This window comes from Bacteroides sp. AM10-21B, assembly GCF_003472565.1.
Lineage (GTDB): Bacteria > Bacteroidota > Bacteroidia > Bacteroidales > Bacteroidaceae > Bacteroides > Bacteroides propionicigenes.
Map to the genome: position 1 here is coordinate 115,344 of NZ_QRME01000001.1, position 57,671 is coordinate 173,014.

General features: G+C 40.6%; 27 protein-coding genes (2 of these 27 cut by a window edge). 10 read left to right on the forward strand and 17 right to left on the reverse strand.

The features are described from left to right. The 3 genes in view from DW121_RS00435 to DW121_RS00445 are tightly spaced (at most 48 nt apart) and all read left to right on the forward strand, a layout consistent with a single transcriptional unit that may run on beyond the window. On the forward strand, nt 1-2,139 hold the 3' portion of the coding sequence (locus tag DW121_RS00435) for an endo-1,4-beta-xylanase (protein ID WP_118322688.1). Its footprint begins 627 nt before the window's first position; the window shows 2,139 of its 2,766 coding nt (coding positions 628-2,766); the start codon falls outside the window, past its left edge; it ends in the stop codon at nt 2,137-2,139. A 48-nt stretch (nt 2,140-2,187) separates the two neighbouring features. Continuing rightward, nucleotides 2,188-3,159, forward strand: a complete 972-nt coding sequence (locus DW121_RS00440) for a glycoside hydrolase family 43 protein (protein WP_118322691.1) — start codon at nt 2,188-2,190, stop codon at nt 3,157-3,159. 12 nt (nt 3,160-3,171) lie between these two features. Next, nucleotides 3,172-5,175 (forward strand): alpha-glucuronidase, encoded by a 2,004-nt coding sequence (locus tag DW121_RS00445; protein WP_117711231.1) that lies wholly within the window; start codon nt 3,172-3,174, stop codon nt 5,173-5,175. 159 nt (nt 5,176-5,334) lie between these two features. On the opposite strand, the gene DW121_RS00450 is transcribed toward DW121_RS00445, so the two are convergent. After that, nucleotides 5,335-7,194, reverse strand: coding sequence for an SLC13 family permease (locus tag DW121_RS00450; RefSeq protein WP_117711230.1), 1,860 nt, complete (start codon nt 7,192-7,194; stop codon nt 5,335-5,337). A 151-nt stretch (nt 7,195-7,345) separates the two neighbouring features. On the opposite strand from DW121_RS00450, the gene DW121_RS00455 reads away from it, so the two are divergent. Next, the gene (locus DW121_RS00455) at nt 7,346-11,437 is read left to right on the forward strand and encodes a hybrid sensor histidine kinase/response regulator transcription factor (protein ID WP_118322694.1); all 4,092 of its coding nucleotides are present in this window, start codon (nt 7,346-7,348) and stop codon (nt 11,435-11,437) included. Nucleotides 11,438-11,515: 78 nt separating this feature from the next. On the opposite strand, the gene DW121_RS00460 is transcribed toward DW121_RS00455, so the two are convergent. Genes DW121_RS00460 through DW121_RS00480 form a run of 5 tightly spaced genes read right to left on the reverse strand, consistent with a single transcriptional unit; the run spans nt 11,516 to nt 23,436 of the window. Then, nucleotides 11,516-14,095 carry a glycosyl hydrolase 115 family protein gene (locus DW121_RS00460; RefSeq protein WP_117711228.1) on the reverse strand — a complete coding sequence of 860 codons (2,580 nt, stop codon included), beginning with the start codon at nt 14,093-14,095 and terminating at the stop codon, nt 11,516-11,518. Between the two features lie 12 nt (nt 14,096-14,107). Next, the gene (locus tag DW121_RS00465; RefSeq protein WP_118322921.1) at nt 14,108-15,697 is read right to left on the reverse strand and encodes a glycoside hydrolase 43 family protein; all 1,590 of its coding nucleotides are present in this window, start codon (nt 15,695-15,697) and stop codon (nt 14,108-14,110) included. 26 nt (nt 15,698-15,723) lie between these two features. After that, on the reverse strand, nt 15,724-18,975 hold the full coding sequence (locus DW121_RS00470) for a glycosyl hydrolase family 95 catalytic domain-containing protein (protein WP_187119987.1): 3,252 nt from the start codon (nt 18,973-18,975) through the stop codon (nt 15,724-15,726). Between the two features lie 24 nt (nt 18,976-18,999). Beyond that, entirely contained in the window at nt 19,000-21,444 is a 2,445-nt protein-coding gene (locus tag DW121_RS00475; protein WP_117711227.1) for a glycosyl hydrolase family 8, read from the reverse strand. A gap of 42 nt (nt 21,445-21,486) precedes the next feature. Further along, complete coding sequence (locus DW121_RS00480) at nt 21,487-23,436, reverse strand: glycoside hydrolase family 97 protein (RefSeq protein WP_118322696.1); 1,950 nt, start codon at nt 23,434-23,436, stop codon at nt 21,487-21,489. A 242-nt stretch (nt 23,437-23,678) separates the two neighbouring features. Between DW121_RS00480 and DW121_RS00485 the strand changes: the two genes are divergently transcribed. The 3 genes from DW121_RS00485 (at nt 23,679) to DW121_RS00495 (ending at nt 30,749) form a co-directional block, all read left to right on the forward strand. Next, the gene (locus DW121_RS00485; RefSeq protein ID WP_118322698.1) at nt 23,679-26,789 is read left to right on the forward strand and encodes a two-component regulator propeller domain-containing protein; all 3,111 of its coding nucleotides are present in this window, start codon (nt 23,679-23,681) and stop codon (nt 26,787-26,789) included. A 109-nt stretch (nt 26,790-26,898) separates the two neighbouring features. Continuing rightward, the gene (locus tag DW121_RS00490) at nt 26,899-28,269 is read left to right on the forward strand and encodes a glycoside hydrolase family 43 protein (RefSeq protein WP_118322700.1); all 1,371 of its coding nucleotides are present in this window, start codon (nt 26,899-26,901) and stop codon (nt 28,267-28,269) included. 26 nt (nt 28,270-28,295) lie between these two features. Further along, complete coding sequence (locus DW121_RS00495) at nt 28,296-30,749, forward strand: TIM-barrel domain-containing protein (RefSeq protein ID WP_187119988.1); 2,454 nt, start codon at nt 28,296-28,298, stop codon at nt 30,747-30,749. A 105-nt stretch (nt 30,750-30,854) separates the two neighbouring features. On the opposite strand, the gene DW121_RS00500 is transcribed toward DW121_RS00495, so the two are convergent. From DW121_RS00500 to DW121_RS00550, 11 genes are all read right to left on the reverse strand, one after another. Beyond that, a complete protein-coding gene (locus tag DW121_RS00500; RefSeq protein WP_118322922.1) occupies nt 30,855-33,455 on the reverse strand; it encodes a glycoside hydrolase family 2 protein in 2,601 nt (866 codons plus the stop codon). A 25-nt stretch (nt 33,456-33,480) separates the two neighbouring features. Next, complete coding sequence (locus DW121_RS00505; protein WP_117711223.1) at nt 33,481-35,871, reverse strand: family 43 glycosylhydrolase; 2,391 nt, start codon at nt 35,869-35,871, stop codon at nt 33,481-33,483. Nucleotides 35,872-35,915: 44 nt separating this feature from the next. Next, entirely contained in the window at nt 35,916-37,064 is a 1,149-nt protein-coding gene (locus DW121_RS00510) for an alpha/beta hydrolase-fold protein (RefSeq protein ID WP_118322702.1), read from the reverse strand. A gap of 856 nt (nt 37,065-37,920) precedes the next feature. Further along, nucleotides 37,921-39,564, reverse strand: a complete 1,644-nt coding sequence (locus tag DW121_RS00515) for a hypothetical protein (RefSeq protein ID WP_118322704.1) — start codon at nt 39,562-39,564, stop codon at nt 37,921-37,923. A 3-nt stretch (nt 39,565-39,567) separates the two neighbouring features. Beyond that, nucleotides 39,568-41,784 (reverse strand): endo-1,4-beta-xylanase, encoded by a 2,217-nt coding sequence (locus tag DW121_RS00520; protein ID WP_117711220.1) that lies wholly within the window; start codon nt 41,782-41,784, stop codon nt 39,568-39,570. A gap of 30 nt (nt 41,785-41,814) precedes the next feature. After that, complete coding sequence (locus tag DW121_RS00525; RefSeq protein WP_117711249.1) at nt 41,815-42,849, reverse strand: DUF5627 domain-containing protein; 1,035 nt, start codon at nt 42,847-42,849, stop codon at nt 41,815-41,817. A gap of 38 nt (nt 42,850-42,887) precedes the next feature. Then, nucleotides 42,888-44,636 (reverse strand): RagB/SusD family nutrient uptake outer membrane protein, encoded by a 1,749-nt coding sequence (locus DW121_RS00530; RefSeq protein WP_118322923.1) that lies wholly within the window; start codon nt 44,634-44,636, stop codon nt 42,888-42,890. A gap of 26 nt (nt 44,637-44,662) precedes the next feature. Continuing rightward, nucleotides 44,663-47,482, reverse strand: coding sequence for a SusC/RagA family TonB-linked outer membrane protein (locus DW121_RS00535; RefSeq protein ID WP_117711219.1), 2,820 nt, complete (start codon nt 47,480-47,482; stop codon nt 44,663-44,665). Nucleotides 47,483-47,511: 29 nt separating this feature from the next. Continuing rightward, complete coding sequence (locus tag DW121_RS00540; RefSeq protein ID WP_118322924.1) at nt 47,512-49,383, reverse strand: RagB/SusD family nutrient uptake outer membrane protein; 1,872 nt, start codon at nt 49,381-49,383, stop codon at nt 47,512-47,514. Between the two features lie 11 nt (nt 49,384-49,394). Continuing rightward, entirely contained in the window at nt 49,395-52,544 is a 3,150-nt protein-coding gene (locus tag DW121_RS00545; protein ID WP_117711218.1) for a SusC/RagA family TonB-linked outer membrane protein, read from the reverse strand. 267 nt (nt 52,545-52,811) lie between these two features. Continuing rightward, nucleotides 52,812-54,545: a glycoside hydrolase family 43 protein gene (locus DW121_RS00550; RefSeq protein WP_117711217.1), complete on the reverse strand. Its 1,734-nt coding sequence runs from the start codon at nt 54,543-54,545 to the stop codon at nt 52,812-52,814. 528 nt (nt 54,546-55,073) lie between these two features. On the opposite strand from DW121_RS00550, the gene miaA reads away from it, so the two are divergent. The 3 genes from miaA to kdsA form a co-directional block, all read left to right on the forward strand. Then, nucleotides 55,074-55,994, forward strand: coding sequence for a tRNA (adenosine(37)-N6)-dimethylallyltransferase MiaA (miaA, locus tag DW121_RS00555; RefSeq protein ID WP_118322707.1), 921 nt, complete (start codon nt 55,074-55,076; stop codon nt 55,992-55,994). A 118-nt stretch (nt 55,995-56,112) separates the two neighbouring features. Continuing rightward, nucleotides 56,113-57,039, forward strand: a complete 927-nt coding sequence (locus tag DW121_RS00560; RefSeq protein WP_117711215.1) for a diacylglycerol/lipid kinase family protein — start codon at nt 56,113-56,115, stop codon at nt 57,037-57,039. A 29-nt stretch (nt 57,040-57,068) separates the two neighbouring features. Then, nucleotides 57,069-57,671, forward strand: the 5' portion of a protein-coding gene (kdsA, locus tag DW121_RS00565; RefSeq protein ID WP_117711214.1) for a 3-deoxy-8-phosphooctulonate synthase. Its footprint extends 198 nt past the window's final position; only the first 603 of its 801 coding nucleotides appear in the window; its start codon is at nt 57,069-57,071; its stop codon lies beyond the right edge, outside the window.

The window sequence follows — 57,671 nt, forward strand, 5'->3', positions numbered from 1 at the left end:
CGGCGTGACGGAGTAGTGAAGTTGGTGAAATCACTGAAAGAAAAGGGCCTGCGCATAGACGCTGTAGGTCTGCAAGGACATATGGGCATGGACTACCCCAGTGTGGAGGAGTTTGAAAAGAGTATGCTCGCCTTTGCTTCTACCGGTGTAAAAATCATGATCACCGAATGGGAAATGAGCGCACTGCCTACCGTACACGATGGAGCCAACATCAGTGATACCGTTGCCTTTAGAGAAGCTATGAATCCCTATCCGGATGCCTTACCAGATTCTGTTTCCAAGATTTGGAATGCTCGCATGAAAGCATTCTTTGACCTTTTCATAAGGCATGCCGATATTATGGATCGCGTAACCGTTTGGGGAGTAAGTGATGGTGACTCATGGAAAAATGATTTTCCTGTAAGAGGACGTAAGGAATATCCCCTCCTTTTTGACCGTAATCACGAACCGAAACCATTCTTACGCGAATTGCTTTCACCTAAGACTGCTATATTCGACAATTTTACATATTCAGTAGAAGGTGAAGAACAGAAACAAGCCGATGCAGAAGGTTCTCAACTGACCAACCCTCTGCTTCCCGGTTGCTATCCCGACCCAAGCATTTGCCGTGTAGGAGATGATTACTATTTGGTGAACTCGTCATTCGCGTTCTATCCCGGAGTTCCTATCTGGCACAGTAACAATCTCAAAGACTGGAAGCAATTGGGATATGTACTGAACCGTCCCTCACAACTACCGTTGAAAGATGGTCTACGTATCAGCGGCGGCATCTATGCCCCGGACATCAAATACAATCCGCACAATAAGCTTTTTTACATGATAACTACTGCCGTAGATGGCGGCGGCAACTTCTTCGTAACAACCGATAATCCTAAAAAAGGAGAATGGAGCGATCCTATTTTCTTACCTGAAGTAGGAGGAATAGACCCCGGTTTCTTATTTGACGAAGACGGTAAAGCCTATATTGTAAATAATGACGCTCCGGCAGGTAAACCTGAATACAGCGGACATCGTGCCATCTGGATACGCGAATTTGATTGGAAAAATAACTGTACCGTAGGAGAACAAAAAGTGATTATAGATGGTGGTGTAGACAAATCACAGCATCCCAGTTGGATAGAAGGGCCTCACCTTTATCACATCAATGGTACTTACTACCTGATGGCGGCAGAAGGTGGTACAGGTCCCAATCATTGTGAAGTCATATTCTCGGCTTCTTCTCCTTTCGGACCTTTCAAACCTTGCAACATCAACCCGATACTGACACAACGTGATTTGCCGCAAGACCGGACCAATCCGGTAACTTGCACAGGCCATGCTGATTTGGTGCAGACCCCATCAGGTGATTGGTATGCTGTTTTCCTTGCAGTACGCCCCTACCGTAACGGACATGATGTAATGGGGCGTGAAACGTTTCTGCTCCCGGTTAACTGGAAAGATGGACAACCAATAATTCTTCCTGCAGGCAAAACCATTCGTTACACCAACCGTACTCTTGCTCCCACTCCGCTTTGGACAACTGACGGACTGGCTAATGAAGCATTCTTCATCCGTACTCCACAAAACTCTTATTATGAAATAGACAAAAGCGGGAAATTGGCATTGACTGCCCGCAGCATAAAAATCAATGACCGCCAACAACCATCTGCTATCGGACGTTGGATTACAAACAATGAATTCGATGCGCAGACTACTGTCAGTTTTTTACCCACAGCACCGGAAGATTTTGCCGGTATCATACTATTCCACAACGATGAGTGCAACATTCGTTTTGGCAAGACATTGGATGCGCAAGACCAACCTTGTTTAAAGCTGACCGTCTCCAGCCGAAGCCAGAATAAGCGTAATACAGATACAGCAGCAGAGACTACAGTTTCGTTGAAACAGTCCGATGCCGATAAAAAGATTTATCTGAAAGTAACAGGTAATGAAACGCAAACTACGGACAAAGGTGTTTATTATACTTTCTCCTATTCTTTCAGCCCCAAACAGGACTGGACACAAGTCGGCGAACCTATTTCCGCCGATTTGCTCAGTACCCAAACAGCCGGCGGCTTTACAGGTACTATGGTAGGCATATACACCACAGGAGATTATAATAAACCGGGAGATTACAATAAAATGGAAAAAGAAAAGTAATAATTCAATTCTTATAAATCAATAACTTATAACTAATTTCGCTTCACCATGAAAAAAGAGATGAGATACTTAGTACCGGGAGATTATATGGCAGATCCTGCCGTACACGTTTTTAATGACAGAGTGTATATCTACCCCAGCCACGATTGGGAAAGTGGCATAGAAGAAAACGACAACGGCGACCACTTCAACATGAAAGACTATCATGTTTTCTCTACTGATGACATCATGAACGGTGAAATCAAAGACCATGGAGTAGTGCTTCAAGTAGAAGACATACCTTGGGCAGGCCGCCAATTATGGGATTGCGACGTAGCCTTGAAAGACGGAAAATATTATATGTACTTCCCCTTGAAAGACCAAAATGACATTTTCCGCATTGGTGTAGCTATCAGTGACAAACCCGAGGGCCCGTTCATTCCTCAAGCCAATCCGATAAAAGGCAGTTATAGCATCGACCCCGCTATCTTTGATAATGGCGACGGTGATTTCTATATGTATTTCGGCGGTCTGTGGGGTGGACAGCTTCAACGCTATCGCGACAACAAAGCCTTGGAATGCGCCGCTTTGCCCGAGGGTAATGAGTTGGCTCTTTCTTCTCGCGTAGCCAAACTCAGTAAAGATATGCTGGAGTTTGCAGAAGAGCCGAAAGCTATAATCATTTTAGATGAGAATGGTAAGCCGATGACGGCAGGCGACAATGAACGACGTTTCTTTGAAGCCAGCTGGATGCACAAATACAACGGTAAATATTATTTCTCCTACTCTACCGGTGATACACATCGTCTGTGCTATGCCATCGGAGATAATCCTTACGGACCTTTTACTTATCAAGGTGTCATCCTTACTCCGGTAGTTGGCTGGACCACACACCATGCCATTACAGAATATAAAGGAAAATGGTATCTGTTCCATCACGACTGTGTACCTTCCAACGGAAAGACATGGCTTCGCAGCTTGAAAGTATGCGAACTGGAATACGATGTCAACGGAAAGATAATCACTATTGACGGACAATAACCCTAATATAACATGAAATACAGAATATTTTCGCTTTTCTATATTGCAATAGTATTCGTAACCCAAATGGCTGCCGAAGACGGTAGCCATTTGTGGCTTCGATTACCGGCCAATGCACATGCGCAAATCTCGGCTCCTCGCCAGTCGCCTACATTAGATATAGCCGTCAAGGAATTACAGCGGGCATGGACAGGGGCTCCCGTTCAACTCATTATACAGAAGGACAAGCAATTGCAACCGGAGGGATTCCGCATTCAATACAAAGATAACAAAGTTGTACTCACCTCTCCCACAGAGACCGGATTACTCTATGCCAGCTATCACCTGCTCAGATTACAAGAGACCGGACAGAGCTTGAACGACTCTCAAGTGATAGAGAATCCCGCCTACAACCTACGCATCCTCAATCATTGGGATAATATGGACCGTACCATAGAACGTGGCTATGCAGGACAATCACTTTGGAATTGGGAAGAACTGCCTAATACCCTTTCTGACAGATACGAGGCGTATGCCCGGGCTAACGCTTCTATCGGCATCAACGGTACGGTGCTGAATAACGTAAACGCTTCGCCTAAAATTCTTTCTGCCGAATACCTGCAAAAAGTAAAAGCCCTGGCAGACATCTTCCGTCCGTACGGATTGCGCGTTTACCTGTCCGTAAACTTCGCATCCCCCATGGCACTCGATAGTTTAAGTACTGCCGACCCTCTTAACAAAGAAGTTATCCGTTGGTGGAAAAATAAAGTAAAAGAAGTCTATCGCATCATTCCGGACTTCGGCGGTTTTTTGGTAAAGGCCAACTCGGAAGGGCAACCCGGTCCTTGTGATTTCGGACGCACCCATGCCGAAGGTGCTAATATGCTGGCAGATGCATTGAAACCTTACAACGGTATCGTTATGTGGCGAGCTTTTGTATATAGCCCTTCCGATGCCGATCGTGCCAAACAAGCCTATCTGGAATTCAAGCCTTTGGACGGACAGTTCCGTAAGAACGTTATTGTTCAGGTAAAGAACGGTCCGATAGATTTCCAACCCCGTGAACCGTACAGCCCGTTGTTCGGTGCTATGCAGCACACTCCTTTAATGGCTGAGTTTCAAGTGACACAAGAATATTTGGGACATTCCAATCACATCGCCTACCTGGCTCCGATGTGGAAAGAGTTCTTTGAATTTGTAGCCCCTGCTTCTCTGAAAGCGATAGCTGGTGTTGCCAACATAGGTACAGATGTGAATTGGTGCGGACACACCTTTGCACAAGCCAACTGGTATGCTTTCGGACGCTTGGCATGGCAGCCTTCTTTATCCTCTGAAAGTATCGCTGATGAATGGCTGAAACAGACCTTCAATCCTATTGAAGATTTGCGTCAACTAAAAAAGATGATGCTTGACAGTCATGAAGCTGTAGTAAACTATATGATGCCGCTCGGTTTGCACCATATTTTTGCATGGGGGCATCATTACGGTCCCGAACCCTGGTGCAGTGTACCCAGCGCCCGTCCCGACTGGCTTCCTTCTTACTACCACAATGCTGATAAACAAGGAATAGGCTTTGACCGCAGTAGCAAAGGAAGCAATGCCGTTGCACAATATCCGGAAAATCTGGCAAAACAATATAATAACATCAACACGTGTCCCGAAGAATATCTCCTGTGGTTCCACCATGCTCCTTGGACATACCGCATGAAAAGCGGCCGCAGCCTATGGGATGAACTATGCTACCATTATGACAAGGGTGTCCACCAAGTCAGAGAGTTTCAAAAGATATGGGATGCTGCAGAGAAATACATTGATGCAGAACGTTTCCGCGAAGTACAGTCTCATTTAAAGATACAAGCTCGTGATGCCGTTTGGTGGAAAGATGCCTGTCTGCTTTACTTTCAGGGGTTCTCCGGTATGCCCATTCCCCATGATATTGAACGCCCCATACACGAATTGAAAGATTTACAGAAAGTACATCTTCCTATCAGCAACTATGAATGCCCCACAAAAGAACTTCTGAATAAGAACAGATAAGAGTTAAAATAATAGTTCTTGTGCATGAAACTTTTGGTATTTGGCGTCAAAACCAAAAGTTTCATGCACAAGAACAAGAAGTTTCACAAGGTGGGACTGCAAGTTTCAACGAAGGAAACTTCCGGTTCCACCCATTGAAACAAATTTCCTACCCACCCCTTAAAAGGGAAACAACAACGGGAGCACAAAAACCATTACTACTCCCATAATAATCTGCAAAGGAAGCCCCACCTTTATGTAGTCCATAAAAGTATATTGCCCTGCCGGCATCACCAATGCGTTGGGTGGGGTAGAGAAAGGAGAAGCAAAGCACATACTTGCCGCTACTGTCACCGCAAACAAGAATGGCACAGGACTAACTCCTATCTGCATCGCACTCTGAAGCGCGATAGGAGCCATAAGAACAGCTGTCACCGTATTGCTGATAAACATTGTCATCAATGAAGTTGTAAAATAAATACCGGCCATCAGCACAATCGGTCCGTAACTTCCCAATCCGTTTACCAAACTATTGGATATATATTCCGAAGCACCGGTTTTCTCCAAAGCCAAAGACATTGGCAACATTCCGGCAAAAAGTACGATAGTTTCCCAGTTAATCGTTTTATAAGCGGCTTCCACATTGCGAAAACATCCGGTCAGTACCATCAATAAACCGGCTATCATAACAGCTGTAACGGGAGCCACCGGAATAAAGTCGAACACCATCATTACTACCATCAATGCCATGATAGCCGCAGCTACGGGAGCTTTATAATCCAGTGTCACTTTAGCTGCCTCATCCAAAGGCTGTCCCAGTACCACCCATTCAGTATCTTCCTTACTTAAGCGTGCAATATCTTGCCATGCCCCCTGTACCAACAGTACATCTCCGCTATGCATATGCTCACGTCCCAAATCCTGCAAGATATACTCTTTCTTACGACGGATTCCCAGTACATTTACGTTGAACTTATCACGGAATCCCGCTTCCTTCACCGTCTGATTGATAATTTTAGAAGAAGGCATCAATACAATCTCAGCTATGCCGATGTCATAGAAATCGAGTTTGTTGTCCGCTTTCACAGCTTCCTCGGTAGTATGCCCATCAATCATCTCCAACAAATAATCTCCGACAAAGCGGTTTACGTCTGCAACGTCTCCTGTAATGTAAAGCACGTCACCTACCCATATCGTTGTGTCAGGCGATGCCAATTTCTGAGTAATAGTTTTAAGAAACTTGTGCTGCGCAGCCTCACTGCGACGCACTTCCAAAATATTCAGTCCATACTTACGGCGGATATCCAGTTCGATAACCGTTCTCCCTATCAAGCGTGACTCATTAATGGCACGCAAACGAAACAAATTGTTTGACAATCCATATTCTTTCACCAGTTGGTTCAGTGATTTCCCTGACAGGGACGTATTCTCCCCTTTTCCCTTTTTAGACAAGAACCACTTGGTAAGGGGTAGCAGCACCAATGTACCTACTATTACACAAACAATACCCACAGGCAGAAATGAGAAGAAGGACAAAGGCTCGAATTCCGCACCCGTCAACGTATTCTGAATAACAAGGTTCGGAGGTGTACCGATAAGCGTCATCATACCGCCCATACTACTGGCAAAGGCCAAAGGCATCAATAAACGTCCTGGATTCATACCGGCACTTACAGCCAAACTCACAACTATAGGAAGCATTAACGCCACCGTTCCCGTGTTACTGACAAAAGCTCCGATAGCTGAGGTCACCAACATTACCAGCAAAAAAAGTCTCAACTCACTTTTACCGGCCAGTTTCAGAATACGAGAACTTATCATCTTTGCCAAGCCTGTTTGAAAGATAGCTCCACCTACTACAAACAGCCCCACCATCATGATTACAACCGAATTTGAAAAACCTGACAATGCTTCCTCCGGAGTCAGAATCTGAAAAACAAGCAAACCAATCAATGCACAAAGTGCAACAATGTCCGAACGGACTTTACCCGCCACAAAAAAAGCAGCGGAAAGGACAAGGATTATAAGGGTTATCAACATAAGTAAAAGTTTAAAAACCGTACAAATATACACATTTATGCCTCATTTCACAATCTTTGATTTATACAAATATGAATCCGCTTTTTATCATAAGCACATATTATGTTATTGAAGTTTTTTTATGTAAATTTGTCAGCCCAAATAATATACTATGAAACAGAAATCAGCAATTACTCTTTTGTATCTCCTTTTGTCCATTTTATGTTATGGTCAAAAGGGCAAACTGTTTACTGTAGACAGTGAACTGTCAAGCAGCATGATTAATAGTATTTATCAGGATAAAGAAGGAATAATATGGATAGCTACCGAAGACGGTCTGAATAGATATGACGGAGCCAAGTTCAGTGTATACAAACACAACGCATACGATGAACATTCACTCTTAAACAACTATGTCCGTATTCTTTTTGAAGACACAAAGGGAGCTTTTCTGATAGGTACACTAAACGGTTTACAGGCTTATGACCGTGCAACAGGTATCTTTTCCACCATTCCCATGACCTTTGAAGACGGGGGTACATTAGGTGCGAATATATCTACCATCATTGAACGTAGTAATGGAGAAGTATTAATAGGAACATCCGGGCATGGCATATTCTCTTTAAGCATGAAGGAAGGGCATATAAAAGCCCAGCAATTACCCACATTGGTTCCAAGCTACCTCATCAACCAGCTTTACGAGGACCGAAAAGGTACACTATGGGTCATCACTAATGACAAAGGAATATACAGCATAGACAAAAATAAGAAACTGAAACATTACCCAAATGAAAAAGAAATGATATGGCCTTCTTCCATTTGTGAGGATAAGGCCGGAAACATTTATATAGGATGTTTGAAGAACGGACTATTCAAATACAATCCACAGACCGACTGTTTCACTCATATAAAATGCCCTTCCTATCCGCAATTACCGATTAAAGCTTTATATTCCATGAATCAAGATGAAATATATATTGGAACTGACGGAAATGGAATGAAAGTATATCAGGTACAGAAAGAACAGATAATGGAGAGTCCTATCAACGTTACCAGTTTCAATTTTAATAAGTCCAAAGTACATTCTATCCTCAAAGACAAACAAGGTAATCTTTGGTTGGGATTTTTCCAGAAAGGAGTTATGATTGTCCCTCCCATTACCAATAACTTCAAATATATGGGGTATAAATCTTCTACTCATAACACAATCGGTTCTTGCTGCATTATGTCTGTATACAAAGACCACAACGACTCTTACTGGATAGGTACAGATAATGACGGAATTTATTGTATCGCCCCGGACGGTAAACAGAAGGCGCATTTTGAACAAAGCCCCGATATCGGGCATTCGGTATCATCTACCATTATGAGTATTTGCGAAGACTCGGACAGAAACATATGGATAGGTTCGTACCGAGACGGTCTTGCAAAACTAAATCCTCAAACCGGACATTGCGAATACGTAACTTTGCCGTATAAAAACGAAGAGCAAGTACAAAGTATCTACAGTATTATAGAGGACAACCACAGACAGCTTTGGGTAAGCGCCATGGGGGCCGGGCTTTATCGTATCAATCTGGACACAAAAGATGTGTTTCGTTGCCCGACTCCTAAAAGCGGTCTTGAATATCGTCTCAAAGGTAACATGTTACATAATTCATGGATTAACTGCCTGTTGTACAGCTGCAATGACAAGCTTTATATCGGTACATATGACGGTTTAGGCTGTTTGGATATACCAACAATGAGTTTTGTATCTACCTACAAAGTAAACCGCCTGCTGCAAGGAGATGTTATTTATGCACTGTATGAAGATCTGCATCAGAACATCTGGATAGGAACTTCACAGGGCTTAAAACAGTTGAATCACCAAACACAGGAAGTCAAACAATATACCATATCCGATGGGCTTCCCAGCAATTCCATTTCCGCCATTGAGGGAGACTTGGATGGTAACTTGTGGATAAGTACCAATTTCGGTATATCCCGATTCAATCCCGAAGCACAAACATTTGTCAACTTCTATGCCAGCGATGGTCTACAAGGAAACGAATTCAGCAAAGGAGTATCATTTGCGGGGAAAAAAGGAGAAATCATATTTGGTGGTACTAACGGTATCACTTATTTTAACCCAAAGGAAATAACAAGCCCCAATAAAAAGCCCGAAATACGTATTACAGACTTCTACATTCATGATAAAGCTGTAAAATTAGGCATGAAATCCGGACATTATGACATTATTAAGACTTCTGTAATGAATGCCGACAAATTTCACTTGTCGTACAAAGACAATTCATTCAGTATTGAATTCTCTGCAATGGAGTTTTACAGCCCTGAACGTATCAGCTACTCTTATATATTCAATAATAATACATGGGTGAATTTGCAACCCGGAGTCAACAGAGTATCATTCAGTGATTTGACACCGGGTACCTATCACTTCCAAGTAAGAGCCAGAGATTATAACTCCTATTCTGAAATCAAACAACTGACCATTATTGTTTCTCCACCTTGGTATGTATCACTGTGGGCCAAAACCATATATTGCCTGACAGCAATCATCATTGTCGCTTTCATCATTGTACAAATACGGCAACGCTACCATGCACGCCAAAGAATGTTAGAGCATATACACGCCGAGCAACTGAATGAAGCCAAACTGCAATTTTTCATCAATATTTCTCACGAAATACGAACACCGATGTCGCTTATTATCAGTCCGCTTCAGAAACTAATGGCGAACGATTCCGATACAGAGCGTCAACAGAGTTATAATATTATCTATCGCAATGCTGAACGCCTTTTGAGACTTGTCAACCAACTTATGGATATTCGGAAAATAGACAAAGGTCAGATGCAACTTAAGTTTCAGGAAACAGATATGGTAAGTTTCATACAAGATTTGTATGATACATTTACATATCAAGCTAATACCAAACATATCCTATTGACTTTCCACTCCGAAGTGAAAGAGTTAAAAGCATGGATAGACCCCAAAAACTTTGATAAAGTAGTCTTGAATATACTCTCCAATGCTTTTAAATTCACACCGGAAAATGGAAAAATAAAAGTTCATTTGTGTACCGGTAATAATCCCAATACCGCCCAGAAAGCACTGAGCCATTATTTTGAAATCAGCATAGAGGATGACGGAATAGGTATCAATGAAACTGAATTGGAGCGTATCTTCGATCGTTTTTATCAAATACGAAACAGCCAAAACAACTCAAACATCGGAACAGGAATCGGACTACACCTCACCCGCTCACTGGTAGAATTACATCATGGCAGTATTACTGTCGAAAACAATAAAGAGACCTCCGGATGCCGTTTCATTATCCGCCTGCCATTAGGAAAGGCGCATCTTACACCGGAAGAAATTGATAATTCAGTGCCCCAAAACAGCCCTGTACATATAACAACTGCCCTACCAGCGGCACCTATTACAGAAACATCTCAAAAAATACGTTCCAAATCCAAATATCGTGTCTTGGTAGTAGAAGATGATGAAGAAATTCGCCGTTATATCTGTCGAGAACTGGGCAGCGACTTCCATATGCAAGAATGCAATAATGGAAAAGAAGCCCTTACACAAATTCTCAAGAAAAGTCCGGATTTAGTTATAAGTGACATCATGATGCCTGAAATGGACGGTATAACTCTTTGCTCAAAAATAAAACAAAACATCAATATCAATCATATTCCCGTTATTCTGCTTACAGCAAAAAGCCGTGAAGAAGATAATCTGGAAGGTCTCAGCATAGGAGCAGACGCCTATATAACAAAACCTTTCAGCATTGAGATTCTCAGACAGAGTGCTTTTAATCTGATAAAGAGCCGGGAAAGGTTAAGAAATAATTTTCAAGGTAGCCAGGAACAAGAAGAACGGATGCAAAAATTAGAGATGGACTCACCGGATGATCGCCTGTTGAACCGTATTATGAAAGTCATCAATGACAATATAGCCAACCCTAAACTAAATGTTGAGTTGGTAGCTGACACTGTGGGAATTAGTCGTGTTCATCTTCACCGTAAATTAAAAGAACTAACCAATCAGTCCACCCGTGACCTGATACGCAATATCCGGCTGAAACAAGCTGCAAGCTTATTGGCAAGCAAACGTCAGAACATCAATGAGGTTGCAAGCCTGACAGGATTTACTAATGTAGCTTATTTCTCAACTGCATTTAAAGAGTTATACGGCATGACACCTACTGCCTATATGGAGCAACATTTAAACTCAACATCTTCTGATACGGAATGATACAAATAAAGCGGACTCCTACAGAAGGACATAAATAAATCTGTAAGAGTCCGCTTTATCTATCTATAAGAAAAATATCTATTTATTTCTTCTGCAAGGAGATTCATCCATAAATAAATAAGTATTCTGGTATCCGCCGCAATCTACTACTATCTTTTCAAACACGATTCCCGGATGCAATGGTTTCAGTATAAGAGTTTGAATATTATCCTGTGTCTCAGGAAGTTTCAGTTTCACTTGACTTTCAACTACCCTCCGGGCAACAGTCGGATAGAATACACTATATACATTCTCCGGCTCTTCGTTCAAGTTTGCATTGAAGTTAATTGTTTCCACATTACCACCATTAAACCCTACTTCATATTTATGTCCTTTTACATCATGAAAAGCCAACGTTGACTTCACTATGACGTGAACATTAACTTCCGTAACATCTTTAGGAATTTCCATCCTATATGCAAGAGAGGCCCCTGTAACATCCTTAGAATAAGGCATCAAAGCCACTCCACTCAACGTACGTCCCATATATGGGATAGTTGTCCATTGTGCCTCGGCAGCGTCCTTCTTCTCAAAATAGTGTTCGGCTTCCATTGCCACTACACCGTCTTGGGATTTAAAGACATATCCACCAGTCTCTTTAGGTTCTGCTATGCGATACACTTCCGGCTGCTTGTCTGCTGGGAAATTATCATTCCAAGAAGTATAACCGATATGCTTCTGTATCATCATGTTCTTCCACTTACCACCCGACATTACATTGTTATAATCGTAACACAAATCCTTGTCACGCTTAAAAGCCATTTCAACTTTATCTGCCCAATAATTAGCCTGCGGATTATTCTCTTTATAGAGTTTATGGTTCATGGCTTGTGCATAGTACATTTCATACAAATTGGCCATAGCCTGAACCGGAAAAAGAATCAATTGCTTATACGCATCTTTATATTCCGGTTTGAGTGCCATATATTGGCGCAATGCTTCCGCTTCAAGTTTTATAAACTCGTCTGACACTTGCTTCCACTCTCCGGTCTCTAAATTATAAGTTTCACAATCAAGCATCTCAGCTGTAACTCTGCCGGCATATTTACTATATAAATTCAAAATACGCATAGCTTCACCCGCTTGTTCTTCACCGAACTGTTGAGCGCAGAATTGACGTGGATGGTCTAACAAGTTATCAACAGTATAACGTTTAGGATTCCAAGCCATATCAAGAAATAAAGTAATAGGATATTCCATCGGCTTCAAATCGCCGACATTGAGTACCCATAATTTATCAACCCCGTAATCATACGTCAGTTGCAACTGTTCCCACATATTCTGAATCGGAGTCACATTAAGCCATTTAGTGTTACGAGGTGCCCCCACATAGTCTACATGATAATATATACCCCATCCTCCGGGATGTTTCCTTTCTTCAGCATTCGGTAAACGGCGTACATTTCCCCAATTATCATCACTCAGCAACATAATAACATCATCCGGCACTCTAAGCCCCATATCATAATAACGTTGCACTTCTTTATAAATAGCCCATACTTGCGGACGTTTTTCAGGAGCTTTTCCAGTCACCTCTTTGATAATACGTCTCTGGTTTTTGAAGATTTTTTCCATTAAACGCATATTCTCCTTATCACGCGGTACATATTTATCATCTTCTCCTTCCTTTCCACCCATTGGGGTATCACCATCACCTCTCATACCAATTGTTATCAAATCTTCCGTATTTAAAGCACGTTCAATACCTTCGCGAAAGAAACGGTCAATCACTTTCTGATTGGAAGTATAATCCCACACACCATACTCTTTACGTTTTCTCGCCCATTCTTGGTGATTACGTGCCATAGGTTCATGGTGAGAGGTTCCCATAATAACTCCCATCTCATTGGCTGTCCTGCTATTTTCGGGGTCATCTGCATAAAAGCTCCAACTCCACATGGCAGGCCACATAAAATTACCACGCAGGCGCAGAATTAATTCAAATACACGTGCATAGAAACGATGATCACCATAGTTTGTACCATATGTGTGTTTCACCCAACCGGTCAGACAAGGAGCTTCATCATTCAGAAAAATACCGCGATACTTCACAGCCGGTTCTCCTGCCGTATAATTTCCGCGAACGATAGATAAATTCTGCTGGGGAATAACCGGAACATCAGCCCAATCATACCAAGGAGAAACACCTATTTGTTCTGATAACTCATATATTCCGTAAATTGCTCCTCGTTTATCACTACCTACAATAACCAACGCCTCCTCCACATTCTTTAAAGGAGCGGTCACTACTGTCATCAGGTATTTTTCATTCTTACCATTCAGCGATGAAGCATCTATCTTCTTCGCTTTCACAAGTTCTTTTATAAAACGACTTTTAAGAGTACCTACTATAACCATACGCTTTGCACGTGGTTCAAATTCCAAATCAGCCGCCTTACCTGTTACTTTCTTAAAATCACTCTGAAGATTCTTCGCAGCTATCATTACACCGGCATCTTCCAACTCATCTATCAATATGGCATTAGGAGTACCGTTTTCTACAAGCGTAAATCTATCGGATGCCAACTGATTAAAGGTTATCCCCTTATTATCTATAGCCCCTGCATCCAAACACAAAGTTGAGAGTAACAATATTCCCAAACATTTTTTCATTTCCATAGTGCATTCCTTTTATTTATCATATTTAAAATAATCTATATCTACATAACCGCCTAAAGATTTCGTTGCATAATTAAAAATAGCGAACTTACTTCCCATAAAGAATCTGGTATAATCAAAAATCATCTTACAGGGCTCCCCGATTCGTATCCACTCCTTATTGTCATAGCTATAGTAAAAAGTAGCTTCATCTTTTTTATTTGCAAAGTCACCGTCAATGCGAAGGTAAACTAAATCTTTTTTACAAGCCACACGCTCCTTTTCCTCTACCTTTACATCCGTCACTCTTTTATCTTTTTTTGACAGACTAACAGACTGAGTAGACATTACCAAATGTTTTTCTCCATTTTCCTTTAAGACAGCAAGTACTCCGGATAAGCCGTTGAAAGCCGTAAAACCTGCGATGTCACCATCTTTCATCTTTGACACATCCATTGCTATTATTCCGCTACATTCGGGAGCGTTCATTCGTTGTGTCAAAGTATTAGGAGCCAAAAACAAATTGTCTACTACCCGTCCTGTTTTCAAACGCAAAAAACCCGGACGCTCAGTCAGCGACCAACAATCATCTAACGGATTATGATTCCACTGCCAGTTAAGGCTCAATTTTGTATCACTAAAATCATCACTCCCCATAATACTTCCCTTGCATTCATTCGGAAAAGTGTTCATTAGCATTGATTCAGGAACACGTCCTTCGGCGTCACCCAACATAGGCCAGCCATCTACCCAGCGACAAGGCATCAAAGTGGGCACACGTCCTATGCCTCCCCGATCCTGAAAAATAAATCCATACCAATTACCATCAGGTGAATCAACGATGCAACCTTGTCCCACGCCTCCGTATCCTTGGAACTCAGTTTCAAGGATAACTTTTTTCTCATACGGACCGGTGATTTTATCAGCCCGATAACATACTTCACGACGTAGTCTTCCCGGTATACTCCAGTCCATCGAAATCATCATCAGATAATATTTTCCATTGTATTTGAATGCCTGGCTTCCTTCCAACAGTCCCTGCTCATCTGCATCCCGTTCAAATATTTTCATGTCTATACCACCGGGTTCTACATCGCTAAGATCACTCTTTAGTTGACGCAATTGCCCTGTTCCATAAAAGAGATAAACCTTACCATCATCATCAAAAAGTAAAGACGCATCATGGTGATGAGGCGGACGAGAGACTAAAGTCCATTCACCTGCCGGGTCTTTTGTTGTATAGATATACCCCCGATGAGGTTCGTCATTAGGCGAGAACCACACATAGAACTGCCCGTTATGATAACGAATACTTGATGCCCATTGTCCGCGACCGTACACTGTACCCTCTTTCAAGTCATAACGAGGCAAATCAGTAAGTTTTTGAAATACATAACTAATAGTTTCCCAATGTACCAAATCTTTTGAACGCATTATCGGACAACCAGGCATCAAGTGCATAGTAGTACTTACCAAGTAGTAGTAATCACCCACTCTTATCATCGACGGGTCTGGTACATCAGCGTTAATTACCGGATTATTGAAAATCTCCTGCTGCTGTGCGATAATCCCCAATGAGAAAATAAGCAAAGCAATAGAAATAATTATTTTTTTTAAGTTCATATTGATACTACTTCTATAACATTTTATCAATTCAATCCAGCTCTCTCAAACAAATACTCTTTACCGGGTTCCGTCTCCACATCATATTCGTATACTTTATAAAGTATGGGTAACTGAAGTACATTCAAGTTCTTTGACTGTAAGGGTTCTGCAATCTCTGCCGGTGCGTACAACATATTCGGACAGTCACCTTTGGCAGGTTTTAGATTTTCTCCTTTTAAAGGTACATAACTACGAATGCGTAATATACCACCAATACGCGAATATACTTTAGCCTTAAGCAACTGTGCCCCATCCCATTGCATATCAACAACAAATCCACCACGGGCTACCAAACCACTGATGCTTCCTTCGTTCCATTCTTCAGGCAAAGCAGGAAGCAATTGTACTGCTCCATCATGACTTTGTAATAACATTTCGGCTACACCTGCCGTATATCCAAAATTACCATCTATTTGGAAAGGCGGATGAGCATCAAACAAATTGGGATAAGTACGACCTTCGGGAAATTCCTTTTGTTTGTCATCACCCGGAAGAATACGAAGCATATTCTTTATAATTTTATAAGCATGATTACCGTCAAGCATACGTGCCCAAAAGTTTATCTTCCAACCAATGCTCCATCCTGTCGCAGCATCACCTCTCTGTAAAAGCGTGTTTCTGGCAGCTTGAAAAAGTTCAGGATTAAGCCTCGGCGAAATTTGATTACTGGGATACAATCCGTAGAGATGCGAAATATGACGATGATTATCACGAGGATTATCAGCATCTATCAACCACTCTTGCAACTGATTGTAACGTCCTATCTGCATAGGTGGCAATTGCTTGAAAGCAGTAACTAATGAATCTTGATATGATTGAGGTTCATCCAATATACGAGCAGCAAGCATTGTGTTATAAAGTGCATCAAAAGCAATCTGGTTGTCCATCGTACATCCGGCAGTAATCGAGGAACCTGCATAACCATGTTCAGGTGATACAGAAGGAGCTGTTACTAACCAACCGTTTTTAGGATGTTTCACTAAATGGCTCAAATAGAAATCAGCTGCACCTTTCATTACAGGATAATATTGGCGTAAGAATTCTTTATCACCGGTAAATAAATAGTGTTGCCACAAATGTTGAGCCAACCAAGCTCCTCCATTAGGCCACATACCAAAATAAGCGGCATCTACCGGACCACAGGCACGCCATAAATCCGTATTATGGTGAGCCACCCAACCACGTGCTCCATAAAGAGTCTCAGCCGTCTTTTTGCCAGTTATACTCAACTCACTTATCATATCAAAAAGAGGTTGATGGTTTTCCGATAGATTTGTAACCTCAGCAGGCCAATAATTCATTTCTGTATTGATATTAATCGTATATTTACTGTCCCAAGGAGCATTTACACTACCACACCACAATCCTTGCAAATTAGCCGGCTGACCTCCCGGTTGTGAAGAAGAAATTAACAAATAGCGACCATACTGAAACATCAGTGTCATAAGATTCTGATCATCTCCATCAGCAAAAGCTGCAACCCGCTTGTCTGTTTCCTGCGCAGACATTTCGGTAGAAGGTATGGAGAACTTCACACGGTCAAACTGTTTTCTATAAGTATCTATATGATTGGCAAGAGCCTGTTCATAGGGAGTCTTTACAGCTTGTTTCAACTTAGAAGAAGCACGTTTTGAGGCATTACCGCTCACATTATGATAATTCACGAAATTTGTCGCTGCAGATATATAAAGAGTAGCTACGGTAGCCTGATTAATAATTACAGATTGATTCGATTTACCAGACTTTCCGTCATGCTTTACCAATACACGGCATTCGGCATCCAACGCGGCAGGGATTCCTTCCTGCTCAACACCCTTACATTTTACAATCAACTCATTTCCTTTCGCCGTTACCATATGTTCTAATGGCGAATTATAACTCAAATCAAAGTTCAACGCTTTCGGTTTATCAGCTTCCATACGCACAACAATTACATCATCCGTAAATGATGAAAATATGGTACGCGTATAAGTAACTCCGTCCACCACATAACGGGTTACGGCTATGGCATTTTCTATATCCAGTTCACGATAGTAACTTTCAGCTTTCTTATGTTCAGGTTGGTTAATGAATAGACTCCCCATTGTAAGAAAACGCATACCATGTTGCCCGGTAAAGAAACTCTCATCTATCTGCTTTTGTGCTTCTGTCAAGCGATTAGCAAATACAAGCTCACGCACTTTAGCCAAAGCGTCTTTTCCTTTCGGATTATCATTACTGTAAGGTCCACCGGCCCAAAAAGTTTCTTCATTAAGCTGAATTTCTTCCTTATCCGTACCACCATAGACCATAGCTCCCAGACGAGAGTTACCAACAGGCAGCGCTTCTACCCACCGATGTGCCGGTTTTGCATACCACAGTTTCATCCGGGTTGCTTCCTGCTTATTTATCAGTGCCTTGTAGCCCAATAGCTGTAACATAGCTTCAGCATAACGAGCACCAAGCATACGATACCCCCGAGCTGTAAAATGCAAATTATCACCAGCTGCCGGGCAGCCTGCAGACGGAATAACATGTGCGGTAGGAATCACCTGTGGTAGCGTATCTATAATTTCATTCATGCTCGCACAGATACCTTTCTGATTAGCATGTACCACTTCTCCTACTAACAAAGGCACTTCTGCTGCATTCAAGTTCAAATCTGCCAATAAGTTTTCATAAACGCCCTTCAGTTTTCGCGGCCACTCTTTATCACCGGTATTTGATTCTCCCTGATGTACTAAAATTCCTTTTATTACTCCATCTCTCTGTGCTTTTTTCGCGAGGTCTACCAACCAACCATAGGGATTATTATCGTATGACTTCACTATATTCTTCAGCCAATCAGGTTGAGAAGCAATATGTTCCGCATAATTTTCTTTATCAAACAACTCAATACGGCAACCACCAATAGCCACATTGATAACACCTACCTTTATATTCGACGGCAGATTATCCACCATAGTGCGTCCAAAATAGTCGCATGGGGTCAATCCTGTATGGCAACGCGCTAACGGTGGTACAGCCTTATACCATTCCCCTTTTGTTCTCCCACGTTCGGGACAATCTACCGCAGACATCATCAGGAAACGTTCACTTATTCCTATGCTATCCTGTGACTCAACCCTTGCATTACCTTCCATATTCGATTGGCCGAAAGCCAAATAAATATGGAAATTCTTATCTTGCGCATACAATGCTGAGCAACCTCCTAAAAACAGGCATACCAGCAATAAATTAATCACTTTGTTTTTCATTCTCGTTTTTCAAGTTTATAGTAGTTAATATCCTTTCGGAAATATAATTTGATAATTCCCGCTCAGATGCATAAAAGCAAATAGACGAAGTAATCCATCATAATAAGCATCGAAATATCCATCATCATAAGGAATATGTTTGGCATTCCACAAACGATCGACAAATTCACGGCTCTTATCGTGCGTACACACTAACGATACCGCAGCCGTAGTAGCAACCAATCCCAATGAATGTCTCAACTTTTTATAACCTCCGGCTCCCAACAATTCTGTTACGGATGTACCATCCACGTTATATTGATCTACAAAAGTATCTATACCTTGAGTATAAAAAAAGTTTTGTACTTTATTTCCATATTCTTGTTGCCACTTTTTATCTGCACATGCCCACGAATAATCCAGTGCTATATTCATAGGTACACGCCATGAATCAAAACGAAAAGCATCTCCTATAACCCGTTTACTACCCAACAAAGTACCATCATAATTATTATAATCAGGATTAAGCCCTGTTACAGGATGAATGCTTTTATGTAGATATTCACGACTTTTCCGAGCACACTCTCGCCAAAACTCACTTCTGCCGTCTTTTGCCCACCGAGCCCATACCTCATAAAAAGCGGGGACATGGTAAGAAGGATCTGTAAACCGTCCTCCAAAACGATCCGGTGTGAATGTTATCAACTGATGTTCCAAATTAATAAAGGGTGCTACACGATCCATACCAACTTTCTGCATAGAGCAATCCAAAATATTTTGCGCCTCAGCAAGATAATTAATCCCCGTTTTATCTCCCCAACGATTAGAAGCAAAAATAAGTGATGTTACATAATAAAGTTCTCCGTCAGAAGCCGGCCCCTGAGCATTACGTGTACCATCCGTTTTGCAACTCCATGCAAAATATCCTTTCAGAGGACCTTCCTGATGCTGCATATATTTCTTCCCCCACCGCCATAAACGATCAAAAATATCTTTCCTGTCAAACTGGACTGCAATCATCAATCCATAAGACATTCCTTCTGTACGTACATCATGATTTTTTATGTCACTGATATAAGCCATCGAGTCTCCGACCTCAAAATAGACTTTATCCGGTCCATAAAAAACACTCTCAAATACAGAGTTTAGTTTCTTATCTATGTCTTTCTGCTTATAGCCTAACTCTGCAAAAAGATTACGATACTGCCTTGTTTCAAAAGCACCTCTATTATAAGGCTGCCCATTACCGCCTAATTGTTCCAAATCTGTTACAGCCCAAGGCATCCACTTTAAATAGTCTATATCTCCAAATGCCTCCGCTTTAGTAACAGATGTATCCACATTTGTTTTACCCAATAAAAATCTATCAATGAAAGATTCCACTTCCGAATACTGACTTTCAGGCAGCATACAATGCATATGCCCCCCCTGAATGGAAAATCCCATACGATCTTCTATTCCAAAAGCCTTCCATACCATTCGCGCAGCCTGACAAGACACATAATTCGATTCCTCTGCCAACCATTCATAATCAGTATTTCCAAGCACCAACAAAGCACGAGGAGCAATCAAAGCTGCCAGTTCATGATGATCAATAGGAAGACGATTTACATTATTACCGGCAAATCGCCGCATACTCTCCAAAAACCATGCATAACTCGTACGTCCCAGAGTCTCCACATTTCCCAAAGTTTCAGAGACACGCCAAGCATCAACACCTCCACCGCCAGGTTCCTGAGCGATAGTTAATGCAATCCGCTCATCAAAAGCTCCCGCAAACAAAGCCATTTTACCGGCAAATGAGCAACCGGATATAGCCAAATGAGAAAGATCAATACGAGATTTCTTTCCAAGCTTTTCCAGTCCGTCAATCAGTCGACTGACTCCCCATGACCATGCGCAATAGGCCCCCATATCTGTCTGATTAGGATATAAACGATTGATCGGTTCAGTACCACGTTTTTGCGTATGAGACATGACTTGTGCAAAATTAAACGTAATCTGCGCAATACTTTTCTTATCAAACAACTGATATGGGAGAGAACCTGTAGGTCTGCCTATTCCGATAATAGCAGGAAAAGGACCGTCACCTTTAGGATATTTAATAGGGGCAGTCAATAACAATGTTTCACCATTTTCGTGCACTACGACCCGCAATGTATCGTTATCTAAAGTTGCCTCTATACTATCTTTTGAAACAACAGGCTTCATACCTAATTCATAATGCTGCAACTGACAGGCTATTTCAAAACGGCGACGTTCCCAATCTTTAAAATCCATTGATCTCCCACTTCCGTCAGCCCATGCAAAAGGATCGGGAAGAGTGGCTATTTCGGGTAATTTGTCAATGGAAGGCATCTCAGGAATTTGGTAATTATCGTTCATACACTCTTTATCGTACACCAAAGGTATCACTGTTTGTCCAAAAGCTGTTGCCTGAGCCAATAATAAAGCTGCCAAAACTGTTTTCATTTTTTTTGTGTTTGCCATAAAATATAAGTTTTAAGATAACGTCCACATTCACGTTCTAAGTTACCGACTAACCATCACCATTCCGCCATTGCAAGGAATAGTAATTTGTATTTCCTGTTTTTTATTTAGTTTTACGATTTGCAACTCTCCTTCCAAGTTTTTATTATCACTATACATCATTAGTTCTTTTCCTGCATCAACCATAGAGAGTTTTACTTTCAGCTTCAATGGCTCTTTCTGCGCATTTACTCCGGCAATATACCAAGTTTCTGCATGACGGCGGGCAAGCACTACATACTTTCCCGGATAGCCATCAATAAACTTCACCTCATCCCAAAGCGCAGGAACTGTTTTCATAAAATCCATAGCCCAAACAGGAGCATCTGTCAAATTATTAGGAGCCAAAGCAAAATGCTGTACAGGACTCTGAAACAGAACAGCCGTAGCTAATGCAAATACATCAGAAGTTACACGACGGCTTCCTCCCGGTTCATTCTTTGCATTATAATATTTATTCAAAGCACTGCCACCAAAATCCATACTTCCTACCGTATTACGTATAAACGGATGCAAACAGGCATTGAATGCTTCTGCATTGCAACTACCTTGAGAAAAATGCAGATTCTCACTGGCAAGTACTGCTTCACACGCCACAAAATTAGGATACATCCGTTCCCATCCTCGAGGCAATGTACAACCATGGAAAATAACCATCAAGCCGTAATCATTGGCATCTGCAAGAATATCTTCATAAAGCTGCATAGTTACTTGCTTATCACTACCAATAAAATCAACTTTTATTCCACGTATACCGATACTTTGCATCCATTTCATCTCTTTCCGGCGCGCAATCGTATTGTTCATAATTCCCTTGGGAGATTGAGGGGCATCATTCCAATAACCATTGGAATTATACCAAAGGTAAAGTGCTACTCCTTTAGATGCAGCATAGTTAGCCAATTCTGCAATTTTCTCCCGTCCTACCCGGACATCCCATAACGCATCAACCAATACAGAACCATACCCCATAGCTGCACTAAAATCAATATAGCGTTTTTGTTCATCATAATTCATGCTATTGTCGCCACCAATAATCCAACTCCATGTACCACAACCGTATTGAAATTCCCGAGAAGCCTCATATAATGGTTCCACTACATCAAAAGCAACGGTTGTTTCCACTATCGGTGCCAACGTGTTACCAACAGTAACAGTACGCCAAGGAGTTTCTCCCGGCAATGCTATACCCGGTGCCACAGTTCCATTTCCATTATATTCGCCTTCTTGCGGAAAACCGATTGTATATAATCCCCCCTCTTTCCCAAATAAACGGCTTCCACAATATGCACTGCTAACTCCGGTCTCAGAAATCAAAATCCATCCCTTATCTTCATTCTTGAACAGGCAGGGGAATGTATAGCCATGTCCCCAGCCATTCTTCCCCAGTACATCATCTACAGTATAACCTGTTTCATAACTCGGAGATGTCCTTGCAAATCCTCCCATCGGTGCCGATTGCGGGCAAAGAAAAGTCGTACTACCTTTAGGAAGTACAAAGCCTGTAGCCTCCTGTTTTACTATACAACACAATATATTATCTTGTGGATAAACTTTATATTTAAAAGCAACATCATGATTACCAACATGAAAGACAACATCATATATAGCCTTCCCTTCTTTAGAAAATGTATAAGTCTGTACATTTGCCTGATATTGCGGACGGCTATTCTTGATTGTTAGAAGATGATATTTATCATTGACAGATGATAACGAACCAACCCTACTTAAGGTCATTTGCCGAGTATAATCACCAAGATTCGTATTAAGCCCTAATGGAGACTTCTGCAGAAACACTGTTCCATCATATACCACACTGTAAGAAGGCATCCCCCCTTCATCTGATACAGTAACACACAACTTGCCATCCGGACTATACAATTTATTTTCTCCGGCAAATACACTGGTAGTAGCCCAAACGAATACACAAAAAAATAAAATATGCTTTACCATTTCTTTTTAGATTATTTCTTTAGTTAACGATATATTGCAAAGGAAAGCATCCTTTGTCAATTTACATTCAAACCATGTTTCAGAAACTTTCGTCTATGTTACAAATTGGTTCCTTTTCCACATATCTCTCGTCTAAAATCATTAAAAGCCATCATAAAACCATATTTCGCCAAAAACTTTGTTGAAATCATCGAGTATAATAAAAGTTTCCATAATTTTGTCCTCGAAGAGAAACACGCAATATGAAATACATAATTAATTTACTATTTCTATTTCTTTCATTACCTGTCATCGCAGAAAAATACTGTGTCTTTACTCCGATTAACGGGACAGTCGGTCTGGCCGGGAACAGGGTACGTAATATAGCCCAATTAACGGATGGTCGCATAATGATAATAACTGAAGGCTTATTAAATCTGTACGATGGAACAGACTTCAGCTATTTACACTATAATGAGGAACATATTTGTCCATTATCTGCATACTCAGGCTTCCATCACGAATACATAGACTCTCATGGATATGTATGGATCAAAAACCAACATCAACTAATGGTTGTGGATATAAAGCGTGAATGTTTTGTGACACAACCGGACAGTTTACTCGCCACATTGGGTATTACTTCTCCTTTAAAAGATTTCTTTATGGATAAAACCAAGGATATATGGGTCATAAACGATAAAGATGAATTAATCCGTGTAAACAAGGAAAGAATGAAAGCTAAAACTTTTCTGCCCCATATATCCTCGACGGGTGATGGTATCGATCAACTTTATGACCTTGGTGTAGTGGAGAACCAACTATACCTTTTTTACCGTTCCGGTTTACTGGTGTGCTATAATCTTGAATCATGCACAGAAATATACAGGCAAAAATTACCCGACGAACTTCCCAAGGGAAAGTACGAAAACACTTCTTACGTAGTCCCCGGCAATAATACTTTCTTTCAGCTGCGTAATGGCAACAGAGGCGGAGTCATGCTAAATTATGATATAATAAGAAAGAAATGGGATATTGTACTTCAAACCGACTATTGGCTGAACAGTCTATCTATTGATAAAGATGGCAGCATATGGGTCAGTTGCCATATGGGATTATGGAACATTGATGCCGGATTAGTAAAGAAACAATATATACCTAACCTCAAATTGGTGGACGGGCGTACTATACATACAGAAGTAAGCACTATCTATAACGATTATCAAGGAGGAATGTGGTTAGGAACCCTGAATCAGGGAATACTCTACTATCACCCTAACCGTTTCCGTTTCCAAAACATCGGAAACAGCCTATTTCCCACCTCCACAGATGCAAACATATCCATAACCGCTTTTACTGCGGATGAGAAAGAAAATATATTAATAGGAACGAAGAAAGGTTTGTTTTACTACACACCTTCCGACGACAATGTAACCTTATACTCACAAGAGTTCTCCTCTGTTCATTGCAATACTCTATTTAAAGACAGCCAGCAACGCATCTGGTTGGGCACTAGCGGACAGGGATTATATTGCATAACACCGGAAGGAAGCACCAAACAGTATATATTGCCCGGACATTCCATCCGTTCCATCATGCAACTACCGGATAAAACATTATATATATGTATTGACAATCAAGGATTCGGAACATTTACTCCCGAAACCAAAAAATTTGAAAAAGTAACGAGAGTACCCGAAATAAGCAATTCTACCATTTACCAATTGGTTCCTTATGGAGAAGACTGCTTGGCAGGCATTGAACGGAAAGGGTGGTTCATCTATAACCATAAAAAGAAAGAATATCACTTTAACTCCACTTCTCATACATGCAATTCCATTATGGCAGACAGTCGAAAGCAATTATGGATTGGCTTGGAAGACGGATTATTACTATGGAACCCAAATACCGGACAGCAAAAGACATTCTATACAACCGACGGGCTAGTAAACAACTCCATACGCTCCATTATTCAGACCGACAACAATACAATCTGGGTATCTACTTCCAACGGAATAACGCGTATAACCTCCAGTGATTTGCAAAAGCCGGCACTTTACTCATTCGCCAATTTCAACCAATACGACGGTGTTATAACTGATGAATTTTGTGAACGTTCCACTTTTACAGCAACCGACAAAACAATTTATTGGGGTGGAATCAATGGATTCAACAAATTCATAATAGCTCCTATTACAACAAATAAAACATACTCAATTCCTTTATTTACAGGGCTGGAATTATTGGGAGAAAACATAGAAAATAATAAAAGTTACAATGGCAACCAAATACTATCTCAACCTATTACCCAAACTAAAGAAATCACACTGAACCACAATCAGAACTTTTTTTCTTTAGAATTTTCCGCTTTGAATTATATCAATCCCACACAGACATACTATCGCTACCAACTGACAGGTATTGATCATTCCGAAAGAGAAATCCGTTCTTCCACCGGTAAAGGATACGCCACCTATACCAACATTCCTCCCGGAACCTACATTTTCCGAGTGCAATCTGCCGACAATAGCGAGGTATGGTCGGACCAATATGCAGAAATGAGGATTACTGTAAAAGCTCCATTTTGGAAAACAACATATGCCTATATATTCTATGTTCTACTGACAATAGGTAGCATCTTGCTCTTTACCATTATATATATACAACATAAACGCCGGAAAATGCAGCGTGACCAAAAAGAAAAGTTAGATGAGATGAAAACCACTTTTCTACAAAATGTCCATGAAGAGCTGAAAGAACCTATCAACCGAATAATTTCTCCTTTGGACAGTATACTGAAATACATGAACGAAGGAAAAGACAAGTTGCAACTTGAAAAAATCAGAACTAATGCTACTGAACTGAGAGAATTAATCAACCAGCTTTCAGAAGGTATATTATCCCCTTTGTCACCTGGTGAAAATGAATGGACACAAGAAGAGTTACTAATCAATATGCGCCAATTGCTGGAGCAGCAAGAAAAACGGAAAGAATTACTTAAAACGGCTCAAAAGCCTGCATCAGACAATTCTCTATTATCGGTTGCCGATGAAGCCTTTCTCCGAAAAGTGTTACAATTTGTAGAACAGAACCTCGACAATTCTGAGTATTCGGTAGAAGTATTGAGTCGTGATATGGGAATGGATCGAACCGGATTGTATCGCAGGCTTATTTCGGTAGTGGGAAAGACACCTACCAATTTTATTCGCTCCATACGCCTAAAACGAGCTGCCCAGCTTCTGAAAGAAGGCTACTCAGTAGCTGAAGTTGCCGACCTTGTCGGGTTCAGTACTTCCAGTTATCTCAGCAAGTGTTTTCAAGAAGAATTTGGCATGCGCCCTTCACAGTACGTAAACCAATGGAAAAATCGGTAAAGTCCCCCCCTTTTCAACGAGAGTGTTGGATTCTGCAACATTCGTAATCGATGTTCAAATGGTTTCAGGCTACTTTTGCAATATCATTCAAACATAAAAATAATATATCATGAAAAATGTAAAAGTAGGAATTGCCGGCATATCACTTCTAATATCCGGCTGGGTAACGGCACAAAACACAGAAAGCATGTTACCCAAATTGAACATGCCTGTTATCCAGACAAAGTACACAGCCGACCCGGCACCGATAGTACACAATGACACCGTTTACCTTTATACAACCCATGACGAAGACGATGCGGAAGGTTTTAAAATGAGAGACTGGCTGTTGTACACTTCTACCGATATGGTGAATTGGCAAGACCGTGGAGCTGTGGCATCACTCAAAGATTTCGAGTGGTACAAAGGCGATAACGGAGCATGGGCCGAATGTGTAGTAGAACGTAATGGAAAGTGGTATATGTATTGTCCCATCCACGGGCATGGTATCGGCGTACTGGTTGCCGACTCCCCCTATGGTCCGTTCAAAGATCCGATAGGCAAGCCGCTTGTATGGCAAAAAGAACATTGGGATGACATCGACCCCAGCGTTTTTATTGATGATGACGGACAAGCATATATGTATTGGGGAAATCCGAATCTTTATTATGTCAAACTCAACAAAGACATGATCTCTTGCGCAAGTGACATTGTAAAGCTTCCCAAGATACAAGACTATCAGGAAGGTCCTTGGTTCTATAAACGTGGTAAGCACTACTATATGGCATTTGCCTCAACATGTTGCCCCGAAGGTATCGGTTATGCCATGAGCGACAATCCCACCGGTCCCTGGAAATACAAAGGACATATCATGGACCATACCCCCCGAACCCGCGGAAATCATCCCGGTATTATTGATTATAAAGGCAAGTCCTATTGCTTTGGACTGAACTATGACCTTTTCCGACTTGAGACCAGCCGTCATGCAGAGCGCCGTTCGGTTTCTGTAGCCGAAATGCAATACAATGCAGACGGAACAATCCGCGAGCTCCCCTATTTCCAGGATTGTAAATTAGAGCAAATTGAAAGTTTTAATCCTTATCGCAAAGTAGAAGCCGAAACCATGGCATGGGGATATGGATTGAAGACCACGCCTAAGAATATATGGAGTAGCGACCGATGCAACCAATTAGTAACCAGTATAGACGAAGGCGAATATTTGATGGTCAAAGGCGTAGACTTCCAAAAAGGAGCGAACCTATTCAAAGTAGCTGCCTCTTGTCATCTCTATGGCGGTTCCATCGAAATCCGTATAGACTCGGAAGAAGGGATGTGTATAGGAACAGTTCATATAACCAATACCAAAGACGCAATAAACGTATTTGAAACCAAGGTTAAAAATGTCAAAGGAGTACATGACCTCTATTTCGTCTTTAAAGGAAACCGATTACAGCAAAAGAATCTGTTCATGCTGGACTGGTGGGAATTCCATAAATTATAATTTAAAAAAACAGCATATAACCAATTATGAAAAGAAGTATTACAATCATGGCTTTATGCCTATTTGTGTCATGGACATGGGCACAAGAGTTTCAAAAGACTTTATCGGGCATCAAAACCACTATTTCCGGTAAACAAACCGATGTGGAAATTCAGTGGTTCGGTCCTAACAGTCTTCGCGTACTAAAAACTCCCCAAGGCAAAAATGTAGAAAAGAAAAGCCTTTCCGTCATTGCCCAACCTATCAATTCCGGTATTAAAGTTACCACTTCCGGAAATGACCATATTGTTATGAAGAGCCTATCGCTTACGGTAACCCTCAATATCCAAACAGGTATTATAACTTATAGCAAGCCTAACGGTGATACATTACTTAGCGAACAGGAAAACAACAAAGCTTTTACACCTTTCAATGATGCCGGACGCCCTACGTATACCGTTTATCAGGGCTTCACAACAGACAAAGAAGAAGGGCTTTATGGACTCGGGCAGTTACAAAACGGACAAATGATGCAACGTGGCATAACTAAACATCTTGTTCAAGGCAATGTGGAAGACGTTTCCCCTTTCTTCCAGTCCACTAAAGGTTATGGATTGTTTTGGGACAACTATTCAGGTACTACATATACAGACAATGAGAAAGAAACCTCTTTCCGTTCTGAAGTAGGAGATTGCATAGACTATTACTTCATGTACGGTGGTTCTGCCGACGGAGTTATAGCCGAAGTACGCACACTGACCGGTGATGTGCCGATGATGCCGTTATGGAGTTATGGATTCATGCAGAGCAAAGAACGATACAAAAGCCAAGAAGAGACAGTAGGAGTCGTGAAGAAATATCGTGAATTGGGGATTCCATTGGACTGTATCATCCAAGACTGGCAATATTGGGGACATAATTATCTTTGGAATGCTATGGATTTTCAGAATCCCGCCTTTAGCCGTCCCAAAGATATGATTGACGAGATACATGGCTTAAATGCCCGTATGATGATTTCCATTTGGTCATCATTCGGTCCTGCCACCAAGCCCTACAGAGCATTAGACAAAGAAGGATTACTCTTTGACATCGAAACATGGCCGCAATCCGGTGTGGACGGATGGCCACCTAACTTGGAATACCCTTCCGGAGTACGTGTATATGATGCTTACAGCCCTAAAGCCCGCGACATTTATTGGGAGCATCTCAATAAAGGAATCTTCCAACTTGGCATGGATGGATGGTGGATGGATTCTACAGAACCCGATCACTTTAACCACAAAGAAAGCGATTTCGATCGTCAAACCGGTCTTGGCTCTTACCGCAGTGTACGTAATGCCTATCCACTCGTTAGTGTAGGCGGTGTTTCCGATCATCAACGTGCATTGACGCAAGACAAACGTGTCATTATCCTGACCCGTTCCGGTTTCTTGGGACAGCAACGTTACGGTTCTAATGTTTGGTCCGGTGATGTTCAATCCTCTTGGGATATGTTTCGTAAACAGATAACGGCAGGACTCAATTTTTCACTGACCGGTATGCCACACTGGAATTCCGACCTCGGTGGTTTCTTTGCCGGTTCATACAATAAAAGTTGGGCAGACAACAGTGCCACCCGTAATCCAATGTATCAGGAACTTTATGTCCGTTGGTTACAATTTGGCGTATTCTGTCCAATGATGCGCAGTCATGGTGCCGATGTCCCCCGTGAATTCTATTGGTATGGCAAGGCGGGGGAACCTGTTTATGATGCTTTAGTTGATGCTGTTAAGCTACGTTACACTTTGCTTCCTTATATCTATTCCACTTCTTGGGATGTAACACACAATCGCTCTACTTTTATGCGTGCACTCTTCATGGACTTCTTAAATGATAAACAAACATGGAATGTAAACAACGCATATATGTTCGGTAAGGCATTTCTTGTTGCGCCGGTGCTTCATGCCCAATATACCCCGGAAGTACAACAAAAGAATCTCAAGGAAAACGAAGGTTGGAATCGTGACAATAAAAAAACAATTGAGACACCTCTGTTTGCAGACTTTACCCAGCCTAAGAGCATGAAGGTTTATCTGCCTGCCGATACCCGGTGGTATAACTTCTGGACAAATGAAGCCGTAGAAGGTGGACAGAATCTCACTGTTTCCACTACAATCAACCGTATTCCTCTCTTCGTACGTGCCGGAAGTATTGTTCCATTCGGACCGGAAGTACAGTACACAGGTGAAAAGAAGTGGGATAATCTGACTTTATGCATATACCCCGGCGATAACGGAAGTTTCACCCTTTATGAGGACGAAGGAGATAATTATAATTATGAAAACGGAGCTTATACCGAAATTCCGATGAACTGGAATAATGCCAACAAGACTCTTACAATCGGTGCACGAAAAGGAGAATACAACGGTATGTTGCAAAAGCGGCAATTCATTGTGAAAACGATAGACGGTAATAGTAAGACTGTAACTTATACAGGAAAGAAAATAAAGGTTAAGTTGTAAAACATCTTACACCCATAAATGTGCTGCCACATGATAGTTTGTATTTTACTATCATGTGGCAGTCATTTAATATCGTGTTTTGCCGGCATATTTTCCAAGAAAGTCCTATTCCGGCAGACTTCCTGTTATTCTAACTTCCGATAACTTTGGCGTTGCTGTTTTTTGCCGATCTGTAAACAAAAAACGTACAAAGCGCATTTTTATCAATTGCTCAGGAACAATCTCTACTCTCCGTACTCCATTAGAAGAACAATCATAGTTACCAATCGTTTGCCATACAATCTTATCTGCAGAAACCTCAACATTAAAACAGCAACCTACATTCTCCACAAACTCGGCCACTACGCTATAAAGCTGCAATCCGCGTTCTGTATCCAACATCCAATAAGGCGAGCTGTCATTATCCGAAGGTTGCCAATAACTGTCTTTATCTCCATCTGCAGCCAATCCTGCAGAATGTCCTTCCTGCGAACTGGAAGAGAATGTCGGATTATTAACGCCGTAAGTTTGCAAAGAATCCTTTTCAGATTTATTAACATATCGCACATATGGACGAATTTCCACTTCACGACTTTCTCCTTTCTTATAAACAGCCGTACCGGTAAAACCCAACGTTATACAAACAGGCTGAAGCCCTGGTGAAGAAGCTTCAACCAATGTGCTACCTGCATAATACGAACGTAATGCTATAGCTGCCTTGCCATCTTGAATACGAATATCACTATCCGGAGCAAACGTTATAGACTTCCCTGTGGGAAACTCGCCCGGACCTGAAAGTATACGTAGTGTAACAATAGGACTATTACTCAACTCACGACCATCTGCATCAAGTACGAGTACCGTAAGTTGTACATCATCAGTACCATCTATTTTTATCTTATCATACTTTGAAGCTATCAGTTGCAAACGTGCTGCATTTCCCGCCACCGGCCATTGGGGTGGTGCAACCTTTGCATACTCATTGCGATACCAGTACCATGAACGTTTAGGCAAACGGAAATAATCCACAATTCCCATTTTTGCCATATCATTACCAAAAATACTACCATGATCGAAACCACACCAAATAGCTTGTCCGCTCCTCCATTCACGACCTTTCCAACCTTCATCACGTGCAAGGTCGCCCCAGCCCGGTGCATATTTTCCCGGACGGTCGGCTGTTACACTTCCATACTCTGATACAACTGATGAGACACCCGGTTCCTGAAAATCATCAATATTAGCCCCGTCACCGTTATACCCGGCTACATCACCTATCAAGTCTATCCGTTCAGTACCCAACGGTCGTTGAGCTCCTCCAACAGCTGCCATACGAGTAGGGTCCAACCGATGTACCACATCCACCATGCGTCTCAACAATCGCCTTACACCGGGAAGAGACCTGCCATCTGTAAAAAAAGGCTCATTACACAAACTCCATACAAATACCGAAGGATGATTTCGATGAATACGTATCATCTCTTCCAGCTGTTGCAGTACATTAGCTTCGAATGCTGCCGTATCAGCTGCAATCACAGGGTATGCTCCTGCAGTCCATACGCCATCAACTTTTGGACCTGCCGTACCCCAAAAAGGGGTTTCTGACCACAACAACATACCTTCACGATCGCAAGCATCGGAGAAAGCAGGAGAATGAGGATAATGTGATCCGCGAATCATATCAAAGCCGGCTTCTTTCATCTGGCATACATCACGATATGCAGCGGCATCAGTTACAGCATCTCCCCATCCGGCCTGGTCCTGATGTACATTAGCTCCTCTAAAGTAGTAGTGCTGTCCGTTAAGAAAGAATCCTTCATCTGCAGTCCACTTGAACCAACGAAATCCGAATACAATTTCTTCTGCATCCAACAATCTTTTTCCGGCATAAAGCTTACTCTCCAAAGTATAAAGTGACGGACTATAGGGTGACCAAAGTTCGGGAAACTTGATTTCGGGCGTTTTCAAGTCGTAAATACAACATTTGCCCGCACTGATTTTTTCCGTTCCGGAACATTCCGCCACCACCCGACCAAGCCTATCTCTCACGACCAACATTAACGTGTAAGCACCTTGTTTACTACCCGTATTTCTCACACAAGCCTTTACCTGTACATCCGATGCTTTCCCTCCATTCATCTCCAACGAAGGAGTAGTGATTACTGTTCCGCACCAGTCCAAATGTACCGTATGCTTTTTCACCAAACGTACATTACGATAAATTCCGCCGCTGAAAACGTGTTCGCCTCCTCGTGGAGCTACCGTAGGGCGCCATAAGTTGTTGACCCTTATTGCCACTACGTTATCTCCTTCCACTGCGTACGGTGTAAAATCAATACTGAAACCGGTATATCCTCCCACATGGCTTCCGGCCAAATGTCCATTGACATATATTTCTGCCTCCTGAAATACACCGTCGAACTCCAAGAACAATCTCTTATCCATATCGGCTCTATCCATCTTAAGATGCTTCCGATACCAACCATATCCCACATAAAAGTCTTTAGACAAAAAGTAAGGGATACTAAAAGAATGTGGCAAGCCTACCGGCTCCCATGACGTATCATCATATAACGGTTGTTTCGCATTCTCATAATCGCCAATCTTATACATCCATTCTCTATTCAGATTGACAGTTTCCCGTCCTGTAGCCACATCTAAAGAATTACCCTTTACGTTACATATCCCCAACGATAATATAGTAAAAAGAAATACAAACTTATTCATATTCATTTGAGTTACATATATTCCCCTACATTCCGGCTTCCTTCGCAAAGAAATCCGTCATTTTCTTAAAAGTGTTTTCATTGAAAGTGACAGGGCCATGCTGCCCGTCGGGAACAGAAATAAATTCGTCCAAGCGTCCCTGCCTCTTTAGAGCTTCGGAGAAAAACATACTCTGGCAATTGGGAACCACAGTGTCCGCTTCGCCATGAATAACAATAAACTTAGGATCATTTTTATCTATGTAGGTAACGGGATTGAGAAGAGCCAGCATATCCAAATTATCAGCAGGACTCCCCCCTATCAAAGCCGCTTCGGGAGAATCCCCACCTTTGGTAGTATTGCAGTTCTCCATACGTGTCATATCTATCGGACCAAACCAATCAACTACTGCGTCCACACTACTACTGAAAGAGGAATACGCCCCTACACTTCCTTCCAAATCCACAGTCTCAGTCCCTACCGTATAAGATTTCACACCATTCGTAGTCCCTGCCAAAGAAGCCAAATGCCCGCCTGATGAAAATCCGGTAATTCCTATAAAAGAAGTATCCAACTTATATTTGGCAGCATTGGCACGGATGAAACGGATAGCCGCTTTCACATCATTAATCTGTGCCGGAAACTTGGCATCCCCACTCGAACGGTGATTAATGGAAACCACCGCAAAGCCTTTGTCGAGCAATGGCTTACCGAGAGCTTGAAAAGCTGCCTGTTTCATATTATTGGCAAACCATGCACTACCGTAAATAAGTACTACCACTTTATAAGACGGCTTGCCCGTATCGGGTAGGTATATATCCAATTTGTGCCCCTCCAGCTTGTCGTCCGCATAACTGATATCTGCCCGGCGGCAATCGGAGATACGATCTTCTATCTTGAAATAATCAAAATCGGCATATCCGCCCGTCTCCTTAGTAGCATAGTTAAACAAAGCAAAACGATAGCCCATGAAATGCGGAAGCGTATATTCCATATTCAGAACATTACCGATTACTTTCCAATGATTTCCATCCAAACTATAATAGAAGTATCCCTTATCAACTCTATTCCTAAAATCGCATTCTGCCTTGAAGTAAACAACAGACTGGTCCAACGGCACTTTCTCCACCTCCATAGGTTTCTCATACCCTCCATTAACCATCACAATGTATTTTCTACCATCGGTAACTTTAACACCGACCTGCCCATATTTACGCTGGAAAAGGGAAAGCCCGGCAAAATCTCCTTCTTTCATACCAGAAACATCCAGACTGATTGAACCTGTACAAACCGGACCGATAGTACGCTGCGTCAGCATATTCTTGGCTTGTGTAAAAGAGGTTTCTATCCGCCCTGTTGTCAACCTCATATATCCCTTGCGGGCAGAAAGGGACCAAAGAGAGTTGTCCGGATTATGATTCCATTGCCACACCAGCGGTAAAGCGCGTTCCCCTTTCTTTCTGTTAAAATCATCAGAATTCACAATGCCCGGAATTAATCCACGACTATCCGGCAAGTTCAATTTGGCAGGAGCACGTCCGTTTACGCCTAATACCGGCCATCCGTCTTTCCATTCCACCGGAACAAGATAAGGAATACGTCCTACCGCACCGCAATCCTCAAATAAATAAGCAAACCAGCGTCCGTCCGGCGTATCTACCAATCCTCCTTGTGCAATACCACGGTCCTGAAACACAACACGACCTTCATAAGGTCCTGTTATCTTATCGGCACGATGTACAATTACAGTACGTACTCCGCCACGTGGCCAAGTAATATTAAAAAGATAATACTTTCCATTTACTTTAAAAAGTTGTGACCCTTCAGCTCCCAGCATAATTTTATCTCCGGCCGGTGCACTGGCATTCTCTAACAACACCCGTTCAGTACCCGGTTTTACACCTGAAAGGTCCGATTCCAATTCTGTCAGAAATAGTTTTCCATTGCCATATATCATATAGATATGTCCGTCTTCATCAAAGAAGAAAGAATGATCGTGGTAGGCAGGAGAGAACTCCGTACACTTCCACGGTCCTTTTTCAAGATTTTTAGTGGTGTAAAAGTATGTTTTACCCGTAGTCTGAGCAAAAGTAGAGAGATAATACAATCCCTTGTGATAGCGAAGACAACTCGCCCACGACCCACGTCCATAGGTATTCTCACCGTTGTCCAAATTCATGGCAGGCATATCGGCAAGCGTATCGTAAGCATAATTCACCAACTCCCAATTTACCAAATCCTTAGATTTCATGATAGGAACTCCCGGAGACATATGCATTGTGGTGCTACTCATGTAATAGGTATCCCCTACACGCAACATAGACATATCCGGCGCATCAGCATAAATTACAGGGTTTGTTGCAGGCTTTTGCGCTGCCAGCGGCAATATACAACAAAGTAAGCCGCATAAAAAGAAAAGAGTTTTTCGCATTTTCATATTCGTATTAAATTACTATTCTATTATCAGTCCCTACGATTATTTTATCGAAACAGCAGCTGTGCATACTGGTGCAAAGCCCTGCGCCAAGTCAGCCACTCATGTGCAGTTTCGGGAGATTCGTAATAAGTATACCGGATACCTTGTTTATCCAACATTTGCCTGAAAGCTTTCACCACTCCCGGAAAAGGGACGGGTTCGGAAGTGCCCAATCCCAAGAAGAAAGTTTTGAATTGCCTGTTCACCATTTTCCCGTCTTTAAATTTCCCGTCCAGAAAGGTATCTGCATCCAAAGGCTCCGTACTCGGATAATTGGAAGTACCACTGAAACCGCCATAATAAGCAAAAGACTCCGGATGATTCATGGCAATGCGCATCGTTTGGTTCGCTCCCATCGACAAACCTGCAATAGCGCGGCTCTCACGCTGAGGAAGTGTACGGAATTTAGTATCAATCATAGGTATAACCTCTTGCAACAGCACTTCTTCAAATACCGTTGTTTGAAAGAGAGCCCGTTCATTCGGTCTGACCGCATAGCCGTTATCCATAACAATCAACATCGGAACTGCCTTCTTTGCGGCAATCAAGTTATCCAGTATCAAATTCGCCTTTCCCTGACTTCCCCAACCCGTTTCATCCTCAAAACTGCCGTGTTGAAGATAAAGCACCGGATAACGTTTCTCGGTATTGGTTTCATAGCCTGCCGGAGTGTAAACGAAACAACGCCTCCATTCCTGTGTGATTTTGGAATAGTAGTTCACCTCACTCAATAATCCATGAGGTACATCTTTCAGAGCATAAAAGTCAGCATCATGTGCCGGAATTTCAATACCACTGCCCAATCGTCCCGCACCATAAAAATATTTCGTGCCCGGATCGGGAACCGATGCTCCGTCCACATTTAACTGATAATAATGAAAACCTTCTTGCTGACAATCTGATTCTCCTGTCCAAAAGCCTTTCTCATTTTTTACCATATCATATTTTACACCGCCAATATCAAGCTGCACTCTTTTGGCCTCCGGTGCATAAATCCGGGCACGCACCCTTCCCTCTGAATTGACTTGGGGATATTCCTTCCCTAATTGATTTACACTCGAGGGTTTGAAATCCTCAATAACTTGTGCATAAGAGGACGAAGCAAGATTCGCCAATAACACAAAAACATTAAACCATGTGATAATCTTTTTCATGTTTGTATTATGAACTAATTTAATCGTACTGCAAAGAAAAGAATCTTTCATCAATTCTCCCTCAAAGCCTGTTGCAGATATTTTTGTCCATGTTACATCTTTGGAGAAAACTCAAGCCACAAAGGCTATCGGTTCTCGTTTTACAGTTTCATGCCACCCCCCTTCCACCCTTCTGAGACCTCCTGTTTATACGGGATAGCGGGTGGAACCCGCTTTTTACTTCCCCAATGACGCATCTCAGCTTCCCAAACCTCACACCTCAGCTCCTCAAATGCCTGTGGTTTGCAGGACAAATGCCCGTGGTTAAGAGAGTTGAGGTGTGAGGTTTGGGAAGCTGAGATGTGTCATTGGGATTACCGGGATGTGTAGTCTGTGATATGGGTTCCACCCGCTATCCCGTATAAACAGAAGGTCTCAGAAGGATGGAAGGGGTACAAATGCAAACTGAAATCCAAGAATATCCTCTATTTTATATACATGATAATTCATTTTGATATATATCAAAACGAATTATCATGTATATAAAAACAGAGTCTTTGCCGGCTGGATACTTCTTACGCTATATATAAATCTTTCTTTAAGCACCTATGCTGTATCTTTACAAAGGATATAATAAACGTAAGAGAAAAACAACGTTTTTGTTTTGTGCTCCTGCACTTTCTTCACAGAAAGCACAGGACTCTTATTATAAAATGCACAAAACAATCAGTCCCAAGATAACAAAAGGGACCGAATGTATCTTTAGTTTTTTAAACAATCAGAAGTTCTTTACTCAATTAAAACCCTTTTTACTGATAATGATAATCAAAGAAATATACTTAAAGCATTAAATATACAGCTTTATATCATCTATTTTTTACAATGCTAACTTAACGGATGCTATGCTATAACCAGATAACATAACATAACTACCATCAGTCTTTTCCAATGAATTCGCCTCAATCGCTTCCATATTCTTATACTCAGTTGTTTCAACAGCATGTATCTGCCTTATTCCCGCCAAAGGAATTTCAACTTTCTGAGTATTACCAGTCATATTCAACAATACTAATGTTATCTCATTACCTGCTTTATTAATATAAGCTGTAGCGCATAAATCCTGATTATCAGCTGTTACCTTAATGCGTATTGTATTAGTGGCATAACGTGCATAATGCGAGAGAATATAACCATTTTTAGTAATCTCCCCCTCTCCTACAGGACTCCTCTTATCATTATCACCTATCATTCCATAGAAACGTTTCAAATACCAGTATACATAAGCACTGCAATAACCTTCCATACACATATGTATTTCTTTTGCCAGATGAGAGAAACAATATTCCCATGTGCTAAATTCCCATTTTCCCGAATCTTCTTCTTTTTCTCCATCATTAAACAAATGTTCTGTCATCCACCATGTTTTTCCACTTAAACGGGAATAAAGTCCGCAAATATAATCATGCCGATTCTTTTCATACCCCGGTTGTTCAATATTGATAAACCCTTGATAAAGATGCCCTACCAAAATATCTGTATTAAAAAACGCTTCAATATCATTCATAATCGGATCTGTATAATCGGGAGATGTTCCACAAGATTCAGGAGACATCAGTTTCACTCCTGTAGCACGTATCTTCGCTCCATACTGCTTAACAAAGGCTACAACTTCTTGAGGAGTCCAATATGTAAATTCCATATCAGGCTCATTCTGAACGGATATTGCATATAAATTAATCCCGTTCTGTCTCATAAAATTAATATACTTAATTAAATGATTAGCATAAGCCTCATAATTTTCAGTTTTCAAATGCTGAACCTCTTTTCCGGCTACTGTGACTTTATCAGAAAGAGCATCAGTACAGTCCCATGGGCACGCAAAGATTATGGCACCATTATCTTGAGCCATCTTTGCAGCTGCCACATCTGCACTCCAATCAGTTTCATCTGGATAAATCATTAAACGAAGTATAGAATAACCTAAACCGTTGGATCCATACATCTTATTCATCTGCTCCGGTGTAATAAGAAACCCTCCACACCAGATTTTAGGATTATACATACCACCAAATCCAACGACAGGCTGATACTTCTCTAAAGGATCTATTTGGAGAGTTAGTGTTTGATATGCCACGTCTTGTTTTATCAACAAATCAGACTTTTCACCCGTAGTTTTATTGATTATATAAATAAATTGGCTTCTCGATTTATGGGTATCATTACCTGTACAAGTAATCTTTAAACGGGTAGTTTGTTCAACTTGTTCTATGCTACCTCCAGACATAGGAGTAACATCTACCACAATATCACCTGTCCCAAAAGATATTTCCCATTCTGTTTGTGACCATTCAACAATAGCTATTGCTGTGCCACCAGTGTTAGATACCTCTATATTATTTTTAAGGAAGAGCGCATAAACGCTCTTCCCTTCATTATCTGTAATTTTACCATTATCATCTGAACAACTCCATAATGATAGACCGATAAAAACGAAAAATAGGTTTAAAACAAATATTTTCATAAACTAATTTTTCAGGCCATCAACAATTCCTACATACATTCCTGTACGGTTATACTTAGCATCCCAAGGACAAATCAAAGCACTGTTTCCATTCTCTGTCAAACGGGAAATTGAGATGCCATACTGTTTGTCAGCAGGAATAAGTTCTAAATATTTTTTAATGATAAATGTATAGTACTCAGCAGCAATTGCCCTATCCTCAAGAGAAAGTTTAGAACAAGGAATTGCAGTACCCTCTTTATTTACCATTGTCATGCTGAAGTCGGATATACGTACCAATTTACCGGTAGCAGCCAATTTGGTGAATAAGCCTGTAATTGCCGTTTCATTATTCTTTTGTACTTCCACATCTTGGGAATAGCTGGCATGAAGCAAGATATTATAACCATCAATTTTAGTTATATTATCAGCTTCCCATGATTTAACCAATTCTACAAGTTGTCCGCATTTGCCTACAACATCATCAGATTGCTCAATTGTGTTACTTACAAATAGATCAAGATCTATTTTTGCCGTATCACGAGCTAATGCTACAGCCTTACGTGCATACCCTTCCTGACCTAAATATTTTGCCCAATCAAAAGTATTCTCATTAACTGTGTTATCAAGAGGTTCTCCCACAATATTCCAAGCTTTTACGGTTTCACCACCGGCATCTATCACACCACCAATCCATTTTTCCAATTCTTTAGTGAAAATTTTCGGTTTTTCTTCTTCTGGTACAGGAATAATAATGTCAGCGGCTTTCCAATGGAGTTTTATATTATCAATATAAGCATGCCATTCACCTGAGCCAGACCCTACAGCCAAATCTATTTCCGTTAAGTCTTTCATAGTATTTGGTATCACAATTTTTCCAGCTTCCGGAGTTGCACCTTCTTTCAAGAAAGTGATATGGATCAAATCTTTTCCCCATTTATCCGCCTCACAACCAAAATTGAACGGCCCTTTTCCACTATTAAATTCTTGTCCATTTATAATTACTCTCATACCGCTTCCCCAGCCACCTTTACCTCCAATCAAGTACATATCAAGAGAAATACCGGTATAATCTCCTAAAGTTCTGCCTTCTGGAAACTTAACAGTAAACTTTGGATAAGAATACGAACAAGGAGAAGCTGTAGTACCCACATGCAACACTTTACCCTCACCTTGGGGATTATTCTCTACCACAGATTGATTACCATTGGACATAGGATACTGTGTACCTACATTATCACCTTCAAAGTCAATTGTTGTAACACCACCTCCTTCTATTTCATAATTCATAACAATGTTATCAAGGTAATATTGTGCAGCACCAGACTGTGAACCTACAGCCAATGTGAACTCTGTAAGATCTTTCAAATTATCAGGCAAATTAAAACCGGGGGCTTTGCTATCATTCAACTTAATGATAGCCCCACGATTCCATTCATTAGGTTTACAACCAAAGTTGCTAGCATTCACACCCACAGCAAACTCCTGCTTGTTAATAAAAACCTTTATTCCTTGTCCCCAAATACCATCATTATTGACAATACGCATATCAAGGACTATATTTATATAATCACCTAATTTTCGACCTTCCGGTAACTTTACATTTAATACAGGAAATGAATTATTAGCTTTATTGCTTTCAGTACCTATATGTAACGTTTTACCTGTTTTCCCGTCAGGATCATTTTCTACTACAGCCTGGCTCCCATTAGTCATCTCATATGATGTACCAAGCTCGTCATTTTCAAAGTCACAAATGACGGTCTTACCTTTTTCCGGCACAATAGGAATAATTTCGGGCTGAAGCAGTTCGTCATAGTAAGCTGCACGTTGTCCTTGATCAGAACAAAGTGTCCCACCAAAAAGTATCACGCCTGCTTCTTTCGCTGCATCAGCTACTAATTGCATTCCTCCTAAATCGTAGGTATTATCATCCTTCGCAGAAGTAGCAGGCATGAATGAGCCTCCTATATCTAAGCCATCAAAGTTGTTAAGAATGGTACTATAGGCTGTTTCTTTTGCAACAAAATCTGTCGAAGCCATATTTGCTGTCAACTTAAACGGCGAGTCAGCTCCACGACTGATGTACGATTTTAACAAATCAAAACTAGCCAAATATTCATTGACAACCACATCTTCAGGCTTTTCTACCTGAAGATTGCAGTCATACTCATCGGTACATGCCATAACTGTCGCTCCAAGTATAGCAAATCCGATTAGTCTATTACTTAAATATTTCATATTCTCTTAATTTTAAGGTTCATAAAAAGGCTACTTGATTTCAATTTCAAAAGCCGCACCGCCCTGTACTCCACGAGTACTTAACACTAAGGTATCCTTAGTGGCATACTGCATATTTTTCCCCTTGAAATCAACTGTATAATCCAAATAGATAGCATCACGATCTTTACCACCAAGACTATTTTTTTCTCCATCTTTCACAAATTTACCAGTACCCGAAACTGTAAGTTCGTCAGAAACGCTACCTACTGTACAAGTACCGTCATCTGCAAAAGACAAGCTAACATCGTAATTAAAAAGAGCTCCCCCTGCGTCTTGAGTAGATAAGGAAAGAATATTGTCCTTCAAACTCTTTGTAGTTACATACACGCGTTCATCTTTCTCTACATACTGCTCGTGACGCACCAACTCTGAAGATGCACCATTTATCACTGCTTTATCCACTCCACGGCGCAAATACTCTCCATGTTGCGGATTTACATATTGCACTGCATAAAGAATAAAGTTCTTCGGTTGTACACTCCAATGTCCATTGTTTGTCAAGACCGGATCCCCAACTGCCGCCTTACCTTGCAAAATAGAGTCGGCTCCTTGTACATCCGTCATTCTCAATGGAATTACATAATTCTGCCCCAATGCTTTTTCATCAGCAAAGAATGCATCGGTAAGATGTACTTCTACTCCTCCCATAATACTTCCTGCAGGTATATTTATCTGATTAGAAGCTAATTTATAATGAGTTACCGGCATTACAGTTAAAGGAGTCTCAGTTCCTTTGAAGTAGAGATTTTCACAAAGTGATTCATCTACTACATAGTCAATAATTACATTGTTCCGGTTAGTGTATCCACCACCCCACGCTGCATTTATAGAAACTTTATGCTCATTATCCATCGAATTGTCAACAAATTCATCTTCTCCTAACTCAACAGTACGCAATGCGTACTGATTAGCAAAATATACAGTCTGATAATCAAAGTCAGGAAATTCATTGTATGAACTTTCACAAGCCGTGAAAGACAGAAGCAATGATGCCAATCCACAGTACACTAATTTATTTTTCATATTATTCCAGATTCTATTGAATGTATTTACAATCATTTTTATTTCCATCCTTTATTTTGAACAAGATTACTATATTTCAAAACCTCCGAGTTAGGAATGGGACAGTAGTACATATAATCCTCATAAGAACGTTCCTCTACCGTGATTCGTTGATAGCTGTTACCATTCCATTCCATCCCATATATCGGCTCATTCAAATCTAACTTCCAACGACGAACATCCCAAAAACGGAATCCTTCAAAACAGAGTTCAAGACGTCGTTCATTACGAATCAGTTCGCGCATTTTTTCCTGGCTAGCAGCACATTCTTCCAAATAAGGATCATTTGTGCCCCCCACTCCTGCACGCTTTCTAATAGCTTTAATGACATCATAAGCAGAATAGTTTCTTCCATTTTTCTCTTTTGGCCCCCAAGCTTCATTGGCAGCCTCGGCATAAGTTAGAAACATCTCAGTAAAACGGACGCGAGGGTTATAATGTGGCTGTTTAGAAGTTGCTGCCGGATCACAGTTCACATCCATACGTAACCGTTTCTTCATATAGTATCCTGTACGAGTAGAACTATTTTCTGTTACATTGATACCATCTTTACTTGATGAAACAATATTTATAGTTGTCTCTTTTTCACTAATTGTACTACCATTATAAAAAATATATTTACTCAAACGCGGATCACGCCCTTCGTAAGGAGCACCAACATTATATTTACTATTCCCATCATTAATAGGATATCCATTAGCCATAGGAAATGCATCCACTAAATTTTGAGACGGATTCATATAACCAGTCCCGTACAAACTCGGTGGAAAATTTTGAGACTCTTGTGTATTGTCACCACTCGTACGGCCTTCTCTCCACAGAATTTCATCCGGATTAATGCCATTTTCTACAGTATTGACTATAGCAGGAGAATAATATTCAATTCCATTATCAGCAAGTTTTCCACCTTTATAATCAAGTACATCAGCTGCAGCATTAGCTGCATCAGCCCATGTAGCATTATTAGAAGCATCTTGATACAAAGGACTAGCTGCCAACAGAGCCGTACGTGCACGGAAAGCTTTAGCTATAAGTCCATTAAATAACTGACGTGCCTTAGCACCCATAACATTATTATATTTACTAGCATCCTCTGTCAGAGCTTGAAAATCAACTGGCACTGTAGAGACATCCTCATACTCCAAAGGTAATAAAGTTTCTGCCTGTGCCAAATCAGCATAAATCTGATCTATACAAGTCTGAAAGGAGGCACGTGGCAAGTTAAAATCAGATTGTGATGTCTGATATTCTGTAATAACCGGCACACCCAATAATTCACCATTCTCGCCATAACCAGCATGTGCACGCATTAAATAATAATAAAACATACCTCTAAGTCCGTAAGCCTCACCTTTCATACGGCGCGCAAATAGACTGTTCATTTCCTCATCATCTGACCAGTTCACTTCACCCACGTTCTCTAAAAACAGATTGATATACTGAATTGCATTATAAGAGTTGGTCCACTGACTCAATGGATTATATGAAGAGTTGGTCCAAGCTCCTGTAGCCATTTGCAAAAAAGTATTAGTCATCTGGTTAGTCACAGCATCATCCGTTGCATATTCACTATTATCATAATATCCCGGAATCTGGCTATATACATTATGCAAGATTCCTCGTGCATATTCCGGATCATCATACATTTGTTCAGTTCCCTGTTGATTTTCAGGAGCTGGTTCAAACAAGTCGTCACAGCTAGAAAAGATCAAGGCACTCGCTATAAAAAGTAATATTTTCTTTTTCATAATCATCTATTTATTAGCCTATTAAATCAGAATGCAGCTTTGAAACCGGCGTAAAAATTACGACACTGCGGAAAGCCTGTACTCAACTCCATATGCTTACGTTCTTTTGAAATTGTAAGCAAGCTGTTACCACCACAATATACACTTAAGCCACGAACGAATGATCCCTTGAAGGTATTCTTCGGGAAATCATAGGTCAACTGCACTTGATTCAAATTGAAGTAATTACGTTTATACATCCAGAAAGTGGAGGTCTGATAATTGTTTGCACCATTAGTTGTCGTCAGACGCGGATAAGTAGCTGTTTCCTTTGTATCTTCTGTCCAACGTCCCCACACTACTTCTGAAAACTTACTTGTACCACGATTCCAATAATAAGAGCTTGTTTTGAAATCGATAGCCCCAGTTTGTCCCGATCCCATAGCAAAAAGTGAGAAATTTTTATACTTTACTGTGAGATTCAACCCAAAAGAGAAAGGAGGAGCCGACCAACCATTCTTTCCTAATTCTACTTGGTCCTTACTATCAATTACCTTGTCACCATTAATATCTTTATATTTCAAATCACCTGGCTTCACTGTACCAAAAGTCTGACGAGCATGCTCATCAATTTCAGTCTGATTCTGGAAAAAACCTTCACACACATAGCCATAAGAAACATCTAATGACCGACCTTGGCGTCTTTGATAATCCTCATTGTACATTTCGTCACGCACCAAAGCTTCAGAATTAAAGATCATACCACTGAAACCAAGTGTTACGTCAAAATCACCAATTTTTTTATTAGCTGTCAGTGAAAAATCAAAACCGCTACGTCTATCCTCATTGTAATTAATCCAAGGTAAGAAAGTATTATTTTCATTTATATGAAAATAAGAAGGATAAATTGTAGAAGAGCCTTGAGTAAGAAGTCCCTTTGTATTCTGTCTAAAATAATTAGCATTCAACCGAATTAAACGTTTGAACAGCGTTGCATCAATACCAGCACGAAATTCCTGACGGGTAACAAAGCTTAAATCATAATTGTCACCACGCTTAGAAGTCGGCGTCCAGCCACCTGCTGTTCCATCATGCCATTGAACCCAGTGCCCATCTGTTTTAGAGAAATACCCTTTATACATATAATAGTTTTCAATATCAAGATCTTGGTGCAAGTTTGCATAAGAAGCCGTCAACTTCAAATCATCCACCCAGGAAACATTCTCTTTAAAGAAATCTTCCCTACTAATTCTCCAACCCAAAGTTACTGATGGCGAGAAAGCATTACGATTGCCTTCAGGCAACTTAGCAGAATGCACAACAGCACCGCTAAAATCAGCATAATATTTATGATTATAATTATATGCAGCACGTAAACCCAAGTTTACATTACTTGTACGATGATAGTCACTACTTTCATGATTTTCATCTGCAGTACTCTGCATTTGATACCCCCATCCTAAAAGAGTGGCTGTAACATTATGGCGTTTAGCAAAAGTTCGATTATAATCGAATTGTGCACTAAACATCATAGTTTGATCGTACATAGACTTACCTACGTATTCATTAGCATCCTTTTTGTCATTATTATGCTTTTGCAAAGCAATAATCATATCCTGACCATTTACATTAGCCCATGTAGGCTCATAAACAGCATAAGTCTCATTAAAAGCTTCCGAATAATAAGAAGTATAGTCCACACTGTATGCCGTTTTAAAAGACAAACCTTTGAGAACGGAACTTAAATCAGCAGTCAAACTAACATCAAACATAAACATACGAGCTTTCTCTTTAACATAACCGGCTGCCAGTAAATCGGCAAACGGATTAGTTAAATCAGTCGATGTACCACCTAATAAATAGTTACCTCCAATTAAATGATTACTATTCGTAATATATTCTTGAATTGAAGAAGAATTAGGATCCATCATACTAATAGGTAATAATGGAGCAAACCAATTAGGACGCAAGGTTGATGCCGCCCCCCAAAAATCACCACGACCATCATATTGATTAGTATAAATAACGGCTGCATTGGTTGTAGCTTTTAACCATGAAGTAAGTTTCATATCTACATTACCACGTACATTGAAGCTCATATCATAGTTGTTCTTTGCTTCACCCCATTTCAACAAATCATTATTATAGTTCATCCCAAAGTTCAGGTAATAGTGAGTACGTTCATTACCTCCGGAAACCTCACCGGTAACATCAGCATTGTAGTACACTTTTTTCAAATACTCAGAACTATAAAAATCAATATTAGGATAGCGATAAGGATTTGTTCCCATAGCTGTATGATAAATAGTAGACGCATCATAACGCTCAGCCAATCCATCATTACGACAGGCCTCATTATAGAGAGTCATATAACAATCTGCATCCAAATATTTCGGATAAGATTTCGGTACATTAACACCAGCATTAGCTCTCACATTTATACTCATCGGTTCATTCTTACCACGCTTAGTAGTAATAAGTATAACCCCTTTAGCTGCGCGACTACCATAGAGTACAACAGCCGCCGCATCTTTCAGTACCGAAACACTTTCTACTTCAGAAGCACGTACATTACTCGCACTACGAGGTACACCATCTACTAGAACTAAAGCTCCTTGTCCCCAGATATTACCGGTATATCCACCGACCAAACTTTCTAGCCCCACCAAACTATTGGAACTATTTACTTTTTTCATCAATTCAGATGTGCTAACTGTAGATATGGCATTCGTTACATCTTCCTGCGCAATCGTACCGAAAGCTACATTTACCAAGCTGTCCTGATTCGCTTGTGCTTGTAGCCTCATCGTATTAAACAGCGACATGGCAAGCATTGTACAGCCAATATATAGATACTTTCTTTTCATTTTTAACGTCATTATTAGTTAATAAGTAATTACCAACCAGGATTCTGGTAGAATCCTTCATAAATGTTCACATCTTTTCGTGGAAGCGGATACCAATAGTGTCTGTCAGTATATTGACGTTCGAACAAAACAACCTCACGCAAGTTTTTTACAGGATTTTCTTCCGGAGCATCATAATTATAGTTATTGGGATCGGCACGGTCAAACTCTATTTTTGTCTTAAGTGTATACGGACTTTGGGTCAGTAACATCCAGCGACGAAGATCCATAAAACGGAAACCTTCAAATGCCAATTCTACTGCACGCTCACGACGAACCTCACTCAAAAAGTCAATTGTGTTATTCAAAAACTTATTTAGTACAGAAGCTACGCCCGCGCGCTGACGTACTTTATTTATTGCTTCTACCGCTGTCAATGAGTAAGTAACAGCCTTGCTTTGAGGGGTACCATAACCTACCGCTGTGGCTTCTGCATACATCAAATAAACATCAGCTAAACGCATTAAATTAAGTATCATTATATTATTTTCCTTATAGCCATCTATTGTATTCATCAATTGCGGGCAGAGTTTACTATTCATATAGCCTGTAAAGCATCCCTTATTAGGGTTCACTTCTTCACTTTCGCGACCACCAGTGAAAAGCTCTACAGACCCACCTGCACCACCAGTACTCTTAAATTTCACACCATCAAACATGATGACTTTGTAAAAACGCGGATCACGGTCTTTCCAAGGATAAGTAGGATCATAACCTGATTCCGCATCTGCCTGTGTCATGTTCTTAATGGGATAGCCATTCTTCATGCCAAAATAATTTACATAGTTAGCTGTAGGAAAGTTTTTGATACCAGAAGACTCAATAGACTGAGGGCGGAAATCATTTATCATATTCCACCTCCACCGGCTATCATAATTAAGCAGATTTTCCATGAATATGCTTTCTTTTACACCATTCAATTTTCCATTAGAATTATGTAGTAAAAAAATATCGTTATATTCTGAGAAATCCGCTAATTCATAGCGTTTGGTCTTCTCTGTCAACTGAAGTGCTTCACCTAATGCATCTGCTCCTCGTTTACATAACTCTGCATTATACTCTCTTGATCCTCCTGAAGCCCAATTCATCAACGGACTACCAGCCCAAAGAAGAGTCTTTCCTTTATAAGCCAATGCCATAATTTTATTAATGCGCATATTATTCTTTCCAAGAGTAACTTTACCAGCTGTTGTTTCATCCCAATCAACTGGCAATAAAGTTGCTGCATGTTCAAAATCGGATACACACTTTTCTGCACATTCCTGCCAAGAAAGACGAGGAAGCGTTGGATTAACATCCGGAGAAAGCACCTCATCAATATAAGGAATTCCACCCCACCATTCCATCAGCATAAAATGGAACCAAGCACGGAAGAAATAGAGTTGTCCCTCAATAAGATTACGTTCTTCTTCAGTAGCACTAACCAAATTCTCTAAATTAGCAATACCAAGATTAGCCTTACGGATGGCATACCAACCATTAGTCCATAAGTCTCCCTTATCTCTACGGTTTGAGGTACCTGCCGAGCCCCCACTTCTAGGATAGCCATAATAAGCTGTAGTCCATCCCCAAAAGTCACCATTATCTACATTACGAGTTTGTAAACGAACCTCTTGAGGTTCCCAATACACATCTTCACCATAATTAAAACAAGTATGATATTCGCTGTTTGAAACAACAGGTATACAATTATAAAGTTCCTCGGTAAATCCCTGAAAGTTCATAAAATTTTTATAGGGATCGTTTGCCTGATAATCACTTTCGGGCGACTTGTCCAAATAATCGGTACACGAAGTAGTACCCAACAAGCCTACTACAGCAAAAGCTGAAGTTACAAAGAATCTGTTGATATATTTATTCATAGTCATTACACTTATAAAGTTATGTCAATACCAATATTGAAACGACGCACAGTAGGATAAGCACCATCTGAAGAACTGAAGCCAGTATTAGACTCACGATCATCAGGCATATTGGTCCACATATAAAGATTATCACCATTCAAATACAGTCGTGCAGTGTTCACCCCTAATTTCTTTAACCAATTTCCTTTAAAAGTATAAGAAAGTTCTACGTTTTTCAAGCGAATATAAGAGCCATCATACCAATAACGTGTGCCAGAAGCGGCACCATCTACTGTTGTTCCCCAACGCGGAGTAGGTAAAGAAGCTGTACCACCAGGTGTCCAATAATCACCTTCTACGTAAGCTACATGGGCCGTACTTCGGAAAGTAGGGAAGTTTACTTCGCGTGTCACATTGTTCACACCATAAAATTGTGCAAAACAACTGAATCCTTTCCACTCAAAACCAATAGAAGCATTATATGTATTTTGCGGTGTAGTAGAATATTGATATGGCGCACTATCATCCTTATCTACTATACCATCACCATTAAAGTCAATAATATTATAGTCACCCGGCAACTTATAATTGTTTCCTGTTGTCCAAGCTGTACTACCAATTACATCATCCCAACTAGCCAAATTTCCATGATCAATATAAGAATTTACCTGATCAATGGCATGTCCGGCTCCTTTCTGATAAGCAGGTAACAAAGGAGCGTCATCTCTGAATTTAACTTCATTGACTGCATGGGTCATACTAGTATTCAGCCAAGTACGTAATCCATTATTAAAGACATAGTTCAAACGAAGTTCTAACTCATAACCATGACTATTTACCTTACCTAAATTAGCACGCGGAGGAGTAGTACCAAAATATGATGGAATAGCACGACTACCACCAGCCACTAAAATATCAGAACGAGTATCATTAAATATATCCACAGAACCAGCAATCAAACCATCTAAAAAAGCATAGTCCAAACCTATATTACGTTTTTCTACTGTTTCCCATGAAATATTAGGATTGCCTAACATTGAAGTATACCAGAAAGAATAAGGTGAATTATCTGGACTTACACTACCCATTACAGCATTACCGTTATTCTTCCATTGATCTTTGTATAAGAAACGACCAGAGGTAAATCTCTGCCAAGGTTGAACCACAGCATCATCACCCACTCTTCCCCAAGAAGCACGCAATTTCAACATATCAAGAAATTTCAATTTCTTCATAAATTTCTCTTCACTAATCATCCAACCTAAGGACAAGGAAGGGAAAAATGCAAAACGATAATCAGGACCAAACTTTTCAGAACCATTATAAGCGCCATTAGCTTCAAAGAAATAGCGCATAGCATAGTTATAAGTCACACGAAAAACCCAGTCTTCCCGATAAATAGGGAAGACACTTCCTTGTGCCTCTTTCAAACGACTAAAAAGGCCAAGTGCAGTCACTTCATGGTTTCCAAACTGACGAGCATAATCCAACTGAAATGAATAATAAAGTTTACGATAAGTACTACCAATATCAGCACTACCTGCTTGAGTAGACCAATAAATAGGATTCTCAACTTTATCAATACCAGTACCAGAATCAGGGTCAAACTTATAAGAGATTTCTCCTGTACTAGGATCTACCCACATACGCTGTGAGTCATTATATTGATCATTGATGCCACGGCTTTTTTCTACAAAATGGTAATCCATGGAGAAATTAGCCTTAAACTTCAGTCCCTTAGTCAGCATTGCCAAATCCTGTTCAAGAATAAAGTCTGTCGTTACTTTAGTAGTTGTGCGCTTTTCAGTACCTCCTGTCGCTAAAAAATAAGCAGAGTTTGGTACATCGGCATCACGAGGGGCATACCATCCCCACATTCCATTAGAATAAATTGGATGCATAGCATCAGGAGCTGATTTATAAGCTGCACTCCAATAAGTAGCATCATTGTCTGCCATGGCCCATGGTAAGGTACGCTGTGCATTCGATCCAAAAAGGTTAGTAGAAAATTTCGTAGTCTTAGTTAAACTGAAATCCAAGTTACTACGAACATTAATACGATTATAACCAAATCCTGAATTGTAGCCACGATTATTATCAAAAGTCTTAAACAAGTCACCTTCGCTCACAAAATCGGCAGCTGCAAAATACTTAACACTCTTTGTACCACCAGACACATTAACACTAGTATTATAAGACATGGCACTCTTCTTAAAAAGGAAATCTTCCCAATCTACATTAGGATAGCGATCCCATTCTTCTGCATTAGCTGGATTACGATACTTATCGATAATAGCTGCCGGCGTATAATTAGACCAACCAGCCGGATTGATACAAGCCTCACGTTCAATAGCGCGATTCATCAAATAGAAAGTATCATAAGCATCATACTTTTTAGGAAGTTTTGACACTACCTTTGCTGTCACATTAGCTTTAATCTGAACATTAGCTTTTCCTTCTTTACCACGTTTTGTAGTAATAAGAATAACTCCATTAGCTCCTTTCACACCATAAACAGCTGTTGCAGAAGCATCTTTCAATACAGAAATATTTTCTACAGAAGAAATATCTACAGAACTCATTTCACGTTCAACACCATCTACCAACACCAGTGGCTCACTATTATTCCAAGAACTTTTAGTACGGATAATAATTTGAGGGTCCTCCTCACCTGGCATTCCCGTAGAAGAAGAAGTAATGACACCCGGTAAATTGCCAGTCAACGCAGCACCAAGACTAGACACACCTCCGGCGCGTTCCAAGGTTTTTCCGCTCGTTTGTGTAATAGAACCCACAACCGATGCTTTTTTCTGCTGACCATAACCTACTACCACAACTTCTTCCAACTGCTGAGAATCGTCTTCCAAGGTCACTTTAACCAAGCCTTTAGAAGTCGCTTTCACTTCTTTAGATTTCATTCCCACAAACGACACAACAAGAGTAGAATTATCATTGGGCACAGTCAACATAAAATTACCATCTATATCTGAAATTGTACCTATTGAATTATTACCTTTTAATACCACTGAGGCACCAATGATTGTCTCTCCATTACTGTCAAAGACAGTTCCCCTTACCGTTATTCCTCTTTGCGCTGACACCGTCAAACAACTGAACAGCATAAGCAAAAACAGGTAAGGAATCTTTTGATTTTCTTTTTTTACATTTTTCATTACCATTAGTTTAAGATGTTAATTAACTACATTGTTCTCTAATCATCAGTCATTTCCCAATAGCCTTAGCTATCGTCATATATACATTTCATTTTTATTAGTATAAGATTAATAAATGCTAACAGTTATATTTATTACAAACTCAGCACTACAAATATATTTGATAATACACAAAAAATATTATAGGGATGTACCACATACCCTATATCAACGTTACATACATTTGTTTAATGTAACATAAATTATCACTTATGTTACATTAAACAAAAATTATCATTTACAAGTAGCATACATCCCTATCATACTACCTGTAAAGCCACCTGCCGTAGCCGTAGACAAATAGTTTGCATCAACATCCTTGCATAGCAATATCCACTCTTCTTCCCCTTTTAAAGAATAATAAAAATCATAATTAGTACCTTTGGATACCACTTTCAAATAAATATCCTTTATGTTTTCAGGAATAACATCACTGGCTAAAACCCGTTCGGATTCACCTATTTGTTCCAAGAACACAGATTTCGTCTCCCCTTGTCTATTCACAGCAAGAAAATATTGATGCTTTTCATCTTTAAATAGCAACAGACCGGCTTTTTCTTTTTCATTAGAAGGATTAAACAACATACGAGTAGTTGCCTCAAATTTATGATGTTGCATACGTCGACAAACTAAAGCCGGAGTATCTTTTTCCACAGCACTGACATCTGCACACTTTAAGGTTAAAAAGCCCGGAGCACCAGATAAAGAATACAATTCGGTAGCAGGAGCACGTAATGTCATCCACTGCATTCCTAAAGAAGTACTATCAAAATCTTCAGTCTCCTCAAAATTACCAAAAGTAACATTGGCATCACGTTTTACACCTGCCCGTTTCAGAATCATAGGAACCGTTTCATCTCCTTGCGTTATATAAGGGAAGCCATCCTCACTCCATCTTACAGGCATCAAAAACGTCTCACGTCCCAAATTCTCAAACTTATTATTTATAGGACGACACGCTAAAAATACAGCCCACCAGTCCCCCTCTTTCGTTTGTACTAAGTCTGCATGACCGGCACAAGTAATCGGATTAGGACGCCCGGCATTAAGATGGCGTTGTGTCAATATGGGATTCTTGTCCCAAGGAACGAAAGTCCCCATGGGAGAATCACCACGGAAAATAACTTCAGAATGCCATGTACTCGTACCACCTTCCGCATCCATAAGGAAATACTTTCCATTAATCTTATACATATGAGGACCTTCTATCCAAATAGGTTTCTCCTCCGGATGCACGCCTTTATTTACCAATATTTTACGAGGACCAATTGTTTTATCAGACTTTACGTCAAACTCTTGTATACGAATAGTACGATGTCCGCTATATTCAGGTTTATAATTTGGAGCATCATCATTGTTCACAATATAGGCTTTCCCGTCTTCATCAAAGAAAAAAGACGGATCTATCCCACCTACTTCAGGCAACATAATAGGATCGGACCATTCACCAAATGGGTCTTGAGTTTTCACAAAGAAATTACCTGCCCCTACATTAGTGGTTACCATATAATAAGTTTTATTATGAGGATTATACGAAATGGCCGGTGCAAAGATACCTCCACTCACGTGTTGTCCTTTCATATTAACCAGTTGTGAAGGACGACTGAGAACATACCCTACTTGCTTCCAGTTTACTAAATCTTTACTATGGAATATGGGCACACCCGGAAAATAAGTAAAAGTAGAAGTTACTAAAAAATAATCACCTTCCCCATTAGTACATATACTGGGGTCTGAATACCAGCCGGGTAAAATAGGATTATAAAAAGACTCATCATCAGGCAATGGATTTTCCTTATAAAAATCATCATCGCCTTTATAAGTAAAATAATCAAAAAGGGCTGTAGAATCCTTTACAACAGGTAATTTTTCATTTGCTTTAGACAAGCTGCAAGAACATAATCCCCCTAATGCGCCGGCAGAAAGCAGCAAAGCCGACAAAATTGCGAAAGAAGTTTTTTTATTCATTAAACTCGATTTTATAATTATTAAACATACTCGAGCCATATCAAAGAAATCTGTTCTTCATATCTGTGTATTCCATAATATGAGCAGTTCTTTATATCAAAACTGGCTTTTCCGCAACAAAATTACAAAACACACCTAAATGACATAAAAAATCATATTACATGTTTCTTCGATAATATTACATTTTTCTTTCCAATGTTACATTCTTTGTCCTATATGTAACACACACCTGTATAACAGTTTAAAAATCAAATAATTAATCAAGATTAATATTTAATATCAACCAAATATCGCTATAAAGATATTAAACGGTTAAAGGAAACTGCAAAGCAAAAAAGGAGTTATGAAAAGCATCTTGTAAAAACATCTTTTATAATAGATTTTAAGATGCTATATATCATTTTTTCCAGATATACACTTCAAATGCGTAAAAGAAGTTGCACCTTTACACAATAAAATAAACCGCTTCTTTTTATTCTACACGCAAATTACACTATCTTTGTGTTCTAATTAACAAATACCCATCATATGCCTGACTATGATTTAATTGCCATATTAGGTCCCACAGCATCCGGAAAAACCCCATTTGCCGCTGCATTAGCCGCAGAACTCAATACAGAAATCATCAGCGCCGATTCCCGACAAATATACCGGAATATGGATCTTGGTACAGGTAAAGACCTTGCCGATTACATCGTAAATGGCAAACAAATACCTTACCACCTCATTGACATAGCCAATCCCGGATACAAATACAACGTCTTTGAATACCAACGCGACTTCCTGACTGCCTACGAAAGCATTAAGCAAAAAGAATGCCTACCTATTGTATGTGGCGGGACAGGGATGTACTTAGAATCAGTACTCAAAGGTTACAAATTGTTACCCGTACCCGAAAATCCCAAATTACGCGCGGATTTAGCTGATAAATCATTGGAAGAACTGACCGAAATACTAAAAGGCTATAAAAATCTGCATAATACAACAGATGTAGATACAGTGAAACGTGCTATTCGGGCTATTGAAATCGAAGAATATTATATCCATACCCCGGTAGACGAACGTTCGTTTCCACACTTAAACAGTCTCATCATAGGTATAGATATAGACAGGGAGCTGCGACGCGAAAAAATTACCCGTCGCCTGCACCAACGACTGGAAGAAGGGATGATAGACGAAGTTCGCCGATTGATAGCACAAGGTATCAATCCGGACGACTTAATCTACTATGGGTTAGAATACAAATACCTGACACTTCATATCACCGGGCAGCTGACCTATGATGAGATGTTCAGCCAATTGGAAATAGCTATTCATCAGTTTGCCAAGCGCCAGATGACTTGGTTCAGAGGAATGGAAAGACGAGGTTTTACCATTCACTGGATGGATGCCCGATGGCCTATGGAAGAAAAGATAGCCTTTGTAAAGTCAAAATTCAAAGAGATTTAGTACTTTTGAGAGATGATTGTGAAGTATCAAATAGTAAAATCATAAATAGTCAACGTACCTATGTGTTAAAGATGAAAGATATGTCATGACCGTAGGGAATAAATCGTAAAATAACCCGATGAGTGTAGAACCTGATAAGTGGGGGGTGATTTATAACCCCAAAGCCGGAACACGCAAGGTGCAGAAGCGGTGGAAAGAGATTAAGGCATATATGGATAGCAAAGGCGTGTCTTATGATTATGTGCAGTCCGAAGGGTTCGGCTCGGTAGAGCGTCTGGCAGGCATCCTTGCCAGCAACGGCTACCGTACTATTGTCGTCGTAGGCGGTGACGGTGCACTGAACGATGCCATCAACGGTATCATGCTTTCCAATGCCGAGGATAAAGAGAATATTGCGCTCGGAATTATCCCCAATGGCATAGGTAATGACTTTGCCAAATATTGGGAGATGAGCTCGGAATATAAGGAAGCGGTAGATTGCATCATCAATAATCGCCGCCGAAAAATAGACGTAGGCACATGCTACTACTATGACGGCGAAAAACATAAGACCCGCTATTTCCTGAATGCCATCAACATCGGTCTCGGAGCCAGCATCGTGAAAATCACCGACCAGTGCAAGCGCTTTTGGGGCGTGAAGTTCCTTTCTTATTTCATGGCATTCCTCTCATTGATATTCGAGAGGAAGCTATACCGTGTGCACCTTAAAATCAATGGAGAGCACATACGCGGACGTATTATGACAATATGTATAGGCAGTGCATGGGGATACGGACAAGCCCCCAGCGCAGTACCCTACAATGGCTGGCTGGACGTATCGGTCATCTATCGCCCCGAATTATTACAGCTTTTTTCGGGAATATGGATGCTGATGGAAGGGAGAATCCTAAACCACAAAGTAGTAAAGCCCTATCGTACCCAAAAGATAAAAGTATTACGTGCACAGAATGCTTCCGTAGATTTGGACGGACGCATCCTCGACCGCCATTTTCCATTGGACATCGGAGTGCTGCACGAAGCGATAACATTGATTATACCAAACTGAAAAACGAACTTTTTATAACTTATAAATATATGATTGAACTTAAAAATAATCCTGCCGGAAATTTCTTCCTATTGGCAGGTCCCTGTGTCATCGAAGGAGAAGATATGGCAATGCGTATTGCCGAGCGTGTAGTAACCATTACCGATAAATTACAAATCCCTTATGTATTTAAAGGTTCTTACCGCAAGGCAAACCGTTCACGCTTAGACTCATTTATGGGTATAGGCGACGAAAAAGCATTGAAAATCCTACAGAAAGTACACGACACGTTCGGAGTACCTACCGTAACAGATATACATGCTGCAGAGGAAGCCGTAATGGCAGCCGAATATGTGGACATCCTACAGATTCCCGCTTTTCTTTGCAGGCAAACCGACCTACTGGTAGCCGCAGCCAAGACCGGCAAAATCATCAATATCAAAAAAGGCCAGTTCCTTTCTCCGCTTGCCATGCGTTTTGCGGCAGACAAGGTGGTGGAAGCCGGAAATAACAACGTCATGATAACCGAACGTGGAACGACTTTCGGCTATCAAGACCTCGTAGTAGACTATCGCGGGATACCGGAAATGCAGACTTTCGGTTTTCCCGTCATACTGGACGTAACCCATTCCCTGCAACAGCCCAACCAAACC

Coding starts and splice junctions, on each gene's coding strand:
- DW121_RS00440 (WP_118322691.1), top strand. CDS start 2,188: ATGAAAAAAGAGATGAGATACTTAGTACCGGGAGATTATATGGCAGAT.
- DW121_RS00445 (WP_117711231.1), top strand. CDS start 3,172: ATGAAATACAGAATATTTTCGCTTTTCTATATTGCAATAGTATTCGTA.
- DW121_RS00450 (WP_117711230.1), bottom strand. CDS start 7,194: ATGTTGATAACCCTTATAATCCTTGTCCTTTCCGCTGCTTTTTTTGTG.
- DW121_RS00455 (WP_118322694.1), top strand. CDS start 7,346: ATGAAACAGAAATCAGCAATTACTCTTTTGTATCTCCTTTTGTCCATT.
- DW121_RS00460 (WP_117711228.1), bottom strand. CDS start 14,095: ATGGAAATGAAAAAATGTTTGGGAATATTGTTACTCTCAACTTTGTGT.
- DW121_RS00465 (WP_118322921.1), bottom strand. CDS start 15,697: ATGAACTTAAAAAAAATAATTATTTCTATTGCTTTGCTTATTTTCTCA.
- DW121_RS00470 (WP_187119987.1), bottom strand. CDS start 18,975: ATGAAAAACAAAGTGATTAATTTATTGCTGGTATGCCTGTTTTTAGGA.
- DW121_RS00475 (WP_117711227.1), bottom strand. CDS start 21,444: ATGGCAAACACAAAAAAAATGAAAACAGTTTTGGCAGCTTTATTATTG.
- DW121_RS00480 (WP_118322696.1), bottom strand. CDS start 23,436: ATGGTAAAGCATATTTTATTTTTTTGTGTATTCGTTTGGGCTACTACC.
- DW121_RS00485 (WP_118322698.1), top strand. CDS start 23,679: ATGAAATACATAATTAATTTACTATTTCTATTTCTTTCATTACCTGTC.
- DW121_RS00490 (WP_118322700.1), top strand. CDS start 26,899: ATGAAAAATGTAAAAGTAGGAATTGCCGGCATATCACTTCTAATATCC.
- DW121_RS00495 (WP_187119988.1), top strand. CDS start 28,296: ATGAAAAGAAGTATTACAATCATGGCTTTATGCCTATTTGTGTCATGG.
- DW121_RS00500 (WP_118322922.1), bottom strand. CDS start 33,455: ATGAATAAGTTTGTATTTCTTTTTACTATATTATCGTTGGGGATATGT.
- DW121_RS00505 (WP_117711223.1), bottom strand. CDS start 35,871: ATGAAAATGCGAAAAACTCTTTTCTTTTTATGCGGCTTACTTTGTTGT.
- DW121_RS00510 (WP_118322702.1), bottom strand. CDS start 37,064: ATGAAAAAGATTATCACATGGTTTAATGTTTTTGTGTTATTGGCGAAT.
- DW121_RS00515 (WP_118322704.1), bottom strand. CDS start 39,564: ATGAAAATATTTGTTTTAAACCTATTTTTCGTTTTTATCGGTCTATCA.
- DW121_RS00520 (WP_117711220.1), bottom strand. CDS start 41,784: ATGAAATATTTAAGTAATAGACTAATCGGATTTGCTATACTTGGAGCG.
- DW121_RS00525 (WP_117711249.1), bottom strand. CDS start 42,849: ATGAAAAATAAATTAGTGTACTGTGGATTGGCATCATTGCTTCTGTCT.
- DW121_RS00530 (WP_118322923.1), bottom strand. CDS start 44,636: ATGAAAAAGAAAATATTACTTTTTATAGCGAGTGCCTTGATCTTTTCT.
- DW121_RS00535 (WP_117711219.1), bottom strand. CDS start 47,482: ATGAAAAGAAAGTATCTATATATTGGCTGTACAATGCTTGCCATGTCG.
- DW121_RS00540 (WP_118322924.1), bottom strand. CDS start 49,383: ATGAATAAATATATCAACAGATTCTTTGTAACTTCAGCTTTTGCTGTA.
- DW121_RS00545 (WP_117711218.1), bottom strand. CDS start 52,544: ATGGTAATGAAAAATGTAAAAAAAGAAAATCAAAAGATTCCTTACCTG.
- DW121_RS00550 (WP_117711217.1), bottom strand. CDS start 54,545: ATGAATAAAAAAACTTCTTTCGCAATTTTGTCGGCTTTGCTGCTTTCT.
- miaA (WP_118322707.1), top strand. CDS start 55,074: ATGCCTGACTATGATTTAATTGCCATATTAGGTCCCACAGCATCCGGA.
- DW121_RS00560 (WP_117711215.1), top strand. CDS start 56,113: ATGAGTGTAGAACCTGATAAGTGGGGGGTGATTTATAACCCCAAAGCC.